We start from the raw sequence: 57351 nt of genomic DNA, 5'->3' as shown, positions 1-57351 counted from the left end.
CGATCTGCGGCAGCGACCCGCTGTACCCGAAGGAGTCCGGCAACCACACCTCGGTCGCCTCCACACCGAGCTCGTCACGGAAGTACGACCCGCCCTCGACGAACTGGCGCGCCATCGCCTCCGCACCCGGCAGGTTCGTGTCGGACTCGACCCACATCCCGCCGACCGGCACGAACCGCCCCTCCGCGACCCGAGCACGGATCCGCTCGAACAGCTCCGGGTAGTACTCCTGGATCCAGGCGAGCTGCTGCGCCGACGAGCACGCGAAGACGAGGTCAGGATCGGCGTCCATGAGGTCCAGGACGTTGGAGAACGTGCGCGCGCACTTGCGCACCGTCTCCCGCACGGGCCACAGCCACGCGGAGTCGATGTGCGCGTGGCCCACCGCGTACACGCGGTGGGCGCTCCGGCTCGCAGGCGCCGCGAGCGCCTCCGCGAGCGCCGCACGCCCGGCCGGCGCGGTGGTGTGCACGTCGTGCGGGTCGACGGCGTCGACCATCGCGTCGAGCGCGGTCAGCAGCTCGGCGCGGCGCGGGGAGGAACCCGGCAGCTCGAGCGCGGTACCGAGCGCTACCGCGATGTCCTGCAGGAGCTCCCAGACGGTGCCGTCGCGCTCGACGACGTCGACCCGCCCCAGGGTGTAGAGGGGCCGGTCAGGCACCGTCTCGCGGCGGCCCAGTGGTGTCGGGGCGAAGGTGTCGCCCTCGATGATGTTCGGGTTCGCCGCCGCCTCCACGTACACCTCGAACGACTCCCCCGGCGCGAGGCCGAGCCGCACGTAGTCGTTCCTTGGTTCGATGGCCTTGAGCGTCCGGCCCTCGCCGTCGTAGACCAGGGCCTCGACCTGGAAGCCGGCCGAATCCCCCTGGAACCCTGGGTCCACGACGAGCTCGACCGAACCTGGCGCGGCGGACCAGCCGGCCGGCACCGTCCCGGTCACCCGGAGCCAGATCGTGGCCCACGCGCGACCCCACGCCCGTCCGGGCGCCGTGGGCTCGTACGCCTGGGTGACGGCTTCCGCGAACGGCACGGGCTCGCCGGGCACCTCCCAGACCTCGATCCGGGCCGGGACGGCGGCGCGTTCGCACGCCGGCTCGAGGCGCTCGCGGACGAATCGTTCGACGCGCGCCTGGGTCATCCTGTGGTCGTTGTGCACGGGTGAAGGCTCCTCGGTGGTGCGGTGATGCGGTGGCGTGACGGCAGGTGCTGGTGCTGTGCGTCAGGTCTGGGTGCGTCAGGTCTGGCCGAGCGCGAGTCCTCGGCTGAATGCCCGCTGGGTCGCCATGAACAGCACGACCATCGGGATGGAGACGATGAGGCCGCCCGCGAGCAGGACGGGCGCCGTCGATCCCCCGTAGTTCCCCTGCAGCGCGGCGAGCGACCCCATGAGCGGGCGGATGCTCGACGACCTGGACAGGGTCAGCCCGAGCAGCAGGTCGTTCCAGACCAGGGTGGCCTGCAGGATGAAGACGGCCACCAGGGCGGGCACGGACATGGGGAGGTAGATCCGCCAGAAGATGCGCCACGGCGATGCGCCGTCCATGACCGCGGCCTCGAACACGCTGCGGGCTATCCCGGCGAAGAAGTTGCGCAGCACGAAAGCGGAGAACGGCACCGAGATGGCCGCGTAGACCAGGATGAGCCCGAACCGCGTGTCATAGATGTTCAGCTCCACGTACCCGACGAACAGGGGGAGCAGCAGGATCTGCATGGGGAACACGGTCGAGCTGAAGATCACGACGAACCAGGCGAACCCGTGCTCGAGGCGCAGGGCGACGATGGCGAACCCGGTCGCCGCGCCGATGAGCACCGCGATGAGCGGGGCCGTGATCGCGTAGAGCGCCGTGGACCAGACGGCCCCGCCGAGCTCACCACGGGTCCAGGCCTCGGAGACGTTCCCGACGATCCCGGCAAGGCCTGTCGGGCTCCAGACCGAGCTGCTCCCGTACTGCTCCTGGGTCTTCGCCGCGTTGACGAGGATCAGGTAGACGGGCACCAGCCACACGATGCCCAGGACGACGAGAACGATCTTCCGTATGCGGTCAGCCATCAGATCTCTTTCGAGTCGGCGAGCTGGCGGCGCAGGTAGAGGATCGATGCCGCGACGGTGACGATCGTCAGGAGGACGGCGATCGCCGCGCCGAGCCCGTAGTCGGTGTAGTTGAACGTGTCCTTGTACATCGTCAGAGCGAGGGTCTCGGAGGAACGGCCGGGGCCGCCCTGCGTCATCGCGTAGATGATGTCGAACTGCTTGAGGGACCCGACGATGGCGAGCCCGACCACGACGGTCGTGAGCGGTCGCAGCATCGGCCACGTCATCGTGCGGAAGAGCGTCCAGCCGGACGCGCCGTCGACGCGCGCCGCCTCGATGGGTTCCTTGGGGATGGACTGCAGGCCGACGGTGAACAGCAGCGCGTTCACTCCCGCTCCCTGCCAGGCCGCCGCCGCGATCATGACGAAGGTGTTCAGCGGGGCGTCGAGCAGCCACCGTGGGGCGTCCTGCACCCCGACCAGGCCGAGCGCCTGGTCGATCGCGCCACCGTCCTGGAGGATGAACCCCCAGATGACGCCGACCGCGACGCCGGAGATGGCGTATGGGATCAGGAACGGGATCCGGTACCAGAACGAGCCCTTGAGCCCGAAGGTCAGGACGGCGATGAGCAGTCCCAGACCGACGGGCAGGACCAGGGTGCCGATCACCCAGTACAGGGTGTTGAGGGTCGAATCCAGGAATCCGGGGTCGCGGAACATCTCCTGGTACTTGGCCGGTCCGACGAGCCGGGGGCTGCCGAACCCGTTGTACTCCGTGAAGCTCAGGTAGGTCGTCCACAGGAACGGCAGGTACATGAGCAGCGCGACGACCAGCAGGGCGGGGGCGGCGAAGGCTCGAGCGGACCAGGTGTAGGGCCGCCGCGGCCGGCGTTCGGTGTCTGTGTCCCGGGCCGGCGCGGCGGCCGGGGACCTCGTCGCGACGGTCATGGTCAGTCCTGTTCGGACCAGTACGTGTCGGCCTCGTCCTGCAGGGTCCGCAGCCCCTCCTCGGGGTTCGGCGAGTTCGTCACGAAGTCGCCGAAGACCTCGGTCGAGCGGTTGTAGACGGGCAGCGGCACCATCTCGACGAAGCGCTGCTGGGTCTCGTCGCCGGCGAGCTGCTCGGACAGGGCCTGGAGCTCCGGGTCGTCGAGGGTGACGTCCGGGTTGAACGACAGGTCGCCGCGCGAGTCGGTCCACGCCTGCTGTGCGTCGTCGGTGAGCCACCACTTGCTGTACTCGAGCGCGGCTGTCTCGTTCGGGGACCCCTTGGCCACGCACAGCGGACCGGTCTCGAGGATCATCTGCTCGTTCTCGACGTCAGGGTTCATGTTGGGGAACGCGAAGATCCCGTAGTCCTCGCCCGAGACCTGGTCGATGTCGTTGAGCTGCCCCGTGAGGAAGGTCCCGAGGTACTCCATCGCGACGTCGCCGTTGGCCAGGAGCGTCTGCGGCTCGGTGTCGAGCCCGGGATCCGTGAAGTAGCCCTCGTCGTTGAGGCGCTTCCACTCCTCCATGACCTCGACGACCTCTGGGTCGGTGAACGAGCTCTCCCCGGTCGCCAGTCCCGCGTACGCCTCGGGGTCCTGGCCGGCCATGAGCGCCTGGAACATCGCGAACTCGAAGATCACGTTCATCTGGAAGAACGGCGTCACGTCCGCGTCCTTGAGGCGCGCCGCGGCGTCCATGAGCTCGTCGTAGGTGGTCGGGACCTCGATGTCGTTGTCCGCGAAGACCTGCTTGTTGTAGTAGACGGCCCAGTACACGACGTTGAGCGGCACGCAGTACTGCTTGCCGTCGTAGGTGTAGTTGTCCTTCAGGCCCTCCGGAACGAGGCCTTCCGCCTCGGCCTCGGCCCAGATGTCCGTCGTCTCGGCCACGACGCCCTGCTCGACGAGCTCCGCGAGCTGCCCGCCCGTGTGCCAGGTGAACAGGTCCGGAACTTCCTTGGTCTGGAACGCCTGCTTCACGAAGCTGTCGTACGCGGCCGGGTCCGAGCCGGGTGCCGTGACGACGTCGAGCATCACGCCCTCGTCCTTCGACTCGCCGTTCATGTCGTCAAAGCTCTGCTTCCAGCCGCCCTTGTCCATGTAGAACGTCAGCTGGGTCGGGTCGTCGGGTGTCCCGGCGCCCGTGTCGGCACCTCCGGAGCATGCGGCGAGCACGAGGGCCAACGAGCCCACCAGTGCGCCCGCCGCGAGTGGGATTCGCTTCATCGTTCTCTCCTCGTCGTGAGAATCGACATCATCGTCGAGGAGTATCTAAACCATGTTGATTTATCCCGGTCAACCCCATTGACCCAGATAACTCAAGCATGTTGAGATATCTGGTGACAGCGACGTCATCCGCCTCGCGGCCCCGATCACCTGGCGTGCCCCGGGCCTGAGCGAGCCGGTCAGATCGTCCTCCAGGATCAGAGAGGAACCTGATGGGAACGAGATCACTCTCCAGAGCTCTGCTCGCCGGCGGTGCGGCGACGGCCGTGGCCGTCACCGCCCTCCTTGCCGCTCCGGCGCAGGCCGCTCCCCCGCCGCCGATCGCCCCGGACGGCGGGGCCGCGTCGTGCACCGCCGCACGCGGCCCGGCCCCCGTGGTGACGGGCGCGCACGCGAACACCGAGCTCACCCAGGCCTTCCGCGACTTCGGTAACTCCGGTGGCGGCTGGGCCAACGAGGGCGGCTGGGGCGCGTCGGACGGCGTCTACTCCGCCGAGCTCCCCGGCCACGACATCGTCTGGCTGATGAACGACACGTTCCTCGGGCCCGTCAACGAGGACGAGTCCATGACCGAGCCCGGGTTCATCCACGGCTCGATCGTCACCGGCGGTCGGGACGGCCTCCCGGACACGACCATCACGGGCGGCACCCAGGACGCGCCCACCTCGATCGCGTCGCCGCCCGACTCCGTGGACGGCGACCCGTGGTACTGGAACGGCGACGGCATCGTCGACGGCGGCAAGCTCCGCGTCTTCCAGGGCCGGACGGGCCTCACCGACGGCGAGCCGCCGTGGAACTTCGGCTGGGTCGGGAACGACATCGTCACCTACACCGACGACTTCACCGTCCAGGACGTCACGCGGACCTACGGGTCCCCCGACGGGGCGGGGATCAACTGGGGCAACGAGGTCGTCCGGTGCGACCGGTGGCTGTACATCTACGGCGTGAAGGACGGGTCTGCCTATCTCGCCCGCGCCCGGTCGGGTCACCTCGTCGAGATGGACTGGGAGTTCTACGACGGGGCCGGCTGGTCCCGGGACGAGAGCGACGCGGCGTCCGTGGCGGACGACGTCGGCGCGTCCTACAGCGTGACGCCGATGGACGGGCACTTCGTGCTGACGACGACGGCCACGAACATCTTCTTCGACCACAAGGTCTACGTCGCCACCGCCGAGACGCCCGCCGGGCCCTTCACCGGGCGCACCGCGGTCTACACCGCTCCCGAGGGTGGGACCGGCAACCTGTACGCGCCGTACAACGTCGCCGCCCACCCGGCCGTCAGCGGGCCCGGCGAGCTCGTGATCTCGTACAACGTCAACAGCGGCGTGGGCGACGACATCCTCGCCGACGCGAACAACAACCGTCCCCGTTTCGTGACGATCGAGCTCGATTCGTCCCGGAACTGACGCCCGGCGGTCCGCGGCGGCCCCGTCCGGTGATCCCGGGCGGGGCCGCCGCATCACCTACAGTGTGCGACACCTACAGTGTGCGACGAGGACCAGCGAGGAAGGGTGGTGACGATGCTCAAGGGCGCGAGCTTTCCCGTCATCGCGGCGTTCAACGAGACCCTCGTCCTCGAATCGATCCGCCGCTCGCGGACCGGGCTCAGCCGGGTGGAGGTTTCCCGCGAGACGAGCCTCTCCGCGCAGACGGTGTCGAACGTGAGCCGCCGGCTCCTCGAACGCGGACTGATCCGGGAGGCCGGCAGCCGCCGGGTCCAGGGGCCGGGCAAGCCGCCCACGATCCTCCGGCTGGAGGCGTCCGGCGCGTTCGCCGTCGGTGTCCACCTCGACCCGAGCGTGATCACCTGCGTCCTGCTGAACCTGCGCGGTTCCGTGGTGCGCGAGATCCGACGGCACCCGCCCGAGTCGGGCGACGCCGCGGAGACGCTGGCGCAGGTCGCCGACGCGATCGGCGAGCTCATCCGCGCCTCGGGGGTCAGCATGAGCCGCGTCGCCGGGATCGGGGTCGCCGCGCCCGGACCCATCGACGCGTCGGCGGGCGTGCTGGTCCGGCCGCGCCTGGCCCCTGGCTGGGCCGACTTCCACCTGCGTGACGACCTGCAGGCGAAGCTCGGGCTGCCGGTGACGCTCACGAAGGACGTCACCGCGGCCGTTCTCGCCGAGGACTGGACGAACCCCACGGACGCTCGGTCCAACTACGCGTTCCTGTACTGGGGCACAGGGATCGGTGTCGGCCTCGTGCTCGACGGCGACGTGCACGCCGGGGCGACACAGAACGCCGGCGACGTCGGGCACACGATCGTCGACCCGGACGGCCCGGTCTGCGTCTGCGGACGGCGTGGCTGCTTCGGGGAGGTGGTCCGCCCGTACCGCATGGTCGTCGAAGCGCTCGAACGCGGCGCCGTCCCTCGACCGGACAACCTCACCGGTCCGATCGGCCCCGCCGCCCCCCTCAGCCTCGAGACGATCGACCAGCTGTTCCACGCCCTGGGGCAGCGCGCGTCGAGCGGCGATCAGGCGGCCCTGGGAGTCGTCGACCACGCCGCTCGCAGCACGGCCCTGTTCGTGTCCAACCTCGCGGCCCTGCTCGACCTCGACCGGGTCGTCTTCGGAGGTCCGTCCTGGGCACCGGTACGCGACCGGATGCTCGAGGTCCTGCCGGGCGAGCTCGCGACGGCCACCGCCGAGAGCATCGCGCACCCCGTGGCACTGGCCACGAGCTCGATCGGCGACGACGTCGCTGCGGTCGGCGCCGCGTGCCTCGTCCTGGACCGCACCTTCTCCCCCCGTTCCGCACTGAGCTGACCGCCCCGCCCTGCGGCTCAGGAGCCCGTGGCCGCCGGTCCTTCGGGCATGGACGGGATCTCCAGGCGCGTGCGGAAGAGCTTGCCGCCCCACCCGTCGCCGGGGCTGGAGTCTCCGACGCGCAGGTACAGCGAGCCGTCGGTGGAGCCGGTGCCGGCGAGAAGCTCCGCGACGTCGAGCGTGCGCTCGGCCCGGTTCGACTCGAAGATCGGCGAGCCGGTCTCCTCCAGCACCGTGGTCCAGGACTCACGGTCGGACGATGCCTCGACGAGGAACTGGTTGGCGATGTCCAGTGTCAGCGTCCCGGCCCGGGCGTCGGCCAGCGGGACCCGGTAGGTGAAGGTGCTCTCGTTGTCGGCGTACCTGACGTAACCGCCGGCGGCTTCGGCGAGAGCCGAGCCGTCGTCGGCCACGAGCCAGCGCTCCTCGGCCGGCGTGCCCGGCCGGACCTCGGTCACGTCACCGACGAGGGCGACCGTGCCCTGCCCGGCGACGGTCCACGGACCCCAGGTCGCGGTGACCTCGAGCGTGTGGTCACCTGGCGCCGCGCCCGCCGTCGGCGTGACGGTCAGGTCGACCGACGCCTTCCCCTCGGCAGGCACGTCCAGGAGGGACGCGGCCGGGTCGACCGCCCAGCCGTCGCCGAGCGCCGCGGCGACATCGACGCTGAGCGGCTTGTCGCCCGCGTTGCTCACCGTGACCGGCACCGTGGCCGTGTCGCCGGCCCGCAGCGAGGCGTCCCCGACGCCGACCCTGACGAGCGAGTCCGGTGTCTCCGCGGGAGTCAGCAGCTCGACCTCCGCCAGGCGTACGTCGCCACCACCGTTCGTCAGTTTCCTGGGTGTCTGACACCGCTGTCAACAGGTCACCGACGAAATAGTCGGGTGATTAGGTAAATCGCCGACGTCACCCCTGAGGTACGTGCGAGCCGGAGGGCGGCGTCCGGCGCACCTTCCATCCGTCGAGGTCCGGAGCGACCCACCCGTCGACGTCCCGTCGCACAGGCAGCACCACGGGGACGGTGATGCGATCCATCTGCAGCGCGCCCTCGATGCGCGGAGCCGCCGTGCCGTCCGGACCGGCCCCGGGCACCCAGCGCACCGTGATCCCCTGGGCGGCGAGGGCGGCCTCGTCGATGACGGCGAGCACGAGGGGTTCGGACGCGTCACCGTAGACGTCGCGCAGCACCACCGGCAGACCTTCCGCGGTGGTGGCGTGGAGGTATCCGGTGTCGTCGAACAGCGTGCCGCGCGTCGCCACGTCGCACTCCCCGAATCGCTCGCACGCCTCCCAGTCGTCACTGAACGCCACGTGCAGCAGTCGTTCCTCGGCCATCGGTTGCCCTCCGAATCCATGAGCCCGCGATCAATGAAACGGTAACGTATCATTGTCTGCATGAAGGTCGACGGCGAGGAGACGGACGCCACAGGGTTCGCCACGGCGCGCCCCGCTGGCGGAGGACGACGGCGCGGCCCGGGCCGCCCGCGCCGCGAGGACGTCGACGCCCGGCGGGCAGAGATCCTGGAGGCCGCAGTGTGCTTGTTCGCCGAGCGCGGGTTCACGGGCACGACCATCGAGGCGGTGGCGCTCGCGGTGGGTGCGACCAAGCGAACCGTCTACCGGCACTTCACGGACAAGACAGGGCTGTTCCTCGCTGCCGTGGAGCGGTTGCACGCCCACGAGCGACCCGCCGCCCACGACGGCGCGGACCTGGAGGAGCTCGCCACACGGATGGTGCATGTCCTGCACGGGGACGACGCCGTGACGCTCCACCGCCTGGTCATCGCCGAGTCGCGCCAGCTTCCGCAGCTCGCGGCCACGTTCTACGAGAGAGGCCCGGCCCGGTCGATCGAAGCGCTCGCCGCGAGCCTCGACCCCGAGCACACGGCCCGTACCGCGCCGGCCCCCTCGCGGCAAGCAGGCCCTGCGTCACCTGGCGCCGCACGCGAGCTGGCCGAGGTGCTCTACACGCTCCTGCTCGGTGAGCCGCACCGGCGACGTCTCCTCGGGCTCACGTCCGCGCCGTCACGCGAGGAGGCACGCTCCCATGCTCATCGCGCCATCAACGCCGTGCTGCATCAGCGCACGTGAGCCGCCTCCGAAGGCGGCCAACCAAAAGTTCCCCCGCTCTCAGGGTGGTGCGGCGAACCTGACGGGGTGGATCGTGGAGCGATGGAACCCAGCACGGACCCGGATTCAGGCGATCTGGTCGCCGAACGCCTCTTCGGTGCTGTCCTCGGCACCGTCGACCTGATGTCGACGTTCCTGGGTGATCGCCTCGGCTGGTACCGCTCGCTGGCCGAGGACGGTCCCGCAACGCCGCCCCAGCTGGCCACACGAACCGGCACGGACGCCCGCTACGCTCGTGAATGGCTGGAGCAGCAAGCCGTCACCGGCCTGCTGCACCTCGACTCGGACGGTTCCGACGACGAACGCGTCTTCAGCATCCCGCCGGGCACCGCGGAGGTGCTGACCAACCCGCACAGCCTCAACTTCTTGGCTCCCATCGGCCGGATGTTCGGCGCGGTCGGCCCCGCCCTCCCCCGGCTGCTCGAGGCTTACCGCACCGGTGCCGGGGTGAGCTGGGACGAGCTCGGCGATCATGCACGGGAGGGACAGGCGGACGCGAACCGGCCGTGGTTCGAGCACCGGCTGGCCGACGCGTTCGCCGGTGTCGAGGACTTGCACGGCCTGCTCTCCCGTCCCGGCGTCCGAGTCCTCGACGTCGGCTGCGGTGGCGGCTGGTCGAGCATCGCGCTGAGCCGTGCGTACCCCACGGCCCTCGTCCACGGGATCGACATCGACCAACCGTCCGTATCCATGGCTACCGACAACGCCCGCGCCGCCGGCGTCTCCGACCAGGTCCGGTTCTCGCACGGCGACGCCGCTGAGCTCCCGGCGGATCGATATGACGTGGCCTTCGCGTTCGAGTGCGTCCACGACATGCCCCGGCCGGTCGAGGTGCTCGCGGCCGTCCGCGAGTCGCTCACGCCAGGCGCTCCGTTGATCGTGATGGACGAGGCCGTGGCCGACTCGTTCGCTCCGGACGGTGACGAGATCGAGCGCCTGATGTACGGCTTCAGCCTTTTCGTCTGCTTGCCCGACGGTCGCTCCAGCCGTCCGAGCGTGGCCACCGGGACGGTGATGCGCCCGCCCCGCCTGCGGCAGTACGCCGAGGCCGCCGGCTTCACGGAGCTCGAAACTCTGCCCATCGAGGACTTCTCGTTCTTCCGCTTCTACCGGATCAGCTGAGAACGCCACGCTCTGCGCGTGCAGCATCAAACAGGTCAGGCGGCGTTTTCCCGTTCAGGGACCCGCCGCCCGACCACCCGCGTGTGCCACCAGATGACGAGCGGCACGACGGCCAGCTCCAGCGCCGCCACCCCGACGAAGATCGGATGCGGCCATCCCGTCAGCAGACCGGAGACGAGCCGGGCCACGCCGCCGACCGAGGCGATCGTGAGGATCACCCGCGTCACCTCGTATCTCTGTTCCGGGCGACGGAGACTCCACCAGACGAGCAGTCCCGCGGCGAGCCAGAACACGTTGGTGAACCGGTACTGACTGTCGACGGTGGCGTTCACCGACTCGCCGCCAGGCAGGGCTTCCGGCCCACCCACGATACCGAGGAGTCCGCTGGAGACGGCCACACCACCGAGCACCGCAATCACCCAGATCAGCGTCCGACGGCCCACACCGGACAGCCCTGCACCGGACAGCCCTGCGCGGACACGACGTCGCCCGTCACTCGCCTCGTCGAGCTCCCTCACGCTTCGCCCTCCTCGTCGAGTGCCCGGACGACCTGCTCGACCGAAGCCAGGAAGCTGCTCGCCTGGTCGGCGGGCCAAGCCGCGAACAGCGCTGCCAGGCGTGCGTTCGGCTCCGCATAGAGCGCACGGAACCGCTCGACACTCGTCGCGTGCACACCGATCGAGCGGCGGTCGTTCGGGTCCGACCGCCGCTCGATCCAGCCCTCCTTCTCCAGCCGAGCCAGCACGCCGGTCATGGTCGCCACGTGGGTGCGGGTCCGGCGCGCCAGGTCCGTCGGCGTCTGCCGCCCCTCACGATGCAGGACGTCGAGCACGGTGAGGTCGCCGTCCCTGAGCTTCGCGGCGGCGGCCACCTCACGATCGACGGTGGCCACGGCGGAACGCAGCCTGCGCAGAGCGAGAAGGAGCTCGTGGGATTCGGGCGCGGTCGTCACTCGCCTATCCTCCTGGTGAACACGGGGTACGGCGTGATGCCAGCGTCCCGCAGGCGGCGGCGAACGACGCGGTGGAAGCTCGGGCGGAGCATCTGACCCGCAAGGAACGGGACCACCCCGCCGGGGATCACGGCGTAGTTCACGATCAGGAACGGTGCGTCGGGCTCCGTCTCCAGCAGCGTGGAATTGTCGACACCTAGCGTCTCTGCGTACCACGGCGCGACTGCCCGCCACGCCTCCACCGCGCGCTGAGGCGTCACCGACCCCGCGAAGTGGTTCAGCAGGACCTCACCGTCCCGAGCCTCGGTGTCGCCGATCCTGCCCGAGTTGCGTCCCGTGAGCACCAGCTCGGGGGCAGGCAGGCCACGTGCCGCCGCCCGCTGCGTGACCTCGTCACCCAAGGCACTGCCACCATGGACGAGCACAGCCAGGTCGTACCGTGGCCCGCCCGCGATCGGCGGGATGAACGTGACCTCCAGCGCGTGTGCGGTACGAACTCCGCGCTCGCCGGCGAACTCCCGCGCCAGCCCGATGAGTTGCCCCCTGTGGTCGTCCCGCCGCGCGCTCGCCCGGACGACGGCGCCGGCGAGACGCAGGTCGATGTCCCAGGTGACGTAGGTGAACCAGCCGTCGAGCGGCTCGTCGAATCTCATGACCCTCCCAAGTAGTATGACGTTCATACTATATGGATACCGTATTACATGAGTCGAGCCTTGCACACCCGGCCGGGCGGTTCGTACGCAGCTCCTGGAGCGTGCGGCGCGGATGCTCCGTGAGCACGAGCCGGTCACGTCGCCCTCCCTCGTCGACCGCCAACGCACTCGAGCCCTGACCTCTACCGGGTCATGTTCGATGCGACCGTCGAGCTCGAGGACGTCCAGGCCGCCGAGGCAACCCTCGGTTACCTCGTGCGGGCCGCGCGCCGGCGCCGCGACGCGGGTCGGATCGCCGGCGACGACCCCGCGGCGTGGCGCCGTCCGCGCACTAGCCCTGTGCAGCCGTGGCGACCTCTTCGACGAGCGGATAGGCATTGATCATGCGACGCAGGGTGTCCGTCACGACAGCACGGACCTCCGCCTCCTGCAGCGGGGCGGAGACCAGCGCCGAGCTGAACGAGAACCCCTCGATCAGGGAGAGCAGGAGGAGCGCCTCACGGTTCAGCGCCTCCTCGTCGACGGCGCGGTCAGCCAGCGCGTCGCGCAGCAGTGCGCGGATCACCTCTGCGGCCTGGCGCGATGTGTCAGTGATGTCGGCCGCGAACTCCGGTTCCGTGCGCGCGATGACTCGGTACTCGACGAGGGCGGCGTTCTCCCGGCGTTCCTGATCGCTGGTCGGAGCGGCAAACGCGACGAGGTCGGTGATCCGCGCCACCGGGTCGTCGGACATCGTCGTCGCGCGTCGCACGACGCGCTGCATGAGCACACTCAGCGTGAAGCGCATGACCTCGTGGACGTTGTTCCCGAAGTAGTGCCGGATGCTCCCGATGGCCAGCCCGGTGCGAGCGGCGATCCGGCCGAGGGTCACCGAGCGCAGCCCACGCTCGGCGATCTCATCGATCACGGCGTCGGCGACCTGCTCCCGGCGGGCATCCGGGTCGACTCGTCTGGGCATGACCTCATCGTAGCAATCTGTAGCATCGCCGTGCTAACTTTTCTGGCATGGACGTGCTACAAACGATCAGAGGCGCGCTTCCCTCCCGTCGTGGCTGCGGACAGGACGAGTCATGAACGGCTGGGACGACGACCTCCGGGGCGGCTCGACGGGCAAGGACCCTGACGGCATCGAGGGCCTCGACGACCTCGACGGGTTCGAGGGCTTCGAGGGCGATGAGGGGGCATTGTCGGAACCCGCTCCAGAGCCTGGTGCATCGTTGCCACCGTTCCGCCCCTCCCTCTTGCTCGAGCGCACGCGATTCGCGGTCGACCTCCCCGACGCGTCGACGGCGACGGCGACGATCGACGTCGACCACATCTCGGGCCGGGCCTCGCTCTACCGGGACGACCACCACGTGCAGACCGCCGACATGCCGGTCCGGTTCGCGCTCGGACCAGACGTCATCGAGGTCGCCGCGAGCAGGTACGGCATGCAGCGGATCCACCTGGTCAGCGCGAACGGCAGCCGGCGGCGTCTCGATCCCGCACCCGGGACACCAGAGCACTGGCGCGCCCAGCTCTCCCGGCGACACCCGGGAGCCGGTCGCGCCCTGGCCGCCGGTGCCGTGATCGTGCTGGTGATCAACCTGATCCTGGTCGCGCCCCAGCTGCTCGAGGTGGTCACCCACCTACCGCTCTGGGCGGATCGCTTCACGCCGTTCGTCTCGCCCGTCGACCTACCGGCACCGGCGAACACGGCACTGACCATCGCAGCGGCCCTCGCCGGGATCGAGAGAGCACTCACCTTCCGGCACCACCGCCTCCTGGACACCGAGACGGATGGGATCGACACGTGAGTTCACCGCTCCAGCCAGATGTCACACACCGCCGACTTGCACCCAACGGCAGCTCAACGAAGGAAGTACACGTGCGATCACATCTCCGCCCCCCGAATCGCTCTCGGCGCTGCACGACCGTGCTCGCCGCCACCACGTCGGCACTCCTCGTGCTCGTCGGCTGCGCCCCTACATCTCCTCCACCGGACCCCGGCGCGGACCCGGACCTCAGCGCCTACCTCGGGCAAGAGCTCGACTGGAGCGGGTGCGAGGACACCGCGACCAACGCAGCGGACGCCGAGCTGTTCGCGAACCCGGCGCTCGAGTGCGCCTCGGTCGAGGTGCCGATCGACTACGCCGAGCCGGACGGCCAGAGGGCGCACATCGCGCTCCTGCGCCTACCCGCCACAGGCGAGGCCGAGGGCTCCGTGCTGGTCGACCCGGGCGGCCCCGGAGGCTCTGGCACCAGCTTCGTCGCGTCGACCGCGACCCTGTGGCAGGCCGGCCCTGTCGCCGAGCGCTTCGACATCGTCGGCTTCGATCCTCGGGGGATCGGCTCGTCGACCCCGGCCCTCGACTGCTACACCGACCAGGAGCACGACGCGGGAGCCGCGCCACGGTTCGGCGCCGTCTACGACGTCACGAGTGCCGAGCAGGCGGCCGAGCTCGCGGAACGCTGCGCCGAAGGCTCCGGCGGGGTCGCCAACCTGGTCAACGCCGGGTCCACGAACGTCGTGCGGGACATGGACCTCGTACGAGAGGTGCTCGGTGACGAGAAGCTGACCTACCTCGGCTACAGCTACGGCACCGAGCTCGGCGCCATGTACGCAGCGACCTACCCCGAGAAGGTCCGCGCGATCGTGCTCGACGGCGCCGTCGCACCCGACCTGACGGCCAGGGAGTTCCGCCTCTCCTCGTTCGCCGGCCTGCAGGCGCGGTTCGACGACCTCGCCGCGTTCTGCGCCGAGTCACCCGATTGCGTACTCGGTACTGATCCCGCGGCCGCGAACGATCGCCTGCACGAGATCGTCCGACCGTTCATCGAGACGCCGCCGACCGTGGACGGCAGAGAAGTGAGCATCTGGGACATCTACCTCGGCATCTCGGGCGGGCTGTTCTCGGAGGGGAACTGGCCCGACGTCACCGCCGCGCTGACCGCCCTCGAGGCGGGCCGGGCCGACGAGATGCTCGCCCTGCGGGACCTGTTCTACGGCCGCACCGCGGACGGCTTCCACACGCTCGACCTCGACACGAACATCGCCGTGCGCTGCATGGACTGGCCGCGCCTGACGCCCGAGCAAACCACCGCGCTGGCGCGCAAGGTCGGCCAGGTGGCGCCGATGTTCGACCTCGGCGTCCTCACGGCGGGTGACTTCCACAGCGAGTGCGAGGCCTGGCCCGCACCGCCCACGCGCGACGAGCCCTGGCTCACCGATGTCGAGGACGTTCCCGAGACCCTCGTGGTGTCAGTCACCGGTGATCCCGCAACGCCGCACTCGGGCGGCATCGCGATGGCCGACGCATTGGGCGCAAGCCTGCTCACCGTCGACGGCAAGCAGCACGGCGCCTACCTCCTCGGTGGCAGCACGTGCGTCGACCGCGTGGTCGACGCGTACCTTCTCGACCTCGAGTCCCCGGCTGACGGAGCGCGTTGCAGCCTGTGACCGGATCGCCGCCTGGTCGATACGGGGCGGCGGGCAAGCTGCTCGCGGAGCGTCTCCTCGTCGTGCAGGGTCGACATGGACCAGAACTTGCCGTCGCGGACCATGTAGATGCCGTGTTCGACGATCTCGAACTTCTTGCCCGTCGCTGCGGCTACCGACAGGCCAGAATGGTCCAGGACGAGCGCTGCCCCCTCTCGCTGACCTCAACGGCATGCGTAGAACGCCCCGGGTGCGTCCGGCCGGCGGATCTCGGACCTCGGGACCATACCGGCCTCGGCGACGAGCACGACCTGATGCTCGAACTGCTCACTCACCACGAACACTGCCCGCTCGAGTCCCCACTCGCCAGCGAACCAGACACGTAGCGCCGCGAGCAGGCGCGCATCGGCGCCAGGCGACGTCTTGGCCCTGCGGGTCCAGAAGTACACGGCGGCATCGACATCCCCCCAGGCATCAACCCCAAGCGGTGTCACCGTCGCGCGTGCGAGGAATGTCGCTGTCGGCGGGAACACGTAGACGCATCCAAGGCATGTCGTACGGGTCGGGTCGAGGACGGTGTAGTCGAACGCGCGACGCGCTGCGCGCCGTTCCACCATCGTGGCGACGTCCTTGCGGTTCGCTTCCACCGTGAAGTCGTCCTCCGGCCACGTCGACTGCCGCCACGCACGCAGATCCTCACGTGTGTCCATGACTGCGGCGTAGTCAGCCTCGGCATCACTGCTCTTGATCGGTCTGAGCACGAACTCGTCCGTGACGAGCTCCTCAGGGATCTGCATGCTCGGATCTCCCAGCAAGGTGGCCTCCCGTCGATAGTTCTACGACCGCCGTCCGCCGCGGGATTGCGCCGCCAGATGAGCCACGCCCCGGCTCTCCGATCCATGGGCTGAGCATCGTGTGGCGATCGAGCCCTTCGTCCCAGGACCCGTGGGACTTCAGTAGGACTTCGGATGAACCCACGAGGCCATCCCTGTCCACTTCCGTCCCGCGGGCTCGAACGAGAAAAAGCAGGTCGGGCGGCGTTCTCCCCTTTCAGGAGCCCGCCGCCCGACCCTCACGATCCTCAGACGTTGAACCCCAACATCCGCAGCTGCTCCTTGCCGTCGTCCGTGATCTTCTCCGGACCCCACGGCGGCATCCAGACCCAGTTCACGCGGAACCCGTCGACGATGCCCTCGAGCGCCTGCGCCGTCTGGTCCTCGATCACGTCCGTCAGCGGGCAGGCCGCCGACGTGAGCGTCATGTCGATGGTCGTGTGGTTGTTCTGGTCCACCTGGATGCCGTACACGAGGCCCAGGTCGACGACGTTGATGCCCAGCTCGGGGTCGATCACGTCGCGCATCGCTTCCTCGACGTCCACCGCGGTGGTGGGCGACGAGCCCACCCCGTCAGCGGGAGCGGCCGGGGCATCCTGCCCGACCTCGGTGCTCGCCTCAGTCATCGGTCTCTCCTCACCTCGTTGCCAGCGCGCCACTGCGCGCCAGCGAGTCCTTGAGCGCCGCCCAGCCGAGCAGCGCGCACTTGATTCGCGCGGGGTACTGCGACACGCCGGTGAAGGCCGTCGCGTCACCGAGGGCGTCCTCCGCCTCGTCGTCGTCCAGGCCCTTGCCGCGGGACGACATCAGGTCGTGGAAGAGCCCGTCGAGCCGCGCCACCTCCGCGAGGGGGACGCCCTCCACCAACGATGTCATGACGGACACCGAGGCCTGGGAGATGGAGCATCCCTGGCCGTCCCACGAGACACCGGCCACCGCGCCCTCCGGCGTGACGTCGACCCGGAGGGTCACCTCGTCACCGCACGTCGGGTTCACCTGGTGCGACTCGCCCGCGAGGTGCCCGCTCTCGACCGTCGCGACGTCGGCGAGCCCACGGCCCACCGGGTGCTTCGCGTGGTCAAGGATGACCTGCTGGTACATCTGCTCGAGCGTGCTCACGACGCTGCCTTTCTAGGCCTTGAAATTCTCATTCTGCTCCGAAGAACGCGCGGACCCCCGCCAGTGCTTCCCGGAACGCCACAACTTCTTCGACGGTCGTGTAGACCGACGCCGACGCGCGTGCCGTGGCTGCCACGCCGAACCGGCGGTGCAGCGGCTGCGCGCAGTGGTGTCCCACCCGGACGGCGATCCCCTTGTCGTCGAGGACCTGGCCGACGTCGTGCGCGTGCACGCCGTCGACCACGAACGAGACCACGGCGAGACGATCGGCCGTGTCGAGCGGGCCGATCACCCGGACCCCCGGGATCTCGGCGATCTTCAGCATCTCCGCCGCGAGCTCGGTCTCGTGCCGGGCGACGCCGGCCATGCCGAGCTCGTCGAGGTACTGTGCGGCGCAGCCCATGCCGACCGCCTGCGCGACCATCTGGGTGCCCGCCTCGAAGCGCTGCGGCGGCGGCGCGTAGGTGGTGCTCTCCATGGTCACCACCTCGACCATGGACCCACCGGTGACGGAGGGCGGCATGGCCTCGAGCAGCTCGCGCCGCCCGTACAGCGCGCCGACGCCGGTGGGGCCGAGCATCTTGTGCCCGCTGAACGCGGCGAAGTCGACGCCGAGCTCGTGGAGGTCCACGGGCATGTTCGGCACGGACTGGCAGGCGTCGAGCACCGTGAGGGCGCCCATGCGCCGGGCGGCCGCGACGAGCGTCGCGACGGGCGCCACGGCCCCGGTCACGTTCGACACGTGCCCGAACGCGAGCACCTTGGTGCGCTCGGTCAGGAGGGTGTCGAGGTTCGTCAGGTCGAGCCGGCCGTCGTCGGCCACGGGGATCCAGCGCAGGATGGCGCCGGTACGGGCGCACAGCTCCTGCCACGGAACCAGGTTGGCGTGGTGCTCCGCCTCGGTGACGAGGATCTCGTCGCCCGGCGCGAGCCGGAACCGCGCGGCGGCCTCTCCCCCGCGGCCCAGTGTCGCGTTGGAGAACGCGTAGGCCACGACGTTGATCGCGGCCGTCGCACCGGGCTGCCAGGCGATCTCGCCGTCGTCCGCGCCGACGAACGCGGCGACTGCCGCGCGTGCCTGCTCGAACGACTCGGTGGCCTCCTCGGCGAGCTGGTGCGCACCGCGGTGGACCGCGGCGTTGCGCTGCTCGTAGAAGTCCACCTCGGTGTCGAGCACGACCTGCGGTTTCTGCGACGTCGCCGCGGAGTCCAGGTACACGAGGGGCCGGCCACCCCGCACCGTGCGCTCGAGCAAGGGGAAGTCCGCACGGACGGCGGCCAGCTCGGTCGTCGAGATCTCGACGGCGGACGCGCCGCCCGGGGCTGTGTCGCCCGGGCGCACGGTGGCGGTGGTGGTCATGATGTCCCTTCGCGGTACGTCAGTCAGCAGTGGATCAGGCCGAGACCGTCTTGTTCGCGCCGAGGTACTTGTCGTAGCCCTCTTCCTCGAGGCGGTCGGCCAGCTCGGAGCCGCCCTCCTCGGCGATCTTGCCGTCGACGAAGACGTGCACGAAGTCGGGCTTGATGTAGCGCAGGATGCGCGTGTAGTGCGTGATGAGCAGGATGCCGACGTCCGTCTGCTCCTTGGCCCGGTTCACGCCCTCCGACACGACGCGCAGCGCGTCGACGTCGAGGCCGGAGTCGGTCTCGTCCAGCACGGCGAAGCGCGGCTTGAAGAGCTCCATCTGCAGGATCTCGTGGCGCTTCTTCTCACCGCCGGAGAAGCCCTCGTTCACGGAGCGCTCGGCGAAGGCCGGGTCCATGCGGAGGTTCTCCATCGCACCCTTGACCTCCTTGCCCCAGGTACGGAGCTTGGGGGCCTCGCCGGAGATGGCGGTCTTGGCGGTGCGCAGGAAGTTGGCGACCGAGACACCGGAGACCTCGACCGGGTACTGCATGGCGAGGAACAGGCCGGCGCGGGCGCGCTGGTCGACGGTCATCTCCAGCAGGTCCTCGCCGTCCAGCGTGGCGGTACCCGAGGTGACCGTGTACTTGGGGTGGCCGGCGAGCGCCGACGCGAGGGTGGACTTGCCGGAGCCGTTGGGGCCCATGATGGCGTGGGTCTCGCCGCTGGCGATGGTCAGGTCGACACCGCGCAGGATCGGCTTGGGGCCTTCCTTGGTCTCGACGCTGACGTGCAGGTCGCGGATCTCGAGGGTGGGCATATCGGTTACTCCAGGGTTAGCTTGCGAAGTCAGTTGTTCAGGAGACAGGCACGGTGACGTCGATGTCGACGAGCACCTTGTCGCCGTCGATGGTCACCGGGTAGACGGGCACGGGGCGCACCGCCGGGAGCTGGAGGGGCTGGCCGGTCCGCAGGTCGAACTGGGAGCCGTGCAGCCAGCACTCCACGAGGCTGCCCTCCACCTCGCCGTCGGACAGCGAGACGGCGCCGTGGGAGCAGACATCCGAGATGGCATGGAACGTGCCCTCGGCGTCGCGCGCCACGGCGACCGGGACCGGGGCCCCGTCGGCGCCGTCGAGCTCGACGAGCATCGCTTCCTCCGGGCCCAGGTCGTCGGTCATGCAGGCGAGCTGTGCGGTCATGCGCTCGGAGCCACCTCGGCCTCGGTGGGCACGACGGACGGTGCCCCGGTGATCACGCTCATCGACTTCTCCAGCTCGGCCTCGATGGAGGCGAGCAGCCGCTCCTCGACCTCGGCGACGCCGATCTCGTGGATGAGCTCGGCGAAGAAGCCGCGCACGACGAGCCGGCGGGCGTCGATCTCCGGGATGCCGCGGGACTGGAGGTAGAAGAGCTGTTCGTCGTCGAACCGGCCGGTGGCGCTGGCGTGGCCGGCGCCGGCGATCTCGCCGGTCTCGATCTCGAGGTTCGGCACGGAGTCCGCGCGCGCGCCGTCCGACAGGACGAGGTTGCGGTTGAGCTCGTAGGTGTCGGTGTTCTCGGCGGCGGCCCGGATGAGCACGTCACCCACCCACACGGTGTGCGCGCCGGAGCCCTGCAGGGCGCCCTTGTAGGTCACGCGGGACTTGCAGTCCGGCACCGCGTGGTCCACGAAGAGGCGGTGCTCCTGGTGCTGGTCGGTGTCCGCGAAGTAGAGGCCCACCATCTCGACCTCACCACCCTCGGCGGTGAACTCGGCGTCCGGGGTGACGCGCACGACGTCGCCGCCGAACGTCACCACGACGTGCTTGAGCTTGGCGTCGCGGCCCAGGCGGGCCCGGTGCGAGGAGGCGTGCACGGCGCCGTCGGCCCAGTCCTGGACGCTGACGACGGTGAGGTGCGCGCCGTCCTCGACGACGATCTCGACCGTCTCGGCGAGCGTGCCGACACCGTCGTGGTCCAGGACCACCACGGCCTCGGAGTGCCGCTCGGCGCGGACCAGCACGTGGGCCGCCGTCGCGTCCTGCGACACGCCCTTGACGTGCACCGAGGTCACGCCCGTGGCCACGGCCTCCTTGGGGACCGTGACGATCGTGGCCTGCTCGAAGGCGTTCCACGCGGTGACCGCGGTGCGGTCGCCGGGCTGGCCGGCGGTGCCGAGGCGGGCGTCGTCCCGGGCGACGGTCTCCACCAGCACCTCGGGGGCCGCGGACACCTCGACGGTGACGCCGGAGGTGCCGAGGTCCGCCTGGAACAGCGGCTGGAGGCGGTCCGCCGGGGAGAAGCGCCACTCCTCCTCGCGGCCGTTGGGGACGGGGATGTCGTCCAGCGAGAACGACGTGCGGCGCTCGGCGCGCGAGCCCTGGGGCTTGACGGCGCCGTGCGTGTGGGCGCCGTCGGCAACAGCGCGCGTGTGATCGGTCGTGAGAGTCATATCAGCCGACGGACCCTTCCATCTGCAGCTCGATGAGGCGGTTGAGCTCGAGTGCGTACTCCATGGGCAGCTCGCGCGCGATGGGCTCGACGAACCCGCGCACGATCATGGCCATGGCCTCGGTCTCCTCCATGCCTCGGGACATGAGGTAGAACAGCTGGTCCTCGCTCACCCGCGAGACCGTGGCCTCGTGCCCCATGGACACGTCGTCCTCGCGGACGTCCACGTAGGGGTAGGTGTCGCTGCGGGAGATCTGGTCGACCAGCAGCGCGTCGCACAGGACGTTGGACGCGGAGTGGGAGGCACCCTCGAGCACCTGGACCAGACCGCGGTAGGACGTGCGGCCGCCGCCGCGCGCCACGGACTTGCTCACGATCGACGACGAGGTGTTCGGCGCCGCGTGCACCATCTTGGCGCCGGCGTCCTGGTGCTGGCCCTCGCCCGCGAAGGCGATGGACAGCGTCTCGCCGCGGGCGTGCTCGCCCAGCAGGTAGATCGCCGGGTACTTCATCGTGACCTTGGAGCCGATGTTGCCGTCGACCCACTCCATCTGGGCACCCTCAGCGGCCGTGGCGCGCTTGGTGACCAGGTTGTACACGTTGTTCGACCAGTTCTGGATCGTCGTGTACCGCACGCGGGCGTTCTTCTTCACGATGATCTCGACGACCGCGGAGTGCAGGGAGTCGGACGTGTAGATCGGGGCCGTGCAGCCCTCGACGTAGTGCACGTACGAGCCCTCGTCGGCGATGATCAGCGTGCGCTCGAACTGGCCCATGTTCTCGGTGTTGATCCGGAAGTAGGCCTGCAGCGGGATCTCCACGTGCACGCCCGGCGGCACGTAGACGAACGAGCCACCCGACCACACGGCCGAGTTCAGCGCGGAGAACTTGTTGTCGCCCGCGGGAATGACGGTGCCGAAGTACTCCTGGAAGAGCTCCGGGTAGTCGCGCAGGCCCGTGTCGGTGTCGACGAAGATGACGCCCTGCTCCTCCAGGTCCTCACGGATCTGGTGGTAGACGACCTCGGACTCGTACTGGGCGGCGACGCCCGCGACGAGGCGCTGCTTCTCGGCCTCGGGGATGCCGAGACGGTCGTACGTCTCCTTGATGTCCTCGGGCAGGTCCTCCCAGGAGGTGGCCTGCTTCTCCGTGGACCGCACGAAGTACTTGATCTTGTCGAAGTCGATCCCCGACAGGTCGGAGCCCCAGCTCGGCATCGGCTTCTTGCCGAAGAGGCGCAGGGCCTTGAGACGCTGGTTCAGCATCCACTCGGGCTCGTTCTTGAGCGTCGAGATGTTGCGGACAACTTCCTCGCTCAGGCCGCGCTGCGCGGACATGCCCGCTGCGTCGCTGTCGTGCCAGCCGTACTCGTAAGAGCCGATGCTGGCGATGATCTCATCGTCGGAGCGCTGCTCTGGCGCTTGCGTTTCTGCGCTCATCACTTTCCTTCGGTGGGGGTCGTCGCGGGGATGTCCGTCGCGGGGGTGGGCAGAGGAAGGTTCACGGGGATGTTCGTGGTGCAGGCGTGCGCGCCGCCGGCGATGGTCGCGAGGCGCTGGACGTGCGAGCCCAGCAGCTCGCTGAACGCGCGGGCCTCCTGCTCGCACAGCTCGGGGAACTCCTCGGCCACGTGCTGGACCGGGCAGTGCCCCTGGCAGAGCTGGACCGCGCGGGCCACGGTGCCGGCCGTCGGGCCGGTCAGCGGGGCCGGAACGGGCCGGACGGAGGCGGCGTAACCGTCGGCGGACAGCAGCTGGACGAGCTGGGCGGCCCGACCTTCCGCCGTCTCGGCGGTGAGGTGGGGCGCGTAGCCGCGGGCGACGGCGTCGAACCGCTCCTTGGCGAAGCCGTGCACCGCCTCGCTGCCGCCCGTCTCGCGCAGGAACCGCAGGACCTGCCGGGCGATCTCCTGGTAGCCGCCGGCGAGCTCGGACTGGCCGCCGCCCGTGACGACGTACCGCCGTGCGGGACGCCCACGCCGAGGGGCACCCGTGCGCGAGGCCTCGTGCACGGCGATCTTGCCCTCCTCCTCCAGGAGGGTCAGGTGCCTGCGCACGGCAGGCGCCGTCAGCTCGAGGACTGCGGCGAGGGCACCGGCGGTGACGGGGCCACGGGACGCGACCAGCTCGAGCACTCGCCGGCGGGTGGTGCCATCGGTCTCGTGGCTCGCCACGTGCCCGACCGGCACCTGTGTCGGTGCGCTCATGCTGGTCACCTCCCTCCAGTCCGTGGGCATGCTTCACCCCTGGTGTGCACGCCTTCGTAGACGCCAATGCTTTTGAGAACATCCTTGTTCCCTAATTCGAGATGCGCAAGGAAGGCGAGCCTCAGTTCGGGCAGATCGCGACACATCTCACACGTGCGGTCCACACCTGCGCCATCTCGTGCGACGCCGTCCCCCGCACCGCCGCCTACGATTGTTCGGTGCCCCTGTCCGACGCGCCCGCGATCGACCCCGCCGCCACCGCGGGCGCCGCACCACATCGTCCTGCCGCTGCCGCCGAGGTCGCCGTAGAAGTACGCGGCCTCGTCAAACGCTACGACGGCCGCGCGGTCGTCGACGGCCTCGACCTCGTGGCCCGCCCGGGTGCCGTCACCGCCGTCCTGGGTCCCAACGGCGCGGGCAAGACGACCACCATCGAGTGCTGCGAGGGCCTGCGCTCCCCCGACGGCGGCTCCGTGCGCGTGCTGGGCCTCGACCCCGTCGCCGACGCCCGCGCCCTGCGACCCCGCGTCGGCGTCATGCTGCAGGACGGCGGCCTGCCCACCGGGGTGCGCGCGCTGGAGCTGCTGCGCCACGTCGCCGCCATGTACGCGACCCCCCGTCCCGTCGGCGAGCTCGCCGATCGCCTGGGCCTGCACGGCTTCGCCCGCACCACGGTGCGCCGCCTGTCCGGCGGGCAGCGGCAGCGGGTAGCCCTCGCCGCCGCGGTCGTCGGGCGGCCCGACGTCGTGTTCCTCGACGAGCCCAGTGCCGGCATGGACCCTCAGAGCCGGCGCGCCGTCTGGGACCTGGTGCGCGAGCTGCGCGCCGACGGCGTCGCCATCGTCCTGACCACCCACCTGATGGACGAGGCCGCCGACCTCGCCGACCACGTCCACATCGTGGACAACGGCCGGCTGATCGCCTCCGGCAGCGTCCGCGAGCTCACCGACGGCGAGACCGGCCCGGCCACGATCCGCCTGGAGGCAACCCCTGGCCTGGACCTGACGAACCTGCTCACCACGTTGAGTGCTGGACATTCGCCCGGTCAGCGGCCCTCGGACGGGCGAATGTCCAGCACTCAACAGAGCGGAGGCGGGGGGTGGACGGCTTCCGAGAGCGAGCCGGGGGTCTACGTCCTGACCGGGGCCGTGACGCCCGTCGCGCTCGCGGCCGTCACGGGCTGGCTCGCCGGCCGCGGGGTGCTGGCGCGGTCGGTCACCACCGGCCGGCGCACCCTCGAGGACGTGTTCCTCGACCTCACCGGGAGAAACCTGCGATGAGCGCCCAGACCACGCCCGCCGCGGCTCCCGCGGTCCGCCGGATCGCGGCCCAGACCTCGTTCGAGGCGCGGGCGATCCTGCGCAACGGCGAGCAGCTGCTCGTGACCATCGTGCTGCCCGTCCTCGTGCTCGTCGGCCTGGTCCGGACGTCGTTCATCGACCTCGACACGCAGGGGTACACGCGCATCGACTTCGTGACGCCCGGCGTGCTGGCGCTGGCCATCATGTCCACCGCGTTCACCTCACAGGCGATCGCCACCGCCTTCGACCGGCGCAACGGTGTGCTGCGCCTGCTGGCCACGACGCCGCTGGGCCGCACCGGGCTGCTGGCCGGCAAGGTGCTGGGAGTGCTCGCCGTCGAGGTGGTCCAGGTGATCGTGATCGCCGGCGTCGCGCTGACGCTGGGCTGGCGGCCGGAGCTCGGCGCGCTGCCCGCCGTCGTCGGCGCGGGACTGCTCGGCACCGCCGCCTTCACGGCGCTCGCCCTGCTGCTGGCCGGGACGCTGCGGGCCGAGGGCGTGCTCGCCGTGGCCAACCTGGTGCTCGTGCTGCTCACCGTGGGCGGCGGCGTGCTGCTGCCCGCCGCACAGCTCGCCGGGCCGCTGGCGCACGTCGCGGTGCTGCTGCCGTCGGGCGCCCTGGGCGAGGCGATGCGGGGGGCGCTGCTGCACGGGTCCGTCCCGGCGTTCTCCGTGGTGATCCTGCTGGGCTGGACCGCGGCGCTCGGCGCGGGTGCGGCCCGGCTGTTCCGCTGGCACTGAGCCCCGATAGCGCTGGGGCCGGTCTGCGCTGGGTGCCGGGTCTCGGGCCGGCCTCGGTGAGATCGGTCGGTTGACCCCAGACGCGGGATGAGTTCGGCCCGTTGCCGGGATGAGATCGGGCCCTTGTCACGGGCAAGTGACCGAACCCGGCGGCGCTGCTGCCTGCCCGCCAGCCCACTTATCCGCCGGCCCCCAGCCCCGCCGGTCCGCGAAAATACCTACCGCCACTCATAGCCGGACGGTATGACCACTTCGTGAGTATGCGGGTGAAATTTGCCCTTTTAGGGTTCACTTCACCTACATTCCCCAGGAGGCAACGTGACTTCCACGCACAGCAACCGCCGTCGGCTGATCGTCGGTGCCGGTATCGCCATCGCCCTCGCAGCGGCTCCGGCCGCGGCGGCGATGACGCACACGACGCCGGACGAGGCCCCTGCGCCTGTCGCGGGCGCGCTGATCGAGGACTCGTACATCGTCGTGCTCGAGGACTCCGACGTCGCCAAGACCGAGGTCAAGGGAACGGCCAGCACCCTCGTGCAGAAGTACGGCGGCGAGGTGCGACACTCCTACACCAACGCGGTGCGGGGCTTCTCGGCGTCGATGTCGCCGGGGCAGGCCAAGAGGCTCGCGGCCGACCCGTCGGTGGCGTACGTGGAGCAGAACCGGGTGGTGACCGCCAGCGACACCCAGTCACCGGTCCCCTCATGGGGCCTGGACCGGATCGACCAGGCGGAGCTGCCCCTCGACGACTCGTACACGTACGAGAGCTCGGGCTCCGGCGTGACCGCCTACATCGTGGACACGGGAATCCTGACCACCCACGAGGACTTCGGCGGCCGGGCGGTCAGCGGCACCGACACGGTCGACGGTGACGACGACGCCACCGACTGCGCCGGCCACGGCACGCACGTGGCGGGCACCGTGGGCGGTTCGGCCCACGGCGTCGCCAAGGACGTCTCGCTCGTCGCGGTGCGGGTCCTGGACTGCGGCGGCTCGGGCAGCTTCGACGGCGTCATCGCCGGCATCGACTGGGTGACCGCCGACCACGAGGCCGGCGCGCCGGCCGTGGCGAACATGTCGCTGGGCGGCGGCTTCTCGCAGGCCGTGAACGACGCCGTCTCCGCGGCAGTCGCGGACGGGGTCACCTTCGCCCTCGCCGCGGGCAACGACAGCGGGGCGGACGCGTGCGACGGGTCCCCGAGCTCCACCCCCGAGGCGATCACCGTGGGCGCCACCGAGGACACGGACGCCCGCGCGTCGTACTCGAACATCGGCACCTGCGTGGACATCTTCGCGCCCGGCAGCGGCATCACGTCGGCCTGGTACACCGGTGACTCGGACACCAACACCATCAGCGGCACCTCGATGGCCACGCCGCACGTCGCCGGCGCCGCGGCACTCGTGCTGTCCGGCAACCCCGCCGCCACGCCGGCCGAGGTCGGGGACGCCCTGACGGGCGCTGCCCTGCCCGACGTCGTGACCGACCCGGGCACCGGCTCGCCCAACCTGCTGCTGAACGTCAGCGGGCTCTGACAGCCCTCCCTGCGTCGTCGAAGGGGGTCCCGGCATCGCGCCGGGGCCCTTTCGGCGTTCCTGACAGCCAGTCCGCAAAAGATCACATCCGGTCGGGACCGTACGCGGGTCGCACCGCCGCCGTCGGCCGCTAGCGTGGGTCCGTGACCGCAACCGCCGCCCCCACGTCCCGGTTCGCCGCGTTCGCCGGCCGGATCGACCGCTTCCGCCACTGGACGCGCACCGTGCTCATCGCGAACCTCGTCGGCCAGATCGGCATCATCGGGACCGGCGGCGCCGTACGGCTGACCGAGTCGGGGCTGGGCTGCTCCACGTGGCCGCAGTGCGAGCCGGGTCAGTTCACGCCGCAGTTCCACGAGGCGACGACCCTGCACCCGTACATCGAGTTCGGGAACCGCACGCTCACCGGCGTGCTCGCGGTCATCGGGGTGCTGCTGGCCGTCGCGGTCTGCACGGACCTCAAGCGGTCGGCGTCGTACCGTCTGCTCGGTCTGGTGCCGATCGTCGGGGTGCTGGCGCAGGCAGTGATCGGTGGCGTCGTGGTGCTGCTGGACCTGCACCCGGGCTGGGTCTCGCTCCACTTCGGCGTGTCGGCCGCCCTCGTGGCGGCGTCGCTGTACGTGCTGCACCGGCACGGCGAGGGCGACGAGGCCCCGGTGCGCGTGGTCGGACCTCGTACCCTTAGCCTCGCGTGGGCGCTCGCCGCGCTGACCGCCGTCGTGGTCGTGCTCGGCGTGCTCACCACCGGAGCCGGCCCGCACAGCGGCGACGCCGAGGTGGGCTACCGGATCGCGATCGACCCCGCGCTGCTGACCAAGTGGCATGCCGCCGCGGTGTGGGTGTTCCTCGCGGCCCTGGTCGCCTACCTGCTGGCGGTACGCGGCGGACCCACGCCGGTACGCCGGGCCGCGCTGATCCTGCTCGGCATCACGCTCGCGCAGGGCGTCATCGGGTACGTGCAGTACTTCAACGACCTGCCCGAACTACTGGTGGGGCTGCACATGATCGGTGCGGCGGTGCTCATCGCCGGCACCACGCGGGCGTGGCTGACGACCCGGGTGCGGTGAGCTCAGGCGCTCGCCGCCGGGCGGCCAGGCCTCAGCGAACCGTCGGCAGCTTCGGCGGCGTCCAGCTCGCGAACCGCGACATGCCGTCGAGCATCAGCCGGGCCGGGACCACGCTGAGCGCGGCGTTGCGCAGCCCGACGAGCGCCGGGTTGCGCAGCTGCTCGCCGAACCGGGCGCTCGCCCACGCGGCACGCAGCACGCCCGCGGTCCGCGGCCGGCGCACCCGGTCGTAGTCCGCGAGGCCCTCGACGACGGAGCTCGCCGCCGACACCGACGCCGCGAGCACCACCGCGTCCTCGATGCCCTGGCCGCCGCCCTGCCCCACGTTCGGCGGCATGGCGTGCGCGGCGTCGCCCACCAGCGCCACCCGACCCCGGGCCATGCGCGGGATCGGCCGGGGGAATCCGTAGAGGTCGAGCTGCTGCAGCTGTTCGGGCCGCGTCACGGCGAGCACGTCCGGGATGGGGTGGTGCCAGCCGGCGAAGGCCGCCTGAGCAGCGGCCAGGTCGGTGGCCGGGTCGCCCGTCGGCCGGCCGGCCGGACCGACCTGGGTCCCGTACCAGTACAGGCGCCCGTCACCCAGGGTGATCAGACCGAGCTCGCCACCAGGACCCCACGTCTGGGACATCTCGGTGACCCCCGGGTTGTCGAGCACCGCGAGCCAGGTGGTCGACCCGACGTAGACCGGCTCGGCCGCGTCGGGTGCGATCGCGGCCCGCAGGCGCGACCGGACGCCGTCGGCGGCGACCACGAGGTCCGCGCTCAGGGTGGAACCGTCCTCGAGGGTGACGGCCGCGGGCCGCGCGACGTCGCCGGGATCGACCGCGACGGCGGATGCGCCGTAGGTGACGTCCAGGTCGTCCAGCCCGCCCAGCAGCGCCTCCTGGAGCCGCGGCCGGTGGAAGGCGATGGCCACCGTGCCCAGCCGCGCGGCGATCTGCTCGGGCGAGACATGCACCAGCGTGCGCCCGGCGCCGTCCCGGAGCCTGCCGGGATAGGCCCGCTCCCCCACCGCGCGCACGGCGTCGCCCACGCCCGCGGCGTCCAGGCCGCGCAACCCGTTGGCGAGCAGGACGATGCCGGCACCTGTCGTACGCGGCTCGGGCGAGCGCTCCAGCACCCGCACCTCCCAGCCGCAGCGGAGCAGCGCGTTGGCGGTCGTCAGCCCCGCGATCCCTGCCCCGACGACTATCGCGCTCCTGGTCATGCGGCCTCCCCGACCTGTCCGGTTTACCACTACGTTCGTTGTAGTACACATGGTGCCATACTGGGACGGTGCCCCGTACCAACCCCGCCCGACGCCACAGCCTGGCCGACACCGCCATCACGCTGCTCGCGACGGACGGCGTGCACGGGCTCACCCACCGGTCCGTCGAACGGGCCGCCGGCCTGCCCGCCGGGACCGCCTCCAACTACTTCCGCAACCGCGAGGACCTATTGGTCGCGGCGGCGGAGCGGATCGTGGAGCTGCACCTGGCCGACATGGAGCGCGACGACGCCGCAGCCGTCGAGGAGGCAGCGCGCCAGGCTCCTGGCGGCCCGACGCCGGACCTCGCGGAGCTGATCGCCGCCTCGCTGGAGGCGGCGGCGTCGACGCACCGTGACCGTTACCTGGCGGTGTTCGAGCTGGTGCTCGAGTCCCGCCGCCGGCCCGCGCTCACCGCCGCCCTCGCCCGGCTCGCCGGAGGCGCCACGGGTTTCACCGGCGACCAGCACGCGCGGCTCGGCCTCGACCTGCCGCCCCGGGCGGTGCCCCTGCTCATCACGCTCTACGGCGGTGCGCTGTTCACCCTCGTCACGGCACCGGCCACCCCGGACGGCCCGACGGCGCTCGACCTGGCCCGCGCGATCGTCGCCGGCGCGCTGGCCGCCACCGACCCACCGGTGTGAATCAGTTAAGTCCGTTGCCTGCGCGAGCTGCCGCGCCGACCGTCGAGATGCGCTCGCGCCGCGGGCGCCGTTCGACGACGCACGCACCGACGCACGCACCGGAGGCCATGCCATGAACCGAGTCCGAAGGCGGAGAGTCCTAGCCGCCGCAGCACTGGCCGCACTGTCCCTCGGCGCCCTCGGCATCGCGCCGGCGGCCGCCGGGCCCGCCAGCTCCGCCGAGGCCGACGCGGACCCCGTCACACAGGCGGCGCCGCGCACCGTGACCGGGGAGTACGCCGACCGGTTCCTGGAGATGTACGCCAAGATGCACGACCCCGCCAACGGCTACTTCTCCGCGCAGGGCATCCCCTACCACTCGGCGGAGACGCTGCTCGTGGAGGCGCCGGACTACGGCCACGAGACCACGTCGGAGGCGTACAGCTTCTGGCTGTGGCTCGAGGCCTCGTACGGGCAGATCACCGGCGACTGGGAGCCGTTCAACAACGCCTGGGACACGCTCGAGGCGTACATGATCCCCACCACGGAGAACCAGCCGACCAACGGCGCGTACGACCCGGCGTCGCCGGCCACGTACGCCCCGGAGCACAACCACCCGAGCGCCTACCCCGCGCAGCTGGACTCGGGGGTCGCGGTGGGTCAGGACCCGATCGGCGCGGAGCTCAGCCAGACCTACGGCACCGACGAGGTCTACGGCATGCACTGGCTCGCCGATGTCGACAACGTGTACGGCTTCGGCGCTGCGCCCGGCTCCTCCGAGCTGCTGGGTCCGGACTACGAGGGCACCTCGTACATCAACACCTTCCAGCGCGGCCCGCAGGAGTCGGTCTGGGAGACGATCCCGCAGCCCGCCATCGACGACTTCTCCTACGGCGGCCCGAACGGCTACCTCGACCTGTTCACCGGCGACGCGAGCTACGCGCGCCAGTGGAAGTACACCAACGCCCCCGACGCCGACGCACGCGCCGTCGAGGCCGTCTACTGGGCCAAGCAGTTCGCGAACGAGCAGGGCGCCGGCGGCGAGATCTCCGGCACCGTCGACAAGGCGTCCAAGATGGGCGACTACCTGCGCTACTCACTGTTCGACAAGTACTTCAAGGAGATCGGCTGCGAGTCGACGGGCTCCCCGGCGGGGTCCGGGCGCAGCTCGGCGCACTACCTGCTGTCCTGGTACTACGCGTGGGGCGGCGCCCTGGACACGAGCGGTCCCTGGGCGTGGCGCATCGGCTCGTCGCACGCGCACTTCGGCTACCAGAACCCGCTGGCCGCGTACGCGCTGTCGAGCGACGCCGACCTCGTCCCCGCGTCACCGACCGCGCAGGACGACTGGTCGGTCAGCATGGACCGGCAGCTCGAGTTCTTCCAGTGGCTGCAGTCGTCGGAGGGCGGCATCGCGGGCGGCGCCACGAACAGCGTCGACGGGTCCTACGGCTCGCACCCGGCGGGCACGCCCACGTTCTACGACATGGTGTACGACGAGGCGCCGGTGTACCACGACCCGCCGTCGAACCAGTGGTTCGGCATGCAGGGCTGGGGCGTGGAGCGCATCGCGCAGCTGTACCACCAGACGGGCGACGAGCGCGCGCAGTCCATCCTCGACAAGTGGGTGCCCTGGGTGCTGGACGAGATCACCGTGACGGCCGACTCGTGGCAGGTGCCGTCCGAGCTCTCCTGGACCGGGGCGCCCGACACGTGGAACCCGGACAGCCCGGGACCCAACACGGGACTGCACGTCGAGGTCACGTCCCACGGGCAGGACGTCGGCGTGGCCGGCGCCATCGCCCGCACGCTGATCTACTACGCCGCCGCCTCGGGAGACCAGGAGGCGGCCGACACCGCCAAGGCGCTGCTCGACGCGATGTGGGAGCAGAACAGCGACGAGAAGGGCATCGGCACCGTCGAGTCCCGCGCCGACTTCGGCCGGTTCGACGACGAGTACCAGCCCGGCGGCGACGGCGTCTACGTGCCCGAGGGCTGGACCGGCACCTACCCCAACGGTGACCAGGCGAAGGCCGGCGTCTCGTTCCTGGACCTCCGGTCGTTCTACGAGGACGACCCGATGTTCGGCGAGGTCCAGGAGTACCTGGACGGCGGCGACGTCCCGCAGTTCACCTACCACCGCTTCTGGGCGCAGACCGCGGTAGCGACGGCCATGGCGGAGTACGACCGCCTGCTGGGCGCGGGCGCGAGCACGGACACGAGCACCGAGTAGCCCCCGCCGAGGTAGTCACCTGGCGAGGTAGTCGTCTGGCGAGGTAGTCGTCTGGCGAGGTAGTCGTCTGGCGAGGTAGTCACCTGGCGGGAGCCAAGTGACTACCTCGCTACGTGACTACCTCGCCAGACGACTACCTCGCGCGGACCGCGGGTGGCGGAGGGTCAGACCTCCGGGATCCAGAGGTCCTCGCCCGACGGCGGCGTGCCGACCGGGCCGCCGCCCACGGGCACCGCCTCCGGCAGGTCGCCCAGCGCGCGCTGCGCCACGGCCCCCGACGAGAAGTTCGCGTAGCACTCGGGGCAGTACCAGTCGGGCGTCGGCACCGGGGTGTCGAAGCCGCCGTACACGACGTCCGGCTCGAGCTTCATGTTGTCGTGGATGGCCTGGCCCCACACGATGCGCTTGGTGGCGCCGCGCTGGCCGCACGAGGGGCAGGACGGGCGCATCTGCGCCCGCTGCGACAGCACCGGGTGCGGGTGCAGCAGGGCGTGGCACGGCGCGCAGACGAGGAACGTCTGCTCGATGAGCTCGCCCAGGGGCCGCTCACCGGTCTGGCCGGTGTGGGCGCCGTCGTCGTGCGGCCGCAGCTGCATCACGTCGACGAACCGCTCGCACGAGGCGCAGCGCTCCTCGCGGCGCAGGTCGGCACCCGCCACCTGCTTGTGGCCGAGCAGGCGCAGGACGTGCAGGTTCGGCGACAGCTCGTCGGTCTCGCAGTTGCCGGCGTCGAGCGTGCCGGTGGCGCCGTGCTTGTACTGGTGGGCGATGCCGTCGAGCACCAGGCGGGCGTGCTCCTGAGGCAGCCAGCCGGACGACCGCGCGTACGCGGCGGCACCGTTGAAGAGGTCGTCCCACACCACGGGCTTGTCCGGGCCGAACACCTCGTCGCTGACCCAGTCCTCGCCCTGGCTGGTACCCATGAGTTCGACGGCAGCCACGATGCCGGGCTCGGAGCCCACGACGGTGACGACCACGTCACCGCGCTGCGGGCCGTCCGCGCCGCCCGGCAGGCGGTGCTCGTGGCTGCGGCTCGCGATGGCGACCGCCTCGCCCAGCCAGTCCTCGGACCAGTTGAGGTAGACGGACGGAACGAGCCACGCCGGAAGGGACGATACGTTGGGAAGCATGTCGGGTTCGCTGGTCACGCGGGGAGAATAGCGCAGCCCGATGACGTCGCTCTAACCACGACCGGCCACCGGGCTGCACCCAGGTCAGTTCCTGCGGTACTCCCAGGGGCTGTCCACCGGCCGCAGGGTCTCCCAGTCGGAGGCCCGGCCGATCGCCGCGGCGAGCACGCCCGCGATGGTGGCGGCGTTGTGCAGCTTGCCGGCGAGCGCCAGCGCGGCCGCCTCCTCGAGCGGGACGGGCACCACGACCATGTCCGCCTCCTCGGCCTCGCGCGTGTGCAGCTCGTCGTCCGGCACGGGCGTCAGGTCGCGCGCCAGGTAGACACGCACTGCCTCGTTGCTGCCGCCCGGCGTGGGCAGCAGGTCGAGGAGCACGTGCCAGGTCCCGGCGGTCATGTCCGCCTCCTCGGCCAGCTCGCGGGCTGCCGCGACGTGCGGGTCCTCACCGTCCAGGTCGAGCAGGCCGGCGGGCGCCTCCCAGAGGAAGGCGCCGACCGGGTGCCGGTACTGGCGCAGGAGCAGCACGTCACCGTCGTCGTTCAGCGCCACCACGACGACCGCGCCCGGGTGGTCGACGTACTCGCGGCGGACGATGCCGCCGGCCTCGCCCAGGTCGACCTCGTCCGACACCATGTCGACCACGAAACCCTGGAACGGGACGTCCAGCCGGCGGGCAGGGCGAGGGTCGATGACGTCCGTGACCTCCCCGGTGTCCGAGGTCATGCGGACTGCTTCTCGAGCGCCGCGGCGATCAGGCCGGAGAACAGCGGGTGCGCCCGCGTGGGACGCGACTTGAACTCCGGGTGGGCCTGCGTGGACACGAAGTACGGGTGGATGTCGGCCCGGAGCTCGACGAACTCCACGAGCGACGAGTCGGGCGACGTGCCGGAGATCAGCAGGCCGGCCTCCTCCAGGTCCCCGCGGTAGGCGTTGTTCACCTCGTAACGGTGCCGGTGCCGCTCGGACACCCGCTCGCTGCCGTACGCCTTGGCCACCACGGAACCGGCGGTGAGCTGCGCCTGGTAGGCGCCGAGGCGCATGGTGCCGCCCATGTCGCCCTCGCCCTCCACGATCGCCTTCTGCTCGGCCATGGTCGCGACGACGGGGTGGCTGCTGCTCGGGTGGAACTCGGTGGACGACGCGTCCGCCCAGCCCAGCACGTTGCGCGCGTACTCGATGACCATGGACTGCAGGCCGAGGCAGATGCCGAGCGTCGGTACGAGGTTCTCGCGCGCCCAGCGCAGCGCCCCGACCTTGCCGTCGATGCCGCGCACGCCGAAGCCGCCGGGCACCAGGATCGCGTCGACGCCCTCGAGCGACGCCTGCGCGCCCTCCGGCGTCTGGCAGTCGTCGGCCGCGACCCAGCGGATGGCGACCTTCGCGTCGTTCGCGAAACCGCCGGCCCGCAGCGCCTCGGTCACGGACAGGTAGGCGTCGGGCAGGTCGATGTACTTGCCGACCAGCGCGACCTCGACGTTGTGCTCGGGCTCGTGCACGCGCTCCAGGAGCCGGCTCCAGCCGTCCCAGTCGACGTCGTGGAACGGCATGCCGAGGCGGCGCACCACGTAGGCGTCCAGGCCCTCGGAGTGGATGACGCGCGGGATGTCGTAGATCGACGGGGCGTCGGCGCAGTTGATCACTGCCTCGTTGTCGACGTCGCACATGAGGGCGATCTTGCGCTTGATGCTCTCGGGCACCTGGCGGTCGGAGCGCAGCACGATGGCGTCCGGCTGGATGCCGATCGAGCGCAGCGCGGCCACGGAGTGCTGCGTCGGCTTGGTCTTGAGCTCGCCCGACGGGCCGATGTACGGCACCAGCGACACGTGCAGGAAGAACACGTTGTCCCGGCCGAGCTCGTGCCGCACCTGGCGGGCGGACTCGAGGAAGGGCTGCGACTCGATGTCGCCGACGGTGCCGCCGATCTCGGTGATGATCACGTCGACGGCGTCGGACGCCTGCTCGCGCATCCGGAACTTGATCTCGTCGGTGATGTGCGGGATGACCTGCACGGTGTCGCCCAGGTACTCGCCGCGCCGTTCCTTCGCGATGACGCGGGAGTACACCTGGCCGGTCGTCACGTTGGACGAGGCGGGCAGCTCGACGTCGAGGAAGCGCTCGTAGTGCCCGATGTCCAGGTCGGTCTCGGCGCCGTCCTCGGTGACGAAGACCTCACCGTGCTGGAACGGGTTCATGGTGCCGGGATCCACGTTGAGGTAGGGATCCAGCTTCTGCATGGTGACGCTGAGGCCACGCGAGCGGAGAAGACGACCGAGCGATGACGCCGTCAGCCCCTTGCCGAGAGAGGACGCCACACCACCGGTGACGAAGATGTGCTTGGTCGGCGTGGACGCGCCGGACCGCTGACGGGACTGGAGACTGCTTCGGTGTTCGACCACGGAACTCCACCCTATCCGAGGTACGGCGTGCTCGTGGTGTAACTCCCAGCACACCCGCCGTTCACTCGCGGATTGTCGGTTTGTTCCGATCGAGTCTGCCCCCGCCGCGCGTTCCTCGCTCGCTCAGTCAGGCCTTCCTGGAGAACTTCCTCCGCAGTGCGCCGAGCCGCGGTCCGACGGCGGCTCGCAGGCCGGGGTCGAGCAGCGCGGCGATCACGAGCGTGACGGCCGCTGCCAGCAGCCCGACGGCCAGGCCGACACCCAGCTCGACGGCGAAGGCGCCACCGCCGGGCGGTACCTCCGGGTGCGGCGCGGACGGCGACCAGCCGAAGGAGAACCGCCCCGGCGCGAGCCACCGGGGCACCAGCCAGCCGACGGCGGTCCCTGCGCCCACGGCCACGACGAGCACCCCGAGCGCCCGCCAGACGCCCCTCAGCGCGTCGGGCCCCAGGTGCCTGCGCACAGCCAGGAGCAGCCCCAGCCCTGCCACGACCATCCCTGCCGTGCCGACGGCGCCGAGGACCGCCATGACGTCGGTCCGCAGCGCGTACTGGGCGCAGGACGGCACCGTGCAGCCGGGGCTCGGCGACCGGCCTGCGAACAGCAGCGGCACGAGGGCCGCGCCGAGCGCGGACACGCCCCAGCCGCTCGCCGTGGCGATGACGGCGGCCCGCCCGTGGTCGACGGCGTACAGCGCCCGGGACAGGTGCAGGATCAGCGCGAAGCCGATCAGCCCGGGGGCCAGCCAGATCAGTCCCGTACCCATGCCGGGGGCGTCGCCCCGCACGATGACGTCGAAGACCCCCTCGACGAAGGGCGCCGCGGCCATCAGCGCGGCGACGCCGGCGGCCGTCACGAGCAGCAGGCTGCGCGTCGTGCGCGCCACCAGAGCGCGCAGCTCGCGGAGCCGGCCGGCCGACGCGTGCTCGGCGAAGTGCGGGAACGCGCTGGTCGCGATGGGGAACGCCAGCACGGCGTACGGCAGGAGGTAGACCTGCTGCGCGTACAGGTAGACCGACAGCGTGCCGTCGCCGCCCGCGGCGTTGGCCGCACGCAGCGTCAGGAAGATCGACAGCTGCTGGACGACCAGGGCGCCGACGCCCGCGAACGCCAGGCGCGCGGCCCGCGGGCCCTCCCCCGAGGGGAAGCGGAGCGTGGGGCGCAGGCGCAGCCCGGTGCGCCACACGGGCACGACGAGCGGCAGGGCGAGGAACAGGACGCCGATCGTGGTGCCCCAGGCCAGCCAGCCCAGGGCCCGCTCCGACAGCGCCGCGACGTCCTGCTGGTCGCCGTGCGCCAGCGCGCCGAAGACCCCGTAGACCACGATCACGACGAGGCTGGAGACGAGCGGCGCGAACGCCGGCCAGAAGAACCGCTTGTGCGCCTGGAGGATGCCGCCCAGCACGACGGCGAGGCCGTACAGCGGCACCTGCACCGCGAAGACCCGCAGGAAGCCCGTGGCGACGTCCACGTGCACCGGGTCGGTCAACCCGGTCAGGCTGATGATCGGGCGCGCCAGGAGCGCCATGAGCCCGGCCAGCGGCACCAGCACCACCAGCGTCCAGCCGAGCAGCGCCGAGGCGATCCGCGACGCCTGCTCCTTCGAGGCGGCCGTGCCGTCGGCGGTGAACGCTGCCCGGCTCAGCGGCCCGGCCAGCAGCGGCACGACGGCGCCCGCGAGCGCGCCGCCCGCCGCCACCTCGAAGAGCAGGTTGGGCAGCTGGTTGGCGGAGTTGAAGACCGTCCCGACGCCGTCGGACCCGAGCCATGCGCCCTGTCCGAGCCAGCGGCCGAAGCCGACGATGCGGCTGGCGAGCGTGACGACCGTGACGAGCAGCGCGGCGCCCGCCAGGGTTCTGAAGCGGCTCACGCTCCCGGGGACGCCACGGGTCCGCTGGTCGGACCCGTACCGCTGATCGGGTCGACGCCGCTGGTGGGGCCCGCGCTGCTGGTCGGGCCCGCCGGGGCCTCGTCCGGGCGTCCTGCGTGCTCGACGGCCGGCCGCCGGCCGAGCATGTCGACCTTGTTCAGCCACTCGTTGCCCGCGATGACCTTCGAGAAGCTGACCTTCTCCGAGGCGAGCATGAGCCCGACGACGCCCGCGAGCGCCGCCCACCGCACCGCACGGGGTGTGCCGAACGCGATCTGGCTGCCGACCAGGGCGCCGAGCGCGTTGGCGCCGCCGTCGCCCAGCATGTCCTTCTCCCCCAGGTCGCCAGGGGCGGCCGCGGCGGCAGCGCCGACCACCGCGCCGGTGGCGCCGCCTGCGCCGCCCAGCAGGAGCGGGACGCTCACTGCCGTGCCGGCCTTCAGCGCCCGGCCCGGGCGCAGGTCGAAGAGGTTGATCAGGTTCGCGGTGCCCCCGATGAGGGCGCCGTTGAGCCCGACGTCGACCAGGTGCCCGAACGCGCTGCCCGTGCGGGGTGTGCCCGCGGCGGCGGCGACGAGCGCGGAGCCGGAGATGCCGAGCACCTTGAGCCCGCCGGTGGTCAGCCGTCCCTCCCGGAGCGCACCGAGATGGCCCCGCAGGCCCTTGGTGCGCACGGAGGTGTCCTCGGCGAGGTCGTCGACGAGGCCGAAGCCGCCGGCCGCGGCCGTCGCGAACGCCGTGGCCCCGGGGGCCGTGCCGCCGCTGACGGCGGCGCCTGCCACCAGGCCGGCGGTGACCGCCGGGCCCTCGAGCAGACTGATCGGTTCGCCGCGGTGGTTGGTCCGCGTCCACAGGGCGGAGCCGCCGAGGCCGCCCTCCGCGACCTTCTCGTCCAGCTTGCGGCGTGCGAACGCCGTCACGGCGCCTGCGACGATGCCAGCGGCGATGAACCTGCCTGCACCCATGAGTACCCCTCGGTCTGTGTCGGTTCGTCGAGTTCTCTGTGGTTGTGGCCGCCTGGCGTCAGGGGGCGGGCGGCAGGACCGCCGTCGCGTCGTCCTCCAGGCCGTACTGCCCGACCACGCCGCCCAGGCGCGCCGCGACGGCCAGCGGCACGTTGATCCGGCCGACGAGCCGGTCGATGCCGCTCACCGTGCTGACCTCGGCGGCGATCTCCTCGTCGTCCCGTACCGCCTGCACGACGTCGCCCGGGTCGGTGGTCGGCCCGGCGAGGACCGCGGCACCGGAGATCTCCTGTGCTGCCCGCGTGACGGCGACCCACACGTCCTCGGTGCCCGGTTCCGCCTCCTGGGTGGCGCCGTCGGCCGTCTCCTGCGGCTGGCCGACCGATCCGACCAGCAGGACGAGCGCCTGCGCCGCCTCCGCCTGCTCGTCGCCCGGCTCGACCAGTCCGAACCGTTCGAGCTGCGTCTCGAGGTCGGTGGCCTGCGAGCTGCGGTCGGCGCCGCCGTCGTTGCCGGTCAGAGCCACGGCCAGCGCGGCGCCGAGCACGGCGCTCGGGTCGTCGCCCTCCGGTGCCGCCGCCCCGAGGTTGGCGCGCAGGCCCTCGGCGAGGGTCTCGCGGGACGACTCCTCCTCCGCGTCCGTCCAGGCCTCCGTGAGCACCGACTTGGACACCACCGTGGCGCCCGCCGTGTCGATCTGGTTCAGCACGCCGTCATGGACGTCCTGCGAGACCTCGCCGAGCTGCACCACCGCGACGCGGTTGCCCTCGAGGGAGCCGGTGACGAGCTGCGTGCCCGCCCCCTCGATGAAGCGCTCGTCGCCGTCGAGGGCGGTCTGCGTGGCGTCCAGCTCGGTGCGCAGGTCGGTGCGCTCGGCGCGCAGCGCGTCCACCTGTTCCGTCAGGGTCTCCCCGATCGCCCCCTGCAGCGGCCCGGCACCGAGGATGATGCCGACGGAGAGAGCGAGGAAGACGGAGATGAGCGAGACGAGGTGGTATCGAAAGTCGATCACGGTACGGAGGAGTCCTTAAGCATGTTCCGGGCGGTAGAGCCCGGCATCAGGTCGGGGCGGCTGGCTGGTCCGGGAGCGTGCTCCGGGCCGGTCAGCCGCCGAAGAGGTGGGTGATCCAGGACACGACGTCGTCGAATCGTGCCCCGATCAGCCCGAAGAAGGTCTGGCCGGCCGAGGTCGAGGCCAGTGCCGCGAGCACCGCGGCGACCCCCGCCCCCGACAGCAGCGTGAGCTGGGTGTTCGAGATCCGCGTGCGGTAGAGCCGGGAGACGCCCTTGGCGTCCACGAGCTTGCCACCGACCCGCAGCCGGGTAAGGAAGGTGGAGGCCATGCCGGCGCGCCCCTTGTCGAGGAACTCGACGAGCGTCGCGTGCGTGCCGACGGCGACGATGAGCTCGGCGCCCTTGTCGTCGGCCAGCAGCATGGTGATGTCCTCGCTGGTGCCGGTGGCGGGGAAGACGACCGGGTCGACGCCGAGCGCCTTGACGCGCTCCAGCCCGGGTGCCTTGCCGTCGCGGTAGGCGTGGACCACGATCTCCGCGCCACAGGCCAGCGCCCGGTCGGACACGGAGTCCATGTCACCGACGATCATGTCGGGCTGCCAGCCGGCGTCGATGATCGCGTCGGCACCGCCGTCCACGCCGATCAGGACCGGGCGGTTCTCCCGGATGTAGGACCGCAGCAGCGCCAGGTCCTCCCGGTAGTGGTAGCCGCGCACCACGATCAGCACGTGGCGGCCCTCGATGGAGGTGCTGATGTCGGGCACGCCCACGCCGTCGAGCAGGAGGTCCCGCTCGCGGCGCAGGTACGTCATGGTGTTCTCGGCGAAGCGCTCGATCTCGGCCGACAGGCCCTCGCGCGCGGCCGCCTGGTCGGCGGCCACGGTCTGCGGCGTCTGGTAGGTGCCGGTCGCCACGACCGTGCCGTCGACGACGATCTCGCCGCCCGCGATCTGTACGTCGGCCCGCTCGTCGATCGCCATCACGGCCGGGCCGAGGTCGTCCACCAGGACGATCCCGGCGTCGACCAGGATGTCCGGGCCCGAGTTGGGGTACCTGCCCGAGGTGGACCGGGCGGCGTTCAGCACCGCGACAGGCCCGGCGGAGACCAGTGCGTCGGCCGCGACACGGTCGATGTCGACGTGGTCGATCACGGCGACGTCGCCCGGGTCGAGCCGGGACGTGAGCTCCTTGGTCCGCGCTCCGATCCGGGCAGGTCCGTGCACAGTGGCCTGCGGAAGGGCCGTTCCCTGGTCGGGGGCACTCTTCGCTGCGCCCTTGTCGGCGCGCTTCTCGGGTCGGGAGATCAGCTTCATCCGCTCTATCGTCCCACGACCGACGACTCCAGGAGCTCCAGCGCGTGGGTACGCGCGGTCTCCGAGTCGTCCTGGCCGGAAAGCATGCGCGCCAGCTCCCTGACCCTGGCGTCCGCGGTGACCTCGCGCACACCCGTGACGGTGATCATCCCGTCGTCAGGGTCGGCCGAACCCGCCTCGCCGTCGGAGCTCTTGGTGACCACGAGGTGCGCGTCGGCGAACGCCGCGACCTGCGCCAGGTGGGTCACGACGACGACCTGGGTGCTGCGGCCCAGCTGCGCCAGCCGGCGCCCCACCTCGACGGCGGCCCGCCCGCCCACGCCGGCGTCGACCTCGTCGAACACGAACGTGCTGCGAGGCGTGTCCGCCGTGCGTGCCGCCGCCGCGCCGCCCGAGGTGGCCAGGGCGACCTCGAGCGCGAGCATCACGCGCGAGAGCTCACCGCCGGACGCGCCCTTGCCGAGCGGCCGCTCGGGCGCGCCGGGGTGCGGCACCAGCAGGAAGGTCACCTGGTCCGCGCCGAACGGCCCGGGCTGGTCGAGCGGCTCCACCTGGACCACGAGGTGGGCGCCGCCCATCGCGAGACCGTGCAGCTCGCCGGTCACGGCCTCGGCGAGCTGGGCGGCACCACGGGTGCGCTCGGCGGTGAGGATCTCGGCCAGCCGGGCCAGCTCGCCGTCCAGCTCCGTCACCCGGTCGCGCATCGAGGTGAGGCGGTCGCCGCCGTCGTCCAGGTCGAGCAGGCGCAGGCCGGCATCGCTGGCCCACTGCAGCACGTCGTCGATGGTCTCGCCGTAGGAACGGGTCAGCGCGTTCAGCTCGGCCATGCGGTTGTGCGCCGTCTCCAGGCCCGCCGGGTCCGCCTGCAGGTCGTCGACGTACGCGGCGACGTCGGTGGCGACGTCGGAGAGCAGGTAGCCCACCTCGGCGAACCGGGTGGCGAGCGCGCCGAGCTCCGCGTCGGAGTGCGCTGCGGAGTCCAGGGCGCGGCGCGCCCGCTCCACGAGCGCTATGGCGTTCTCGCGGGCGCCGTCCGCGTCCTCGCCCGCCACCGCCTCGTGCGCCTCGGTGGCCGCGGTACGCAGCCCCTCCGCGTTGGACAGGCGCTCGATCAGGGCCTGGAGCTCCGCGTCCTCGCCGGACTGCGGGTCGACCCGCTCGATCTCCTCCAGGCCGATACGGAGCAGCTCGACCTCGCGCGCCCGCTCGGCGCCGCGCGCCTCCAGGTCGGCGATCTCGGCCAGCAGGCCGCCGCGCTCGGTCCACGCGGTCCGGTAGCCGGCCAGCACCCGCTGGTGGTCCGGGCCGACGAAGGTGTCGAGGGCGTCGCGCTGCTTGGCCGACGTCCGCAGCCGGAGCTGGTCGGACTGGCCGTGCACGGTGAACAGGTCCTCGGCGATCTCCGCGAGCACGCCCTGCGGCACGGCGCGGCCACCCAGGTGGGCACGGGACCTGCCGTCGGCGATGGTGCGCAGGATCACGACGGTGTCGTCGTCCTCCACCTCACCGCCCGCGTCGGAGACACGGCCGAGCACAGTGTCACGCCCCGAGACGCGCACCCGGCCCTCGACCGCCGCCGACGACGCACCAGGGCGCACCGACTGCGGGTCCGCCTTGGCGCCCATGAGCAGGTTGAGCCCCGTGAGCACCATCGTCTTGCCCGCGCCGGTCTCACCCGTGATGACGGTCAGGCCGTCGGACAGGGGTACCCGGGCCGAGCGGATGACGCCCAGGTTCTCGATAGCGATCTCCTCGAGCACCTGACTCCCTCAGTTTCTTGGTGTGTGCTAGTTCTCTGGCGTGGTGTCGGCTGGGTCCGAACGTACATCCTGCCCGGTCGCGTGCCCCGACCCGACACGGTCCCGCCAGCCCGACACCGGCAGGTTGAACTTGGACACGAGGCGGTCGGTGAACGGTGCGTTGGACAGGCGTGCGAGCCGCACCGTACCCCCCTGACGCACCACGACGCGAGAACCGCGCGGCAGACGGATCTCCCGCCGGCCGTCACACGTCAGCACTCCCTCGACCGTCGACTGCGGCAGCACGTCGACCGTGTACCGCGACCGCGGGCCGATCACGAGCGGCCGCGAGAACAGCGCGTGCGCCGACAGCGGCACCATGAGCACCGCGTCGACGTCGGGCCAGATCACGGGCCCACCGCCCGAGAAGGCGTGTGCGGTCGACCCGGTGGCCGTGGACATCACCACGCCGTCGCAGCCGAACGACAGCAGCGGGCGGCCGTCCACCCCGATCGCCACCTCGAGCATGCGGTCCCGCGTGGCCTTCTCGACGGTGGCCTCGTTCAGCGCCCAGCCCACCACGGGCTCGGCGGTGCCGGGCAGGTGCACCATCACCTCGACCGTCGCGCGCTCCTCGACCTCGTAGTCACGGGCGGCGAGCCGCTGGACGGCGGCGCGCAGGTCCTCCCGCTCCGACTCCGCGAGGAAGCCCACGTGGCCGAGGTTCACACCGAGCAGCGGCACGTCGGTGCCACGGGTCAGCTCCGCCGCACGCAGGATGGTGCCGTCGCCCCCGAGCACCATCACGGCCTCGGCCCGGTGCACGCCCTCGCGGACCCGGTTGGCCGCCATGTGGTCGCCGAACTCCTCGGCCAGCGCGTCGTCGTGCAGCGTGTACTCGAAGCCGGCCTCCTTCAGCTCGCGCAGGGCCTCCGCGAGCGCCGCGACCGCACGCGGCCGTCCACCATGGGTCACGATCAAGACGCGCCTGGTCACGACTCCTGCTCCTTCAGCTCGTCAGTCTGCTCAGTGCCCTGCGCGGCGCCCGGCTGCTCCCGCACGACGACGGCCGGCGGCTCCGGCGGGTGGCCCGGCCGCTCGCCGGGCTCCGCCTGTTCCGGGAGCCAGGCCACCGCGGTGTCGACGGCGATGCCCACGGAACGTTCGTGGTCCTCTGCGCCGCTCCGGCCCGGGACCCCGTCGCCCGCCTCGGGCGTCAGCCAGAGAAAGAACTCCCGGTTCCCGCTCGGGCCGGGCAGCGGGCTCGGCACCACCGCACGAACCCGAAGACCCGCGTGTTCCGCCGCGCCCGCGACCGTGCGCACCGCCTCGGCGTGCAACGCGGGGTCGCGCACCACACCGCCGCTGCCCAGCCGCTCCCGCCCCACCTCGAACTGCGGCTTGACCATCAGCAGCGCCTGCGCCCCCTGCCGCAACACCCCGGCCACGGCCGGCAGCACCACGGTGAGCGAGATGAACGAGAGGTCGGCGACGACGAGGTCCGGCGGCCGGGACAGATCGCCCGGCGTCAGGTCGCGGACGTTGAAACCCTCGACGACCGTCACCCGGTCGTCCCTGCGCAGCGCCGGGAAGAGCTGGTCGTGCCCCACGTCGACGGCGACCACGTGGGCGGCTCCCCTGCGCAGCAGCACGTCGGTGAAGCCGCCGGTGGACGCGCCAAGGTCGGCGCAGAACGCGCCATCGACCCGCGGCCCACCCGGCACCCGGGCCAGCGCGTCGAGCGCGCCGGCCAGCTTCAGGGCGGCGCGGGACGCGAACTCGTGCTCCGGGTCGTGCCCCGGCCGCACCGACACGTCGGCGCCGTCGATCACGGCCGACGACGGCTTGACCACCACCCGGCCGGCGACCATCACCCTGCCGGACCCGACGAGCTCAGCCGCGTGCCGCCGGGAACGAGCCAGCCCACGGCGGACCAGCTCCGCGTCCACCCGCGTGCTCCCTGTCATGGTCGCCACCGTCAGGCGTCACCGCTCAGGTGTGCCCGCAACGTGTCGTGCACGGCCTCGAACCGGGCGACGTGCTCGGCAGGGGGCAGGTCGTCGAGCCCGTCGAGCGCGTCGAGGGCACGCCGGACGCCGGCGTCGGCGCCTGTGTCGGCGCTTGTGTCGGCGCCTGTGTCGGCGTCAGCCGGGCCGCTCGAAGGTCCCTCGGTCTCGTAGAACTCGTCCATCGTCCGTCAACGCTCCACTGTGCTCGTCCGTACTGTGCTCGTCCGTGCGGGTCGGGCCGTCGCCCGGTCCCCCGAGCCTGCTGCCTGCTGCCTGCTGCCTGCTGCCTGCTGCTCCACACCGTACCCGTCGCCGCCGACAGAACCTGGGAGAAATCGGCCAGGTTCTGTAGGTGGCGACCAGGTCCCCGCCTGGGGATCGCGCTGGGATCGAGTGGCGCCCTCAGCACAGTGGCCGTCGACCAATGACCGCCGACCCGCCTCCCGCCGACTGCAGACTTGGTCGCCTCTCGATTCAGCGGGTGCAGAGTTGGTCGCGGATACAGGAGCGCTACCCGCAACCAACTCTGCACTCGCCGAGCATGGGCGCGACCAAGTCTGCAGTCGGCGCTGCCAGAGCTGGGTCAGACGGGGCAGCACAGCCGGCCAGCAGCACAGCCGGCCGGCAGCACAGAGGACCAGCGGCACAGCCAGGTCACACGGACAGCTCAGGCACCGACGCGGCATCGAGGACAGCACCCGCATCGACGGCAGCCCACGCCGCAGCGCACGCGGCGCGAGCCAGGTCGATGCCCGTCCCGTCGAGCCGCAGCCCGCCGTCCGACACCTGGGCCGCCGCACCACCGCACACGTACCAGCCGTCCGCGCGGACCGGCACCGGATGCGGTTCGAGCAGCGCGCGCAGGTCAGCGCCCAGGAACGACGGACGTTCAGCCGGCACCGCGAGCACCGCGTCACGCGCCGTCGAGACACCCGTCAGGACGTGCAGCCCCGGGTACCCGCCCGCCCGCGCACCCGCGAGGTCCGTGTCGAGCCGGTCGCCGATCACCAGCGGCCTGCTCGCCCCGGCCCGCTCGACCGCGAGCCGGTACATGGTCGGCGACGGCTTACCGGCACTGTCCGGGGTGACCCCCGTCGCCGACACCACTGCGCCCACCAGGGCACCGTTTCCCGGCGCGAACCCTCGCGCCGTCGGGAGCGACAGGTCCAGGTTGCTCGCCACGTGCCACGCACCACCGCCGACGGCGTATGCCGCCTCGGCGAGCTGCGACCAGCCCACCTCCGGCGCATATCCCTGCGCGACGGCGTCCGGCTTGTCCTCCGCCGACTCCACCACCGTGAAACCGGCCGACCGCACCGCCGTCACGAGACCCTTGCCGCCCACGACCAGCACCGTCGCACCGGGCTCCAGCCGCGTGGTGAGCAGCGCGGCACATGCCTGCGCCGCCGTCATGACCTCGTCCGCGTCCGTCGGGATCTCCAGGCCGGTGAGCTGGCCGGCGACATCCTCCGGCTCGCGCGACGCGTTGTTCGTCACGAAGAGCAGGCGCAACCCGGCCGCCCGCGCGGCGGCCAGGCTCTCCGACGCGTACCCGATCGGCAGATGCCCCCGGTACGCCACACCGTCCAGGTCGACGAGCGCGAGGTCGAACGCCTCGGCGAGCGGAGTCTCGCTCGCCAGCAGGCCGGCGCTCGCCGTCACGCCTTCTCCTGCCCGACGTCGGCCCGGTCGCCCTCCGGCGCCGGCTCACTCCCCGTAGCACCCACCTCGGGCGCGGCGTCAGCGTCCTCGGACCTCTCGGTGTCCGGGGCGTCTGCACCTGCCGCGTCCGTGTCCGTGTCCTCGGTCGACTCGGTCGACGCGGTGACGGAGTCTGTCTCGAGCTCCTCGGGCTCGTCCGCGGAGTCAGCCGAATCCGCGGAGTCAGCCGAGTCGGCGGAATCCGCGGAGTCAGCAGAGTCAGCCGAATCCGCCGAATCTCCAGAATCCGAGGAACCAGCCGAGTCGGCCGACGCGTCCTCGCCCTCCTCAACCGGCTCGGCGCCGTCCTTCTCGTCGCTGTCGGGCTCGTCGACCGACTCGTCCGACCCGGTCTCGTCCGTCGACTCCTCCGGCTCGTCGCCCTCGTCGTCGGACGTCTCCTTCGCGAACTCCTCAGGATGGTCGGCGACGTACTCCTGCTCGGCGAGCGCCGCGTCCTCCTCGACGTCGAACACCGTGATGTCCTCGCCAGGTGCGTCCGCGCCGATGGCACGCTCGAGCGCCTTGCTGTCGACCGAAGCCAGCAGCGCCGCCGCCTCGTCCGCCCGGCCGGCGGCCTCGAGCGCCACGGCACGTGCCTGCACGACGCGCAGCCCGAGGTCACCCGTGGCATCCTCCGCCGCGACCTTGTCGAGCACGGCGAGGGCGGCGTCGTGCTCGCCCAGGTCGGAGCGAGCGCCGCTCGCCACGATCGCGAGCTCGACGCGGCCGGTCGCGTCGAGCGACGCGGCCTCCTCGGACGCAGCGAGCGCCAGGGCGCGCTCAGGGCGGCCGAGGCCGCGCTCGGCGTCCGCCATGATCGGCAGGTGCTCGGACGATCCGTTCAGTCGGCGGACCGTGCGCAGCTCGCGCAGCGCCTCGGCGAACCGGTTGGTGTGGTACGCGGCCAGGCCGGCTGCCTCGCGTACGATGTCGATCCGGCCGGCGCCGCGCACCGCGGCCTGGGTGTGCTCGTAGGCACGCTCCGGGTCGACGTCGAGCAGCCGACCCGCCATCACGAGGTGCAGTCCGACGTACTCGGCGTGATCCTTGCTCAGGCCGCGCAAGCGCGAGCGCACCTCACGGTCGAGCTGGCTGAACGAGGCGTCCTCGGCGATCTCCGGCTCGGGAGGACGCGGCGCGCGCTCCTCGCGGGCCTCACGAACGCCCTGTGCCGGGCGGTCAGCGCGGTCGTTGAACGAGCGACGCGGACGGTCTCCACCACGATCGTCACGGCGGTCGTCACGGCGCACCGGGCGGTCACCGGTGTTCCCACGGGGCGGGCGGCCGCCGCGGTCGTCCCGGCCGCGGCCGTCGCGAGCGCCACGGTCGTCGCGGTCACCGAACGAACGACGGGGACGGTCTCCGGCTCGGTCGTCACGACCCGGACGGTCGGTCCCCCGGTCCTCGAACGAACGACGCGGACGGTCATCACGATCACCGAACGAACGACGCGGACGGTCGTCCTCCCGACGCGCGGGACGCTCCCCACGGTCATCACGACGCGGACGGTCAACCCCCCGGTCCTCGAACGAACGACGGGGACGGTCATCACGATCACCGAACGAACGACGCGGACGGTCGTCCTCCCGACGCGCGGGACGCTCCCCACGGTCGTCACGACGCGGACGGTCATCACGGTCGAAGCTCCGGCGGGGGCCGTCATCACGCCGCGCGGGACGGTCGTCGTCCCGGCGCAGCGGACGGTCGTGCTCCCGGCGTACGGGGCGGTCGCCGGCGCGGCGCACCGGACGGTCGCCTCCCCGGTTGTCCCGGTCCTCGTACGGGCGGCGCGCGCGGTCGCCGTCGTTCCCGCGGTACGGGCGGTCGGTGCGTGCTCCGCGGTCGTCGCGGCCACCCCGGTAGCCCGAGGCGCCCCCACGGTTGTCCCTGTCCCCGGAGGAGCGGTAAGGACGGTCGCCGTCGTTGCGGCGGGGCGCACGGTCACCCGCGCCACGGTCGTCCTGGCGCGCGCGGTCGCCGCCCCGCTCCTCGTACGGCCGGCGCGCGCGGTCGGAGCCGCGGTCGTCGCGCCGGGCGCTGTCACCGCCACGGGCGCCGTCGAACCGGCGTCCGCGGTCACCACCGCGCTCTCCGCCACGGTCGTCGCGACGCGGCCCCCGGCCCTCGTTGCGACTGCCGCCCTTGCGCTCGCCGCGGCGGTCGCCCTCGCGGTCGTTCCCCTGGTCACGGGGCGTTTCGTTCACGGTGTTCCCTTCGATGACAGATGCCCGCACATTCTCCCACGCGGGTGGCCATCTCCTGGGGTCGAAAGACTGTGACGTGCTCGGGTGAGCGCCCTGGATTCGGTCATCTGCACACTCGTCAGCGTGAGTTCGGTCGGTTGGTGCGAGATCGGTCAGTCAACTGACCGATCTCGCACCAACCGACCGAACTCACCAACCGGCCCAACCGCCCAGCCGACCCAGCCGCATCAGCCCCGCGCCCGTACGACCTCCGGGTTGTACGCGTCGGACTTTCTCAGCATCCACACCGCCACCCACACCAGTACGGCCACCAGGACCAGCAGCACCACCATCCCGGCGTTGAACGCGAACCCGAAGATCCACAGGTAGCCGACGCCTCCCGCCGCGAGGCAGTAGTAGGTCATCGGCAGGATCGTCTTGCGGATCAGGTCACCCTCGCGACCGAGCAGGCCCACGGTCGCGGCGGCGGCGACCACGTTGTGCACCGCCACCATGTTGCCGGCAGCGCCGCCCACTGCCTGCAGCGCGGCGACCGTCTCGGGGGAGGAAGCGCCGATACCGAGCCCGGTGTTGAACTGGAACAGGGAGAACATCATGTTGGACACGGTGTTCGAGCCGGCGACGAACGCACCGAGCGCGCCGATGAACGGCGACACGATCGGCCAGCCCTGCCCGGCCAGGTCGGCGGCCGCCTGGGCCACGGTGACCGGCATCGAGGCGAGGTCGGCCCCGTTGAAGTCGGGCCCGGAGTTGATGAAGATCCGCACCAGCGGCACCGCGCACAGCAGCGCGAACGCCGCGCCACCGAGCTGTCCGGCCGCCACCTTCCACGACGCCTTGATCTGCTCGCCCTTCATGCCGTGCAGCACGTAGGTGACGAGGCACGCGAGCAGGAAGATCGCGCCCGGCGAGTACAGCAGGTCCATGTTCTGGTTGATCCCGGTGCCGAAGATGTTCGACACCTCCAGGACCGCGGGCCCTGTCAGGAACTCCTTGATCGCCGGGATGTTCCGGGTGACGAGCAGCAGCGCGGCCACGATGAGGTACGGCGACCAGGCCCGGACCATCGACATCTTGCGGGTGAGGGTGGCCGCCTCCCTGGTGGGGTCGACGGTCCCCATCCAGCGGTCGCTCCAGCGCTCGCGCGGCGGAAAGTCCCACACGTCCGCGGGCATCAGGAAGCCCTTCGAGGACGTGAACATCACGAGCACCAGCCCGACGAACCCACCGAGCATCGCCGGGAACTCCGGCCCGAGCAGGTACGCGACGCTCACGTAGGGCACGATCATCGCGAGCGCCGCGTAGACGGCGAACGGCGCGACGGCGAGACCGGAGCGGAACGACCGCTTCTCGCCGTAGAACCCGCACATGAGGGTGACCAGGATGAGCGGCACCAGGATGCCGACGATCGCGTGGATGGTGGCCACCTGCGTGGCGGTGTGCGCGACGAAGCCGAGGTGGTCCAGCCCGAGCACGTCGGCCCGTGCCTGCACCTCGGGCGCCAGCGCGCCGGAGGTGTCCGCGAGTCCCGTCCCGAGCCCGGTCAGCATCGGGGTGCCGACGGCGCCGAAGCTCACCGGCGTGGACTGGATGATGAGGCCGGCCATGACGGCAGCCGCCGCGGGGAACCCGAGGGCGAGCAGCAGCGGCGCGACGACGGCGGCGGGCGTGCCGAACCCGGCGGCGCCCTCGATGAACGAGCCGAACAGCCAGGCCACGATGATCACCTGGACCCGCCGGTCGGGACTGATCGTCGTGAAGCCGGCGCGGATCGTCTGCAGGGCGCCGCTCTTGGTGAGCGTCTCCAGCATGAGCAGCGCGCCGAAGATGATCCAGAGCAGCCCGATCGCGATCAGCAGTCCCTGCACGATGGACGCGCTGACTGCGACCAGCGACATCTTCCAGGCGAACAGCGCCACGACCACGACCACCGCGAGGCCGACGGGCATCGCCGTGCGGGCGGGCCAGCGGAACCCGAGCAGCAGGGTTCCCACGACGAGGATGGGGAGGAGAGCGAGCAGGGCAAGGACGCCGAGGTTGTCCATAGTGACTCCAGGTCCGGCCACGTTGCCGGGTAGGGTGTGCGCTCGATATTTCACATGTCGGAACTATCACTCCACTGACCGACAAACGTAGCAGTTACCCCAGGCCGCCGGGAGTACCCAGTTTCAGCTCAGCAGCTCCCCCGGTCCGACCCCGCGCAGCGACGCGTCCAGCACCAGCACCATGTGTGCCGTCGGCATCTCACGTCCCTGCCGTCCCAGCGCGTCGGTGATCTGCAGCAGGCAGCCGGGGTTGGACGTCACGAGCAGCTCGGCGCCGGTCGCCGCGACGTTGGCTGCCTTCCGGTCACCCAGCTCCCGCGCGGGCTCCGGGTTGGTCAGGTTGTAGATGCCCGCCGATCCGCAGCACATGTCGCCCTCGGCGATCTCCTTGACCACCAGCCCCGGGATGGTCGCGAGCACGGCTCGCGGCTGCGCCTTGACGCCCTGTGCGTGCCGCAGGTGACAGGCGTCGTGGTACGCGACGGTCATCGGCAGCGGGTGCCGCGGCGCCACGGGTTCCAGCTCCGCCAGGACCTCCGAGACGTCCCGGGTCTTCGTCGCGAACTCCGCCGCGCGCTCCGCGTACTCGGGGTCGTCGGCCAGCAGGTCCGCGTAGTCCTTCATCGTGGAACCGCAGCCGGCGGAGTTGGCGACGATCCGTTCCACGCCCGCCCCCGAGAACGAGTCGATGAGCGCCCGCGCGTAGTCGAGGCCCTCGGTCTCCCGCCCCGCGTGCACGGACAGTGCCCCGCAGCATCCCTGGTCCGGCGGCACGACGACGTCGCACCCCTCGGCCGCGAGCACCCGTGCCGTCGCCGCGTTGACGGCGGGGTAGAACTCCCGCTGCACGCAGCCCAGCAGCATCCCGACCGTCATCCGTCTCGGCCCGGAGGCGGGCACGAGCGCGGGTACCGTGACCCGCGGCCCCACCGGCGGCGCGATCGCCTCCATGGTCGCCAGGGTCGGGGACAGCCGGGCGAGCAGCGGCCGTACCAGCCGGGACAGCCCGCTGCGCTGGTACAGCGCGAGCACTGGACGCACCAGCCGCAGCCGCTCCGGCCGGGGGAACAGCGCGAAGATCACCGACCGCAGCAGCCGCTGCCCGCGTGTCCGGTGCTCGGCGCCGCGTCGCTCGACCTGCTGCCGCGTCGCCTCGACCAGCTTGTCGTACTGCACCCCCGACGGGCACGCGGTCACGCACGCCATGCAGCCGAGACACGCGTCGACGTGCTGCACCAGGGCCGGCGACATCGGCTCGCCCTCGAGCCCCTCCTTCATGAGGTAGATCCGCCCGCGCGGCGAGTCCATCTCCTCGCCCCACAGCGAGTACGTGGGGCAGGCCGGCAGACAGAACCCGCAGTGCACGCAGTCGTCCACCAGCTCACGGGCGGGCGGGTGATGCTCGTCGAAGGCACCCAGCAGGTCCGGCTTGGCGTCGGTCATCAGATGCCTCCCACGAATCGGCCGGGCGCGAGGTTGCGCCCGGGATCGAGCTGCCGCTTGACGGCGCGCATCAGGTCGAGCCCGCCCACGGGGCCCCACACGTCGAGCGCCGCACGCACCTCCCGCGAGGCGCGCAGCACGGTCACGGTCCCCTCGCGCGGGCCGGGGGCGGCCCCGCGCAGATGCCCGACGGCGGACGCCGTCGCCTCGGGCGTACCCGTCACCACGGCATGCAGCACCCCGGCGGCGGTCCCGCGGACCGCCACGCCGACACCGTGCCGCTGCTCGGCCTCGCGCGCCGCCACGAGCAGGTCCGCGACACCGGTCAGCGTCGCCGTGGCCTTCGCGAACGTCTCGCCGTCGCGTGCCGAGCCCGGGTCCCCGGTGCCCGGCAGGCGGGCCCACCACTCGGGAGACTCGCCCTGGACCTGGCCGCCCAGCAGCGCGGCGGCGGCCGTCGCCCGCTGCTCGACGGCGCCCCCGGTCCCCTCCAGCAGCACGGCGACCTGGGCTGCGTCGCTCCCCGCCGGCCGGTCGATCTCGACGGCGGCGGGCGCGAGCTGGGAGGCGACCACGTCGCGGGCCCGCGCGGCGACGTCGGCCAGGGGACCCGTCGCGACGACGAACGCCCGGTCGGGCCGTGCCGGATGCAGCCGGAACGCGACCCGCACCACGACCCCGAGGGTGCCGTACGCCCCGGTGAGGAGCTTGGCGAGGTCGTACCCCGCGACGTTCTTGACCACCTTGCCGCCCGACGACGCCGTGGTGCCGTCCGCGAGCACCACCGTGGCTCCGAGCACGAGGTCGCGGATGCCGCCCCGCTGCAGGCGCCGGGGACCGGACGCGCCCGTCGACAGCGCGCCGCCCACCGTGGACCCGCCGCCCAGTCGCTCTGGTGGCAGGTCCACCACCAGCTCCTGCGCGGCGGCGCCCACCGTCTCGGACAGCGCCGCGACCGGCAGACCTGCCTCCGCGACCACCACGAGGTCGCCCGCGCCGTGCTCGACGAGCCGGTCGAGCCCGGTGGTGTCCAGGATCAGGTCGACGCGCTCGGGCGGTGTACCCCAGTCCAGCGCGGTCGCCGCGCCGCGCGCGACGGTGACAAGCCCCTGGGCGGTCGCCGCACGGAGCACGGCCGCCACGCCCTCCGCCGACGTCGGGCGCGCGACCGCGACGGCGGGCACCCCGTCGACGGCGTCGCCGCGACCCGCCTCCGTGACCGTGCCACCGTGCTGCCCCAGCGCGTCCTCGAGCCGTTGCAGGTCTGCCATCAGAAGACCTCCGTCACACCGGACTCGGTGAGCGGGTGCGCGCCCTTGTGCCGGCCCGGCTGCTCACCGCACAGCCGCGGCGTGGGAAACACCTTGCCCGGGTTGGCGATGCCCTCGGGGTCGAACGCGCAGCGCACCGCCTGCATGGTGTCGAGGTCGTCGGTGGTGAACATGCGCGGCATGTGCTTGGCCTTGTCGGCGCCGACCCCGTGCTCTCCTGTGATGGAGCCGCCGTGCTCGAGGCACAGGTCGAGGATGCCGCCGGCCACCGCCTCGGCCCGGTCGACGGCGCCCTCGACCGAGCCGTCGAACAGCACGAGCGGGTGCAGGTTGCCGTCGCCTGCGTGGAACACGTTCGCGACCCGTACGCCGGCGCTCTCACCGAGCGCGGCGATCTGGCGCAGCACGAGCGGCAGCGCGGTCCGTGGGATCACGCCGTCCTGGACGATGTAGTCGGGACTGATCCGGCCCACCGCGGCGAACGCGGACTTGCGGCCCTTCCAGATCAGAGCCCGCTCGTCGTCGTCGGCCGCGACGCGCACCTCGAACGAGCCGGCCTCCTCGCACAGCCGCACCACGTCGTCGAACTCACCCGCGACGTCGGGCGCCGGCCCGTCCAGCTCGACCACGAGCACCGCGCCGGCCCCGGCCGGGTACTCGCACTGCACCGCGGCCTCCGCCGCCTCGACCGCCAGTGCGTCCATCATCTCGATGGCGGCGGGGATCACTCCCGCGGCGATGATCGCGGAGGTGGCGGCCCCGGCGTCGTCCATGGAACGGAACGCGGCGAGCAGGGTGCGGACCTCCTGCGGCAGCCGGGTCAGGCGCACGGTGGCCGCCGTGACGATGCCGAGGGTGCCCTCGCTCCCGACCAGTGCCCCGAGCAGGTCGTAGCCGGGCGGGTCCGGTGCCTTGCCGCCGATCTCGACCCGCTCGCCACCGGGGGTCACCAGGTCGACGCCGGTGACGTGGTTGGTGGTGAAGCCGTACTTGAGGCAGTGCGCGCCGCCGGAGTTCTCGGCGACGTTACCGCCTATCGAGCAGATGGACTGGCTCGACGGGTCGGGGGCGAAGTAGTACCCGTCGGGGCTGGTCGCGGCGGTGAGGTGCAGGTTGATCACCCCTGGGTCGACGACGGCGCGCTGGTTGTCGACGTCGGCGTCCCGGATCGCGCGCATCTGCGACATGACGACGAGAACGCCCTCGGAGTGCGGCAGCGCACCGCCCGAGAGCCCCGTGCCCGAGCCACGCGCCACGAACGGCACGCCGTGCCGGGCGCAGGCCCGGACCGTCGTCGCGACGTCGGCGGCGTCCCGCGCCAGGACCACGACTCCCGGCACCACCCGGTACGCCGCCAGCCCGTCGCACTCGTAGGTACGCCGCTGCTGCCGGTCGGTGATCACCCGCTCGCTCCCGATCAGCCCACCGAGCTCGCCGATAACGACGTCCAACCCGCTACGGATCCCACCCATGGCACCCCCTCCTAGTCGCGATCCTCACCTCTGTTGAGTGCTGGATATTCGCCCTCCCAGAGCCCCTGGGAGGGCGAATATCCAGCACTCAACGCGGCTACGGTCAGGGCATGCGGGCGTAGGCAGGGAGGGTGAGGAAGTCGGCGTAGGTGTCCGCTACCGCCACCTCGAGGAACGTCTGCTTCGCCTCCTCGTAGTCCTCCGGCTCGCCCGGCAGCTTGGCGATCTCCTCCTCCACGATCTGGTCGATCAGCTCACGCGTGACCTTGTGCCCGGTGTCGGCGAGCGTCACGTCGTTGTGCAGCCACTGCCACACCTGGGAGCGGGAGATCTCGGCGGTGGCCGCATCCTCCATGAGATTGAAGATCGCGACGGCGCCGAGTCCGCCGAGCCAGGCCTTGAGGTACTGGATGCCCACGGAGATGTTGTTGCGCAGGCCCGCCTCCGTGACGTCTCCCGGCGTGCCGGCGACGTCGAGCAGCTGCGCCGCGGTGACCTGCACCTCGTCGCGCGTCCGGTCGATCTGGTTCGGCTTGTCGCCCAGCACCGAGGTGAAGACCTCCTTGCAGAGCTCGACCATGCCGGGGTGCGCCACCCACGAACCGTCGAACCCGTCGGTCGCCTCACGGGTCTTGTCGTCGCGGACCTTCGCGAAGGCGGCCTCGTTCACCGCCTCGTCGCGGCTGGGGATGAACGCGGCCATGCCGCCGATCGCGTGCGCGCCGCGGGTGTGGCAGGTCTTGACCAGCAGCTCGGTGTACGCGCGCATGAACGGCACGGTCATGGTCACGGCGTTGCGGTCGGGCAGCATGAACTCGGTGCCGCGCGTCCTGAACGACTTGATCACCGAGAACATGAAGTCCCAGCGACCGGCGTTCAGGCCGGAGCTGTGCTCGCGCAGCTCGTACAAGATCTCTTCCATCTCGAACGCCGCCGGGTACGTCTCGATGAGCACGGTGGCACGGATGGTGCCCTGCGGGATGCCGAGGAAGTCCTGGGCGAGCACGAACGCGTCGTTCCAGAGCCGCGCCTCGAGGTAGGACTCCATCTTGGGCAGGTAGAAGTACGGGCCCTGCCCCTTCTCGATCTGGCGCAGGCCTGCGGTCGCGACGTAGAGCGCGAAGTCGACCAGCCCGCCCGACACGGGCCGGCCGTCGACCTGGATGTGCTTCTCCGGCAGGTGCCAGCCGCGGGGGCGCACGATGATCGTGGCCAGCTCCTCGTCCGGCTTCAGCGCGTAGTGCTTGCCGTTCTCACCCGTGAAGTCGATGGTGCGGTTGATCGCGTCGAGCAGGTTGAGCTGCCCGCCCACGACGGCGCTCCACTGCGGCGTGTTCGCGTCCTCGTGGTCCGCCAGCCACGCCTTCGCCCCGGAGTTCAGCGCGTTGATGGTCATCTTGCGGTCCGTCGGCCCGGTGATCTCGCACCGCCGGTCCTCGATGCCGGGCGCCGGCGGCGCCACCCGCCACGTCGGGTCCTCGCGGATGTGCCGCGTCTCGGGCAGGAAGTCCAGCGTGCCGCCCGCCGCGAGGTCCTCGACACGCCGCTGCCGTGCCTCGAGGAGCTCGAGCCGGCGGTCGTCCAGCGCGCGGTGCAGGGCGGTGATCAGCGTCAGCGCCCGCGGGGTGAGTACCTCCTGGGCGCGCGGTGCGATGTCGCCAGTGATGGTCAGGCCGTCCGGAGTATCCACGTGTCTTCCCTCGGTCGATGGTTCGGTCCGGAACGCCATAGTTCCACGATCCGGAAACCAAATACTTCCTAGTGAAAACAGTAGGTGCCCGACGGCGCGGGGTCAACGCGGCACCCAGGCCCCAGATCCTCAGTCGCCGGAGAGCTCGGCCCCCACGTCGCGCGCGACCTCGTGAAGTACCGGCACGGCGCGTTCGCCGAACTCGTAGGACACGCGTGCCGCCGGCCCCGAGACGGAAAGTGCCGTGGGCACCGGCGTCCCCGGCACGACCACGGCGAAGCACCGCACGCCGATCTCCTGCTCCCCGTCGTCGACGGCGTAACCTCGCTCGCGGATCTCCGCCGTCGCGGCGAGCAGCCCGTCGAGGTCTGTGATGGTCCGATCGGTCGCGGGCGCCAGTCCGGCTCGTTCCGCGATGTCGCGGACGGACGCGTCGGGAAGCTCCCCGAGCAGGGCCTTGCCGACGCCCGTGCTGTGCAGGTGAACCCGCCGTCCGACCTCTGTGAACATGCGCATCGAGTGGGATGACGCGGCCTGCGCCACGTATACGGCCATGTCGCCGTCGAGCATCGCGAGGTTCGCGGTCTCCCCCAAGTCTCTGGCCACGCGGGCCAGATGACGTCGCGCGCCGGCTCCGAGCTGCCGGCCGGCCGACTCACCGAGGCGGATCATCCGCGCGCCGAGCGCATACCGGCGGGAGGGAAGCCGGCGAGCGTACCCGCGGGCGACCAGGGTGCGCATCAGGCGGTGAATGGTCGGCAGGGGCAGCCCCGACTGCTCCGAGAGCTCGCTCAGGCCGGCATCACCGCCGACCTCTGCCAGGATCTCGAGCAGATCGAGCGCTCGCTCGACCGACTGCACGCCAGGTTCTGCCACGTCACCCTCCCCATCGGAACGTCGGACCTTACCGACCGACGGAAACAGCATTTCACAAGGCGGAACCCCTGCGGCTGCTGTGTCGTCGTGGGCGGGGATGGGCCTGCAGGCTGTCCGGGGATTGTTCCTGGGAATGCAGTCAGGGGATGGAACCCACACACCCGAAAGGGTGCGCGGGTTCCATCCCCTGCTGGGAATGGTTGTCCGGCGGCGTCCTACTCTCCCACCCCGTCTCCAGGGC

At 71.5% G+C, this 57351-nt stretch carries 52 protein-coding genes (1 of these 52 only partly in view); 13 read left to right on the top strand and 39 right to left on the bottom strand.

From position 1 onward, the window contains the following. The 4 genes from ACYVK7_RS07410 to ACYVK7_RS07395 all read right to left on the bottom strand — a co-directional run. A protein-coding gene (locus ACYVK7_RS07410) for an alpha-mannosidase (RefSeq protein ID WP_460887044.1) crosses the window boundary here: on the bottom strand, positions 1-1156 show its start. It extends 1901 nt beyond the left edge of the window; 1156 of the gene's 3057 nt are visible here — the first part of the coding sequence; it begins with the start codon at positions 1154-1156; its stop codon lies off the left edge, out of view. Between the two features lie 78 nt (positions 1157-1234). After that, positions 1235-2050 (bottom strand): carbohydrate ABC transporter permease, encoded by an 816-nt coding sequence (locus ACYVK7_RS07405; protein ID WP_460887043.1) that lies wholly within the window; start codon positions 2048-2050, stop codon positions 1235-1237. Continuing rightward, complete coding sequence (locus tag ACYVK7_RS07400; protein ID WP_460887042.1) at positions 2050-2979, bottom strand: carbohydrate ABC transporter permease; 930 nt, start codon at positions 2977-2979, stop codon at positions 2050-2052. The genes ACYVK7_RS07405 and ACYVK7_RS07400 overlap by 1 nt, the downstream gene beginning before the upstream one ends. Positions 2980-2981: 2 nt before the next feature. Beyond that, positions 2982-4247, bottom strand: a complete 1266-nt coding sequence (locus ACYVK7_RS07395) for an ABC transporter substrate-binding protein (protein WP_460887041.1) — start codon at positions 4245-4247, stop codon at positions 2982-2984. Between the two features lie 212 nt (positions 4248-4459). On the opposite strand from ACYVK7_RS07395, the gene ACYVK7_RS07390 reads away from it, so the two are divergent. Both ACYVK7_RS07390 and ACYVK7_RS07385 read left to right on the top strand, forming a co-directional pair. Further along, complete coding sequence (locus ACYVK7_RS07390) at positions 4460-5653, top strand: hypothetical protein (protein WP_460887040.1); 1194 nt, start codon at positions 4460-4462, stop codon at positions 5651-5653. Between the two features lie 114 nt (positions 5654-5767). Further along, positions 5768-7015 (top strand): ROK family transcriptional regulator, encoded by a 1248-nt coding sequence (locus ACYVK7_RS07385; RefSeq protein ID WP_460887149.1) that lies wholly within the window; start codon positions 5768-5770, stop codon positions 7013-7015. A 17-nt stretch (positions 7016-7032) separates the two neighbouring features. On the opposite strand, the gene ACYVK7_RS07380 is transcribed toward ACYVK7_RS07385, so the two are convergent. Next, entirely contained in the window at positions 7033-7746 is a 714-nt protein-coding gene (locus ACYVK7_RS07380; RefSeq protein WP_460887148.1) for an NEW3 domain-containing protein, read from the bottom strand. Between the two features lie 175 nt (positions 7747-7921). Then, positions 7922-8350 carry a DUF952 domain-containing protein gene (locus ACYVK7_RS07375; RefSeq protein ID WP_460887039.1) on the bottom strand — a complete coding sequence of 143 codons (429 nt, stop codon included), beginning with the start codon at positions 8348-8350 and terminating at the stop codon, positions 7922-7924. A 60-nt stretch (positions 8351-8410) separates the two neighbouring features. Between ACYVK7_RS07375 and ACYVK7_RS07370 the strand changes: the two genes are divergently transcribed. Together ACYVK7_RS07370 and ACYVK7_RS07365 are read left to right on the top strand one after the other, a co-directional pair. Next, positions 8411-9106, top strand: coding sequence for a TetR/AcrR family transcriptional regulator (locus tag ACYVK7_RS07370; RefSeq protein WP_460887038.1), 696 nt, complete (start codon positions 8411-8413; stop codon positions 9104-9106). Between the two features lie 81 nt (positions 9107-9187). After that, positions 9188-10267 (top strand): class I SAM-dependent methyltransferase, encoded by a 1080-nt coding sequence (locus tag ACYVK7_RS07365; RefSeq protein WP_460887037.1) that lies wholly within the window; start codon positions 9188-9190, stop codon positions 10265-10267. Between the two features lie 35 nt (positions 10268-10302). Here the strand turns inward: ACYVK7_RS07365 and ACYVK7_RS07360 are convergent, their stop codons facing one another. The 4 genes from ACYVK7_RS07360 to ACYVK7_RS07345 all read right to left on the bottom strand — a co-directional run bounded on the left by ACYVK7_RS07360 (position 10303) and on the right by ACYVK7_RS07345 (position 12830). Beyond that, positions 10303-10785: a DUF4345 domain-containing protein gene (locus ACYVK7_RS07360; protein WP_460887036.1), complete on the bottom strand. Its 483-nt coding sequence runs from the start codon at positions 10783-10785 to the stop codon at positions 10303-10305. Beyond that, positions 10782-11219 carry a MarR family transcriptional regulator gene (locus ACYVK7_RS07355; protein WP_460887035.1) on the bottom strand — a complete coding sequence of 146 codons (438 nt, stop codon included), beginning with the start codon at positions 11217-11219 and terminating at the stop codon, positions 10782-10784. Before ACYVK7_RS07355 ends, ACYVK7_RS07360 begins: the two co-directional genes overlap by 4 nt. Next, positions 11216-11872, bottom strand: a complete 657-nt coding sequence (locus tag ACYVK7_RS07350) for a hypothetical protein (protein ID WP_460887034.1) — start codon at positions 11870-11872, stop codon at positions 11216-11218. Before ACYVK7_RS07350 ends, ACYVK7_RS07355 begins: the two co-directional genes overlap by 4 nt. A 331-nt stretch (positions 11873-12203) precedes the next feature. Then, the gene (locus ACYVK7_RS07345) at positions 12204-12830 is read right to left on the bottom strand and encodes a TetR/AcrR family transcriptional regulator (protein ID WP_460887033.1); all 627 of its coding nucleotides are present in this window, start codon (positions 12828-12830) and stop codon (positions 12204-12206) included. 112 nt (positions 12831-12942) lie between these two features. Between ACYVK7_RS07345 and ACYVK7_RS07340 the strand changes: the two genes are divergently transcribed. Both ACYVK7_RS07340 and ACYVK7_RS07335 read left to right on the top strand, forming a co-directional pair. After that, positions 12943-13668 carry a hypothetical protein gene (locus tag ACYVK7_RS07340; RefSeq protein WP_460887032.1) on the top strand — a complete coding sequence of 242 codons (726 nt, stop codon included), beginning with the start codon at positions 12943-12945 and terminating at the stop codon, positions 13666-13668. Between the two features lie 119 nt (positions 13669-13787). After that, positions 13788-15311 (top strand): alpha/beta hydrolase, encoded by a 1524-nt coding sequence (locus tag ACYVK7_RS07335; RefSeq protein WP_460887031.1) that lies wholly within the window; start codon positions 13788-13790, stop codon positions 15309-15311. A 203-nt stretch (positions 15312-15514) separates the two neighbouring features. On the opposite strand, the gene ACYVK7_RS07330 is transcribed toward ACYVK7_RS07335, so the two are convergent. The 9 genes from ACYVK7_RS07330 to ACYVK7_RS07290 form a co-directional block, all read right to left on the bottom strand. Next, positions 15515-16087 carry a GNAT family N-acetyltransferase gene (locus tag ACYVK7_RS07330; protein ID WP_460887030.1) on the bottom strand — a complete coding sequence of 191 codons (573 nt, stop codon included), beginning with the start codon at positions 16085-16087 and terminating at the stop codon, positions 15515-15517. A 284-nt stretch (positions 16088-16371) separates the two neighbouring features. After that, positions 16372-16749, bottom strand: coding sequence for a metal-sulfur cluster assembly factor (locus ACYVK7_RS07325; protein WP_460887029.1), 378 nt, complete (start codon positions 16747-16749; stop codon positions 16372-16374). Positions 16750-16759: 10 nt separating this feature from the next. After that, on the bottom strand, positions 16760-17242 hold the full coding sequence (gene sufU / locus ACYVK7_RS07320) for a Fe-S cluster assembly sulfur transfer protein SufU (RefSeq protein WP_460887028.1): 483 nt from the start codon (positions 17240-17242) through the stop codon (positions 16760-16762). 28 nt (positions 17243-17270) lie between these two features. Then, complete coding sequence (locus ACYVK7_RS07315) at positions 17271-18602, bottom strand: SufS family cysteine desulfurase (protein WP_460887027.1); 1332 nt, start codon at positions 18600-18602, stop codon at positions 17271-17273. Between the two features lie 34 nt (positions 18603-18636). Beyond that, a complete protein-coding gene (sufC, locus tag ACYVK7_RS07310; protein ID WP_460887026.1) occupies positions 18637-19407 on the bottom strand; it encodes a Fe-S cluster assembly ATPase SufC in 771 nt (256 codons plus the stop codon). Positions 19408-19444: 37 nt separating this feature from the next. After that, entirely contained in the window at positions 19445-19789 is a 345-nt protein-coding gene (locus ACYVK7_RS07305) for a non-heme iron oxygenase ferredoxin subunit (protein ID WP_460887025.1), read from the bottom strand. Continuing rightward, positions 19786-21021, bottom strand: coding sequence for a Fe-S cluster assembly protein SufD (gene sufD / locus ACYVK7_RS07300; protein WP_460887024.1), 1236 nt, complete (start codon positions 21019-21021; stop codon positions 19786-19788). Before sufD ends, ACYVK7_RS07305 begins: the two co-directional genes overlap by 4 nt. 1 nt (position 21022) lies before the next feature. Beyond that, positions 21023-22459 carry a Fe-S cluster assembly protein SufB gene (gene sufB, locus ACYVK7_RS07295; RefSeq protein ID WP_460887023.1) on the bottom strand — a complete coding sequence of 479 codons (1437 nt, stop codon included), beginning with the start codon at positions 22457-22459 and terminating at the stop codon, positions 21023-21025. Continuing rightward, complete coding sequence (locus ACYVK7_RS07290) at positions 22459-23226, bottom strand: helix-turn-helix transcriptional regulator (RefSeq protein WP_460887022.1); 768 nt, start codon at positions 23224-23226, stop codon at positions 22459-22461. Before ACYVK7_RS07290 ends, sufB begins: the two co-directional genes overlap by 1 nt. Positions 23227-23468: 242 nt before the next feature. Here ACYVK7_RS07290 and ACYVK7_RS07285 point away from each other — a divergent pair, with 242 nt between their 5' ends. From ACYVK7_RS07285 to ACYVK7_RS07270, 4 genes are all read left to right on the top strand, one after another. Then, positions 23469-24506 (top strand): ABC transporter ATP-binding protein, encoded by a 1038-nt coding sequence (locus tag ACYVK7_RS07285; protein ID WP_460887147.1) that lies wholly within the window; start codon positions 23469-23471, stop codon positions 24504-24506. Next, positions 24503-25267, top strand: coding sequence for an ABC transporter permease (locus ACYVK7_RS07280; RefSeq protein WP_460887021.1), 765 nt, complete (start codon positions 24503-24505; stop codon positions 25265-25267). Before ACYVK7_RS07285 ends, ACYVK7_RS07280 begins: the two co-directional genes overlap by 4 nt. 318 nt (positions 25268-25585) lie before the next feature. Next, positions 25586-26800 (top strand): S8 family peptidase, encoded by a 1215-nt coding sequence (locus ACYVK7_RS07275; RefSeq protein ID WP_460887020.1) that lies wholly within the window; start codon positions 25586-25588, stop codon positions 26798-26800. A 143-nt stretch (positions 26801-26943) separates the two neighbouring features. After that, a complete protein-coding gene (locus tag ACYVK7_RS07270; protein WP_460887019.1) occupies positions 26944-27867 on the top strand; it encodes a COX15/CtaA family protein in 924 nt (307 codons plus the stop codon). 31 nt (positions 27868-27898) lie between these two features. Here ACYVK7_RS07270 and ACYVK7_RS07265 read toward each other — a convergent pair whose 3' ends face one another. Next, on the bottom strand, positions 27899-29074 hold the full coding sequence (locus ACYVK7_RS07265) for an FAD-dependent monooxygenase (protein WP_460887018.1): 1176 nt from the start codon (positions 29072-29074) through the stop codon (positions 27899-27901). A 68-nt stretch (positions 29075-29142) separates the two neighbouring features. On the opposite strand from ACYVK7_RS07265, the gene ACYVK7_RS07260 reads away from it, so the two are divergent. After that, a complete protein-coding gene (locus ACYVK7_RS07260) occupies positions 29143-29757 on the top strand; it encodes a TetR/AcrR family transcriptional regulator (protein ID WP_460887017.1) in 615 nt (204 codons plus the stop codon). A gap of 112 nt (positions 29758-29869) precedes the next feature. Next, the gene (locus ACYVK7_RS07255) at positions 29870-31969 is read left to right on the top strand and encodes a glycoside hydrolase family 48 protein (RefSeq protein ID WP_460887016.1); all 2100 of its coding nucleotides are present in this window, start codon (positions 29870-29872) and stop codon (positions 31967-31969) included. Positions 31970-32133: 164 nt separating this feature from the next. Here ACYVK7_RS07255 and ACYVK7_RS07250 read toward each other — a convergent pair whose 3' ends face one another. From ACYVK7_RS07250 to ACYVK7_RS07190, 13 genes are all read right to left on the bottom strand, one after another. Further along, positions 32134-33117: a hypothetical protein gene (locus ACYVK7_RS07250; RefSeq protein ID WP_460887015.1), complete on the bottom strand. Its 984-nt coding sequence runs from the start codon at positions 33115-33117 to the stop codon at positions 32134-32136. Positions 33118-33183: 66 nt separating this feature from the next. Continuing rightward, positions 33184-33822, bottom strand: a complete 639-nt coding sequence (locus ACYVK7_RS07245) for an NUDIX domain-containing protein (RefSeq protein WP_460887014.1) — start codon at positions 33820-33822, stop codon at positions 33184-33186. Then, the gene (locus ACYVK7_RS07240; RefSeq protein ID WP_460887013.1) at positions 33819-35495 is read right to left on the bottom strand and encodes a CTP synthase; all 1677 of its coding nucleotides are present in this window, start codon (positions 35493-35495) and stop codon (positions 33819-33821) included. Before ACYVK7_RS07240 ends, ACYVK7_RS07245 begins: the two co-directional genes overlap by 4 nt. 127 nt (positions 35496-35622) lie before the next feature. Continuing rightward, entirely contained in the window at positions 35623-37365 is a 1743-nt protein-coding gene (gene murJ / locus ACYVK7_RS07235; protein ID WP_460887012.1) for a murein biosynthesis integral membrane protein MurJ, read from the bottom strand. Then, positions 37362-38330: a hypothetical protein gene (locus tag ACYVK7_RS07230; RefSeq protein WP_460887011.1), complete on the bottom strand. Its 969-nt coding sequence runs from the start codon at positions 38328-38330 to the stop codon at positions 37362-37364. The genes murJ and ACYVK7_RS07230 overlap by 4 nt, the downstream gene beginning before the upstream one ends. A gap of 58 nt (positions 38331-38388) precedes the next feature. Further along, positions 38389-39342, bottom strand: a complete 954-nt coding sequence (locus tag ACYVK7_RS07225; RefSeq protein WP_460887010.1) for a copper transporter — start codon at positions 39340-39342, stop codon at positions 38389-38391. A gap of 91 nt (positions 39343-39433) precedes the next feature. Continuing rightward, positions 39434-40657: a putative cytokinetic ring protein SteA gene (gene steA / locus ACYVK7_RS07220; protein WP_460887009.1), complete on the bottom strand. Its 1224-nt coding sequence runs from the start codon at positions 40655-40657 to the stop codon at positions 39434-39436. A 5-nt stretch (positions 40658-40662) separates the two neighbouring features. Next, complete coding sequence (recN, locus tag ACYVK7_RS07215) at positions 40663-42417, bottom strand: DNA repair protein RecN (protein ID WP_460887008.1); 1755 nt, start codon at positions 42415-42417, stop codon at positions 40663-40665. A 27-nt stretch (positions 42418-42444) separates the two neighbouring features. Beyond that, a complete protein-coding gene (locus tag ACYVK7_RS07210; RefSeq protein WP_460887007.1) occupies positions 42445-43392 on the bottom strand; it encodes an NAD kinase in 948 nt (315 codons plus the stop codon). Then, on the bottom strand, positions 43389-44363 hold the full coding sequence (locus ACYVK7_RS07205) for a TlyA family RNA methyltransferase (protein WP_460887006.1): 975 nt from the start codon (positions 44361-44363) through the stop codon (positions 43389-43391). The genes ACYVK7_RS07210 and ACYVK7_RS07205 overlap by 4 nt, the downstream gene beginning before the upstream one ends. A gap of 11 nt (positions 44364-44374) precedes the next feature. After that, positions 44375-44587 (bottom strand): hypothetical protein, encoded by a 213-nt coding sequence (locus tag ACYVK7_RS07200; RefSeq protein ID WP_460887005.1) that lies wholly within the window; start codon positions 44585-44587, stop codon positions 44375-44377. A gap of 472 nt (positions 44588-45059) precedes the next feature. Further along, positions 45060-46067, bottom strand: coding sequence for an HAD hydrolase-like protein (locus tag ACYVK7_RS07195; protein ID WP_460887004.1), 1008 nt, complete (start codon positions 46065-46067; stop codon positions 45060-45062). Beyond that, entirely contained in the window at positions 46064-47173 is a 1110-nt protein-coding gene (locus ACYVK7_RS07190) for a hypothetical protein (protein ID WP_460887003.1), read from the bottom strand. Before ACYVK7_RS07190 ends, ACYVK7_RS07195 begins: the two co-directional genes overlap by 4 nt. On the opposite strand from ACYVK7_RS07190, the gene ACYVK7_RS07185 reads away from it, so the two are divergent. Continuing rightward, positions 47129-48388 carry a hypothetical protein gene (locus ACYVK7_RS07185; RefSeq protein ID WP_460887002.1) on the top strand — a complete coding sequence of 420 codons (1260 nt, stop codon included), beginning with the start codon at positions 47129-47131 and terminating at the stop codon, positions 48386-48388. The genes ACYVK7_RS07190 and ACYVK7_RS07185 overlap by 45 nt on opposite strands. A 152-nt stretch (positions 48389-48540) precedes the next feature. Here ACYVK7_RS07185 and ACYVK7_RS07180 read toward each other — a convergent pair whose 3' ends face one another. The 6 genes from ACYVK7_RS07180 to ACYVK7_RS07155 all read right to left on the bottom strand — a co-directional run bounded on the left by ACYVK7_RS07180 (position 48541) and on the right by ACYVK7_RS07155 (position 57161). Beyond that, complete coding sequence (locus ACYVK7_RS07180) at positions 48541-50358, bottom strand: L-lactate permease (RefSeq protein WP_460887001.1); 1818 nt, start codon at positions 50356-50358, stop codon at positions 48541-48543. Positions 50359-50481: 123 nt separating this feature from the next. Continuing rightward, positions 50482-51801 carry a glycolate oxidase subunit GlcF gene (glcF, locus tag ACYVK7_RS07175; protein WP_460887000.1) on the bottom strand — a complete coding sequence of 440 codons (1320 nt, stop codon included), beginning with the start codon at positions 51799-51801 and terminating at the stop codon, positions 50482-50484. Beyond that, the gene (locus ACYVK7_RS07170; protein ID WP_460886999.1) at positions 51801-53072 is read right to left on the bottom strand and encodes an FAD-binding oxidoreductase; all 1272 of its coding nucleotides are present in this window, start codon (positions 53070-53072) and stop codon (positions 51801-51803) included. Before ACYVK7_RS07170 ends, glcF begins: the two co-directional genes overlap by 1 nt. After that, positions 53072-54544, bottom strand: coding sequence for an FAD-linked oxidase C-terminal domain-containing protein (locus ACYVK7_RS07165; RefSeq protein WP_460886998.1), 1473 nt, complete (start codon positions 54542-54544; stop codon positions 53072-53074). Before ACYVK7_RS07165 ends, ACYVK7_RS07170 begins: the two co-directional genes overlap by 1 nt. A 103-nt stretch (positions 54545-54647) precedes the next feature. Further along, entirely contained in the window at positions 54648-56273 is a 1626-nt protein-coding gene (gene aceB, locus ACYVK7_RS07160) for a malate synthase A (protein ID WP_460886997.1), read from the bottom strand. A gap of 90 nt (positions 56274-56363) precedes the next feature. Further along, positions 56364-57161 (bottom strand): IclR family transcriptional regulator, encoded by a 798-nt coding sequence (locus ACYVK7_RS07155; RefSeq protein WP_460886996.1) that lies wholly within the window; start codon positions 57159-57161, stop codon positions 56364-56366. Positions 57162-57351 lie beyond the last annotated feature (190 nt).

This window comes from Promicromonospora xylanilytica, from assembly GCF_054782895.1.
The sequence above is the reverse complement of the archived record's forward strand: the minus strand, read 5'-3'. Positions and strand labels throughout refer to the sequence as shown.

Bases quoted from the DNA above. Each gene is read 5' to 3' on its own strand.
- ACYVK7_RS07405 (WP_460887043.1), bottom strand. From the start codon at position 2,050: ATGGCTGACCGCATACGGAAGATCGTTCTCGTCGTCCTGGGCATCGTG.
- ACYVK7_RS07400 (WP_460887042.1), bottom strand. From the start codon at position 2,979: ATGACCGTCGCGACGAGGTCCCCGGCCGCCGCGCCGGCCCGGGACACA.
- ACYVK7_RS07395 (WP_460887041.1), bottom strand. From the start codon at position 4,247: ATGAAGCGAATCCCACTCGCGGCGGGCGCACTGGTGGGCTCGTTGGCC.
- ACYVK7_RS07390 (WP_460887040.1), top strand. From the start codon at position 4,460: ATGGGAACGAGATCACTCTCCAGAGCTCTGCTCGCCGGCGGTGCGGCG.
- ACYVK7_RS07385 (WP_460887149.1), top strand. From the start codon at position 5,768: ATGCTCAAGGGCGCGAGCTTTCCCGTCATCGCGGCGTTCAACGAGACC.
- ACYVK7_RS07375 (WP_460887039.1), bottom strand. From the start codon at position 8,350: ATGGCCGAGGAACGACTGCTGCACGTGGCGTTCAGTGACGACTGGGAG.
- ACYVK7_RS07370 (WP_460887038.1), top strand. From the start codon at position 8,411: ATGAAGGTCGACGGCGAGGAGACGGACGCCACAGGGTTCGCCACGGCG.
- ACYVK7_RS07365 (WP_460887037.1), top strand. From the start codon at position 9,188: ATGGAACCCAGCACGGACCCGGATTCAGGCGATCTGGTCGCCGAACGC.
- ACYVK7_RS07350 (WP_460887034.1), bottom strand. From the start codon at position 11,872: ATGAGATTCGACGAGCCGCTCGACGGCTGGTTCACCTACGTCACCTGG.
- ACYVK7_RS07345 (WP_460887033.1), bottom strand. From the start codon at position 12,830: ATGCCCAGACGAGTCGACCCGGATGCCCGCCGGGAGCAGGTCGCCGAC.
- ACYVK7_RS07340 (WP_460887032.1), top strand. From the start codon at position 12,943: ATGAACGGCTGGGACGACGACCTCCGGGGCGGCTCGACGGGCAAGGAC.
- ACYVK7_RS07330 (WP_460887030.1), bottom strand. From the start codon at position 16,087: ATGCAGATCCCTGAGGAGCTCGTCACGGACGAGTTCGTGCTCAGACCG.
- ACYVK7_RS07325 (WP_460887029.1), bottom strand. From the start codon at position 16,749: ATGACTGAGGCGAGCACCGAGGTCGGGCAGGATGCCCCGGCCGCTCCC.
- ACYVK7_RS07315 (WP_460887027.1), bottom strand. From the start codon at position 18,602: ATGACCACCACCGCCACCGTGCGCCCGGGCGACACAGCCCCGGGCGGC.
- sufC (WP_460887026.1), bottom strand. From the start codon at position 19,407: ATGCCCACCCTCGAGATCCGCGACCTGCACGTCAGCGTCGAGACCAAG.
- ACYVK7_RS07305 (WP_460887025.1), bottom strand. From the start codon at position 19,789: ATGACCGCACAGCTCGCCTGCATGACCGACGACCTGGGCCCGGAGGAA.
- sufD (WP_460887024.1), bottom strand. From the start codon at position 21,021: ATGACTCTCACGACCGATCACACGCGCGCTGTTGCCGACGGCGCCCAC.
- sufB (WP_460887023.1), bottom strand. From the start codon at position 22,459: ATGAGCGCAGAAACGCAAGCGCCAGAGCAGCGCTCCGACGATGAGATC.
- ACYVK7_RS07290 (WP_460887022.1), bottom strand. From the start codon at position 23,226: ATGAGCGCACCGACACAGGTGCCGGTCGGGCACGTGGCGAGCCACGAG.
- ACYVK7_RS07280 (WP_460887021.1), top strand. From the start codon at position 24,503: ATGAGCGCCCAGACCACGCCCGCCGCGGCTCCCGCGGTCCGCCGGATC.
- ACYVK7_RS07265 (WP_460887018.1), bottom strand. From the start codon at position 29,074: ATGACCAGGAGCGCGATAGTCGTCGGGGCAGGGATCGCGGGGCTGACG.
- ACYVK7_RS07255 (WP_460887016.1), top strand. From the start codon at position 29,870: ATGAACCGAGTCCGAAGGCGGAGAGTCCTAGCCGCCGCAGCACTGGCC.
- ACYVK7_RS07245 (WP_460887014.1), bottom strand. From the start codon at position 33,822: ATGACCTCGGACACCGGGGAGGTCACGGACGTCATCGACCCTCGCCCT.
- ACYVK7_RS07230 (WP_460887011.1), bottom strand. From the start codon at position 38,330: ATGGGTGCAGGCAGGTTCATCGCCGCTGGCATCGTCGCAGGCGCCGTG.
- steA (WP_460887009.1), bottom strand. From the start codon at position 40,657: ATGAAGCTGATCTCCCGACCCGAGAAGCGCGCCGACAAGGGCGCAGCG.
- ACYVK7_RS07205 (WP_460887006.1), bottom strand. From the start codon at position 44,363: ATGACAGGGAGCACGCGGGTGGACGCGGAGCTGGTCCGCCGTGGGCTG.
- ACYVK7_RS07200 (WP_460887005.1), bottom strand. From the start codon at position 44,587: ATGGACGAGTTCTACGAGACCGAGGGACCTTCGAGCGGCCCGGCTGAC.
- ACYVK7_RS07180 (WP_460887001.1), bottom strand. From the start codon at position 50,358: ATGGACAACCTCGGCGTCCTTGCCCTGCTCGCTCTCCTCCCCATCCTC.
- glcF (WP_460887000.1), bottom strand. From the start codon at position 51,801: ATGACCGACGCCAAGCCGGACCTGCTGGGTGCCTTCGACGAGCATCAC.
- ACYVK7_RS07170 (WP_460886999.1), bottom strand. From the start codon at position 53,072: ATGGCAGACCTGCAACGGCTCGAGGACGCGCTGGGGCAGCACGGTGGC.
- ACYVK7_RS07165 (WP_460886998.1), bottom strand. From the start codon at position 54,544: ATGGGTGGGATCCGTAGCGGGTTGGACGTCGTTATCGGCGAGCTCGGT.
- aceB (WP_460886997.1), bottom strand. From the start codon at position 56,273: ATGGCGTTCCGGACCGAACCATCGACCGAGGGAAGACACGTGGATACT.
- ACYVK7_RS07155 (WP_460886996.1), bottom strand. From the start codon at position 57,161: ATGCTGTTTCCGTCGGTCGGTAAGGTCCGACGTTCCGATGGGGAGGGT.